The organism is Rhizorhabdus argentea, assembly GCF_037861105.1.
GTDB classification, from domain to species: Bacteria; Pseudomonadota; Alphaproteobacteria; order Sphingomonadales; family Sphingomonadaceae; genus Rhizorhabdus; species Rhizorhabdus argentea.
This window is the reverse complement of record NZ_JBANFK010000015.1, coordinates 1-56,261: the sequence shown is the minus strand read 5'-3', so window position 1 is coordinate 56,261 and position 56,261 is coordinate 1. Positions and strand designations below refer to the sequence as shown.

Genomic DNA, 56,261 nt, shown 5'->3' with positions numbered 1-56,261 from the left:
CGCGCTGATCGCAGGATTGTTGCGCGGGCTACCATTGGCCTTTGCCGCGGCGCGCGCCTCGGTCAGCTTCTGCTGCGCCGCGATCACGTCGGGATGATTATCCGAATAGAGCGCCTTGGCCGACGCGAGTCCCGCCTCGGCCTGGATGACGCGATCATCGGCATTGGTGCTGTTGCTGTTCAGCTTGCCCTGCAGCTCGGTGTTCTCCCGCTGCAACTGAGCGATCTGGACATCATAGTTGGACGTCGACGGCAGGAAACCGCCGATCCGCGACAAGGCAAGCCCGTTGCGGCTCTTGATGTCCGCGAGCTTGCCCTCGACTTCGGCGATCTGCCCCTGGATCTCTGCGGCCTGGTCGCGCAGGAAGCCGACGGTCGCGTCGGCTTGCGCCGACAGTTGGGAACTGTCGAGCTTAAGCAACTTCTCGGTGAACTGCTGTGTCACCGCCTGTGCCTTGGCCGGATCCGAATAGGTGAAGGACACGGCAAAGGCGATCGTGCTCGAATCGCCGCGCCGTGCCGCCAGCTTGTCGATATCGGCGGTGACCGGCGTGATCGCCGTGGCCTTGCGCATTATCTCGATGATCGACGACAACGATTTCTTGCGCCGCTCGGACACGTAGAGATCATTGTTCTGGATCAGCTCGATCAGTCCGGGACGACTTAATATCTGCTGCTGGATCTTGGCGATGCGCTGATCGATCAGGTCGTTCACCGATGCGGCCGCGATCTGCTCCGGCAGTTCCTTCGACTCGACGACGACGGTGGCGGAGGACTGGTAATGCGCGGGCAGACCATAAGCGAGGCCAATCCCGGTCAGCGCGCCTACCCCGAACGGGATCAGGACGAACCAGCGCCGATGGTACAGGATCCGCGGCAGATAGCCGAGCAGGCCATCGGCCAGATCGCCTTCGGCCGACGGATCGACATGCTCGGTCATTGCGGCCGTGGTAGCGCCAGGATGGCGTAGAGATCGCCGCCATAGTCCGCCCTGATCTGGCGGCCGCCGAAGACGTCGCGGTAGCGGCCTTCGCTGCCCAGCTTGAGCCGTGGCGTCATCTGCCAGTCGAAGCCGCTGCGAAAGCTGACATATTCGCGGGTCGGGACAGTGCCGGCCTGCGATTTGCTGCGCGCGTAGCTGCCGTTTGCGGAGAAGCCGAGTTTCTCCGTGACCCGGCGATTATAGCTGATGCCGAGCTGCGTGCGCTCCACCGTGCCGCCGGCACCCGATCCGCTCACCGAGCGGTCGGCATAGAGGCAAAAATTGTCCTTCGGCCCTTTGTGACAGAGGTTCGCCGTGCCCGAGATGCCCTTGCTGCGCTTGTCCGGAACGAGCGGCAGCGTCAGGTCACTGAACGACATGCCGAGCGAGGCGTCGAAATGCCAGGTTGGGCTGAGTTCGGTCGAGAAGGTGACCGAAGGCTGCATGGTCATCGTGCTCAGGCCCGGCTGATCATAGTCGATGCGATAGACCGAGCCGCTGAGGCCGATCTTCGATCGCGGGCTGATCGCATGCTGCCACGCGACGCTCCCGCCGATATTGTCGGAATCGCCGCCAGCCGGACCGCTGCCGTAGCGAGTCGCCGTGACGCCGCCATTGGCGGAGAGCGTGTCCTTGGGACCGACCTGATATTCCCAGCCGCCGCTGGCGCCATAGGTGTCGGCGCGGCGCCGCAGGCCGATTAGATTGACGTCGGTATCGTCGATCGGCGCTCCGGTCACGGCATCGCCGTTCTGGCCGATCACCTCGCTGTCATAGCGCAACGCGCCGAACATGCTCAGCTTGGGCGTAACGCGCTGCTGGACCGCCAGCTCGCCGCCATATTGATTCGAATTGCCGTAGCGGCGCAGATATTCGGTGCGCTCATAATGGCCGGAAAGCTCGATCAGCCCCTTTTCGGTCCGCTTGCTGAGCTTCGGAGCGACCGTCGCCTCGACATAGCCGCTCGCCAGATCGCTGCCCGGCGACAGAAAGGGATTGATATCATAGCCGAGCCGAACGGTCGTATCGACCGACAGCTTCGCCGGAGCGGCGCCGGCCGGGGCGCCCATGGCCAGCGCCACGAGCGCGACAGCGCCCGAACCGGCGCACAACCTGAGACGCGCGCTCATGGCACGACCACCGTGTCGCCGCTTTGCAGTTCCACGATCGCCCCCTGGAGGTCCGCGCTTGAAGGCGAACCCTTCATGGCGCTGTCGAGCCTGACCTCGATCACCTGGATCTGCCCGCCATTCTTGCGGTAGATCTTGACCTTGCTGAGATCGGCGAACTCGGTCGGCCCGCCGGCGACGCTGATCGCCTCGAGCACGTTGACATAGTGACCGGGAGTGAAGGCACCGGGCGTCCGCACCTTGCCCGCCACCGAGAAGCTCAGGCCGCTGGGATTCTTGACCGACACGGTCACGCGCGGCACCGAGTTTCGATATTGATCGGAAAGCCCGGCAACGATGACGCCTTCGAGATCGGTGGGGAGCTTGTTGAGCGCATCGATGCGACCGACCAGCGGGAAAGACACGCTGCCATCGGGCAGCACCTTCAGCACGCGCTGGAGCCGCTCGTCGCCCCACACATATATTTCGATCTCGTCGCCTGGATTGATGCGATAGGGTTTTAACGGCAGCGCGGCGGGCGCGGCCGGCCCGACCACGGCCGCAGCCGGTGACGGGAGCAGCATAGCACCAGTCACGACTAGCAGCGCCGCCCCGATCGTCCCCCGTTTACGCATTACAACCCCATTGCCTCCGCATCAGACCGAACCCCCATCGGGCCGGCCGACGCGCTTCGGATCACGGCTCCTGTCGATCAATTGCAGTTCCGCTGCACAAGTGCCCCAAAAACGCGGCGCTTGAAACAGAAAAAGCCCGCACAATCGGGGACTTTGCAGAAGCTAACAATTGCCCCACGCAATCCCCGCAACCTCGCACCCGCACTAACGGCCAATGCTTAATATGCGATTGATGATCCGCGGACGCGGGAGTCCGGACGCCGTCCGGACAGAAGCTGGTGCGGGCGGGGGGACTCGAACCCCCACAGGTCTCGCGACCTTACGGATTTTCATACCACTTCGGCTTTCGCCGCCGGGCCGCGAAGGCCCGTTCGTGGTCTGGACTATCCCTTCGCCCTATCCGCTTGCGCAGACGTAGGCGCTGCCCGTCTAGTCTCTACACCTTCCGCCAGAGCCAAAACGCTCCGCCGGCTTGGCTCGGGATTACCAGGAACAGGCTTCCCCGAATTTGAGCAGTTCTGCATCGCCGATTTCCCGGCGAGCACTCGATCGATGGTTCAAGTCCGTTGCGTCTACCAATTTCGCCACGCCCGCAGCGTCGCACGCGGGTGAATAGCTACCCCCGCACGGACCGCCAAGCACGAATCGGTCTCGGCCGGATCAGGATCCGCTTCAGACGTTGAGGCGGAGCCGCATTTCCTTGCCGGGCTTGAAATAGGGCACGCGCTTGGCCGACACCGGCACCGTATCGCCAGTCCGGGGATTACGCCCCACCCTTGCCCCACGGCTGCGGGTGGAAAAGGCACCGAAGCCGCGCAATTCAACGCGCCCGCCTTCTGCCAGCCTTTTGCTGATCGCGTCGAAGAGAGTTGAAACGATCTTTTCAACTTCTTTCGGCGAAAGATCGGGATTGTCCTGCGATAGCAGTTGAACCAACTCGGACCTTATCACAAAGCCACTCCCCCTTGACGTGATAGCCGATCCGGTAGGTGCTTTTCCGGCACAATCGGCTCTAGCATCGACAGACTTGCCCCATTAAGCCCCGTCACATTTTCTATGTAACGATAAAAGCGCAGTTAAATCAATCGCAGTTAAGCAGGGCCTCATCGCGCAGTAATCGCCGCTGTTCAGCCTTGCGCCAGAGTCTGCGGCGCAATAGACGAATTCTTCGCTGGCCAAGCCCGAGCCTTCGCCGCCCTGAAAGGATCGCTGATGCTGCACCGCCTTGTTCTCTGCTCGATTGCCACCCTGTCGCTCGCCGCGCCCACGCTCGCCGCGCCGCTGCCCAAGCCCGCCGCGTTCGGGGTTTGCTCGGCCTGCCACAAGGTCGAGAAAGGCGCGCCCAATACTATCGGGCCGAACCTGTACGGTATCGGCAACACCGAGGCTGGCGAGGTGCCCGGCTTCGCCTTCTCGCCGGCGATGAAGAATTCGAAGGTGAAATGGACTCGCGCCAACCTGATGGCGTTCATCCAGGAGCCTCAAAAAACCGTGCCCGGCACCCGCATGCCGTTCGGCGGCCTCAAGAATCCCGCCTCGGCAGCAGCCATCGCCGATTATATCCTGTCGCTTAAATAAACTTGGCTAGACCGTGGGCCGGCGATCATACCGGTCGCTGGAACGCGCAACGGAGTGAGACCCCGCGTCAGCGGGTGCACGGCTATGCGGTCGCGACCTCGATGATCGCATACCAGAGACCGGCCGAGCTGACGAAAGCGAAACCGATCCCGAAGAAGTTGAAGTCGCTTAACTTCACCACATGATCGAGCCGAGTGCTCCAAAGGCGATGAGGCCCCTGTGCGGGCCGCGAAACGGCGTTCATGCATCTTCTCCAAACTCGAGAGACGGGGTAGTGCTCTTTCGAGGAAAGTCTATATAAATCGATGTTGCGGCGCAGTATAAATGCAACTCCTGCATGCTGCAGCGCATATAACTGTGATAAGCGCTGGAATTATCTATCGAATAGGCGGCGATAATCACCGCATTTACTCAAGGAAATTCCTCGTTAACCACATTATACGGCGGGCCTAATTTCCATATTCCGATCTATTGGTAAATTATCATGCAATAATTCTGCGACTCTTTCTCCCTGATATCTGGTTCTATACTAATGCAGCAAGAGCGCGTGTCGGACTTCGACTCACCGGAGCGACTGCAGACCAATCAAGCGGGCGGGTTATCGCTCCACACCGAATAGACGACTGCGGCGTTACCGGGATGATCGTTGCCGACGGCTCGGCTGCCACGCCGGCCCGTGCAAGGTCGACTGGTCGAATCGTTCGGGCAGGAGCATGGCCCGCGCAACTTTCCCGACCCGAGTCACGTAAATATCAGGGACGGGGGAGCAAGCTTATGCCATTTCTATGTGCCTGGGGTTTCCATCGCTGGCTAATGCGACCAGCCACGCTCAATCCTGAGCGGCTCGTGCATCGCTGCAAACGCTGCTACGGCGTCCGCATCAGCAAGCGCAGGTAGAGGCGGCTTGGACGGCGCCACGCCGGCAACCCAAGCCTTCGAGGACCGAAGCCGATCGACCGGATGGTGGAGGGGGCTGGATTCGAACCAGCGTACGCTTGCACGGGCAGATTTACAGTCTGCTGCCTTTAACCACTCGGCCACCCCTCCGGAGGCGCCAAAAGCGAGGCGGCTCAATGGCCAATCGGAACCGGCCTGTCAACGCCAACCCGCCCGAAAAAGATCGATGCGCGCGATGCTTGCCTAGCCGTGCGCCGGATCGCTAAGGCGGGTCTATGCGCAGAGGCCATCGTCCATCCCAATCCGTTCAAGGCCGCCCCCGTTTCTGGGGCCGCCATGCCGTCATCGCCGCATTGGCAAATCCGGCGCGCACCGTCCGCCGGATGTGGGGCACGCGCGAGGCGCTGTCCGCGCTCGATCTGCCGCCGGTGATCCCCGTGACCTATGCCGACGTCGCCGATCTTGGCCGGCTGGTGCCCCACGACGCACCCCATCAGGGATTGGTGATCGAGGTCGATCCCCTGCCTGACATCTGGCTGGGCGACTTGCTCGACGCCGCGCAAGGCAACAGGCGGCCGCTGGTAATCCTCGACCAGGTCACCGATCCCCATAATGTCGGAGCGGTTTTGCGATCGGCGGCGGCGTTCGACGCAATCGGCATCGTTACCCAGGATCGCAACGCTCCGCCCGAGTCAGGCGCGCTGGCTCGCTCCGCCTCGGGTGCGCTCGAACTCGTGCCCTGGGTGCGGGTCGTCAACCTGGCCCGCGCGCTCGACGAGATCGGCGAAGCCGGTTTCTGGCGGATCGGCCTGACCGGCCATGCCAAGGGCACCCTGGCCGAGGTGATGGGTGAGGCACGCATCGCGATCGTGCTCGGCGCCGAGGGCGAGGGCATGCGCCACAACACCGAGGCGCATTGCGACGAACTGGCGAAACTTCCGATCAGCGCACGCGTCGAGAGCCTGAACATCTCCAACGCCGCGGCAATCGCGCTCTACGCGATCACGACGCGGAGCTAACGCTCCGCTGGTTGTTTGTTTGGCCCTCAAACGCCGGGCGCAGAGCATCCGCCCTGCTTGGCTTCGCGCCAATAAGGCGCGGCGGCCGTTCGGCCTTGCGGAGCCCGGGTCGGGCTCCGGCGCTGGGCTTCGCGTCACGCTTGCCAGAGCCCGGCAACGCCAGCCCTGAGCGCAAGCGCTGCGTGCTTCGAAGAGGCAAGCGCGAACAGCGCGTCCGAGCGCCAGCGAGGAAGCCAAGCAGGGGCGGATGCCCTGCGACCGGCGTTTGAGGACCTATCAAAAAACCGAAGACTGGGCCTCTGCTCAGTCTTCCGGTGCGATCGTGACGATCATGCCATCCAGTTCGTCGGTCACCGCGATCTGGCACGACAGGCGCGAGCGCTCGTCGCGGTGATCGCTGCTGTCGAGCAGATCATTCTCGTCATCGGTCATCTCGGGCAGTAGGCCGCTGAACGCCGGGTCGACGAAAACGTGGCAAGTCGCGCACGAACAGCAACCGCCGCACAGCGCCAGCAACTCGTCGATGCCATTGTCGCGGATGACTTCCATCACGGACAGGCCAGCCTCGACTTCGAAGACCGATTCATCGCCCTCGCGCGTGACGACAACCAACTTGGGCATTAGCACTCCCCCGGCAATATGATGCGGATTTGGGGCGGCTATGTCGTGCGCCAGCCATGAAATCAAGTGCAGGAGCCGAAATGAGCCTTACCGCTGAACAATTGCGGCGCAGCCTGGATGCCCTGGCCAAGGTCGAGCGCGCCTTTGCCGCCCGGATCGAAGCGATCGGCTATCCCGAGCCGCGCATTCGCGCGCGCGGCTACCAGACGCTGCTGCGCACTATCGTCGGGCAGCAAGTGAGCGTTGCCGCGGCGTCCTCTATCTGGGCGAAGCTCGAAAGGCTGGTCGGTGCGGGGCTGGCGCCCGAAGCGGTGGCTGCGGCGCCGGACGATCTGCTACGGCAATGCGGCCTGTCGCGTCAGAAGGTCGGCTATGCCAGGAGCCTGGCCGAGCATGTCGCCAGCGGCGATATTGATTTCGACGCGCTTCCCGCCGACGACGAGGAAGCCATCGCCAGGATGACCGCGATCAAGGGGATCGGCCGCTGGTCGGCGGAAATCTACCTGCTCTTCGCCGAAGGACGGGGCGACATGTGGCCCGCGGGCGATCTCGTAGTCCGGATCGAGGTCGGCAACCTGCTCGGTCTCCCCGAGCGGCCCAGTGAACGCGAGACGCGCCGCCTGTCCCAACCCTGGAGCCCCCATCGAGGCGCCGCCACACTGTTTGCCTGGCATAGCTATGCTCGCCGCGCCGCGGCCAGCAAACCGGCCAAGGTTGAAAAAGCGCCGCTGTGACGCTGCGCCGTGCGCTTCAGGACGGCGCCCCGCCGCTGTCCCCCATCAGAGCGCCGCGTTGCGCCCGGAAGCGGTGCGCGAATCTCAACAGCGGCGCCTCCATCCAGCGGTAGCTGAGCGCGGCAGCGATAATGCCGAAACCCAGCGTCAACATGAAGAGCAGCAGATCGGATTCATCGCCGATGCCGCGGGCAACCTTCCAAGCTGCATGGTTCGCCCAGAGATGGTAGAGATAAAGGCCATAGCTGATGCTCCCGATCCGCGCCGCGGGGCGCCACTCGAGTAGCCGTACAACAGCGTCGGCGGGCCGCAAGACGATCGTCGCGATCAGCAGCGCCATCAGCAGTTGCGCGGCAAGACGCGGCCAGCCCCGCATGTCCGACGGTCCCCAGCCCGCCAGCAGGATCAACAGGGTGATGATAAGCCACGCTGTCGCCGAACTGTCCAATACGCGCCACATGATGCCGTGGCTGCGCGGCTGGTGCAGCAAACGCGCGGCGGCGATTCCAAGGCAGATCGGCATGTAGGTCGCGGCGACGATCTCGAAGGTGCGTGGCGGCGCGGGTAAAAGTCCCGCAAGCCAAGGATCCAACAGCCCAAAGTTGAGCGCCTGGTTCACAAGCATCGCCAGCGCGAGCAGCGGCCAGGCGAGTGCAGCGCCGAAGCTCTCGATCAGCGGCCAGATCAGATAGAATTGCTCCTCGGTCGCCAGCGACCAAAGGCCAGGCACGCCGGTGTTGCGAGATGCCCAGTTGGAATAATAAAGCGCGTTGGCGGGGAGCGAGCGGAAAAAAATATCTGCGCGGGCAGAGTTGGAATGGGCGGCATAATAGACTGTGAGCAGAGCCAAGAGCAGGTAGAGCGCAGGCATCAGCCGCAGACAGCGCCGCAGCCAGAAGCGGCCGAGCGCGATCGTGTTGGTCGCCTCCCGTTCACGGAGCAGCAGAGTCGCGATCAGGAAGCCGCTGAGCACGAAGAAGAGATCGACTCCGAGGAAGCCTCGCGCGGGCAGCTGCCACTCTCCATGGTGGCAATGATGCCACACGACCGCAACGACTGCGAGGCAGCGGATGCCGTTCAGCCCCGCAAAATGCGCGGTGTGACGGTAGTTTTCGTAGCTCCGCGCAGAGCGCGTGATCCGATCGTCCTCGCCCGTCGCCAAACTCGCCCCCAACTAACCGGCTTCAGCCCCTCAGCCGCGCGCCCAGCTTCGCTGCGGCGGCGACGATCTTCTCCGAGATCGCCTGCAACTCGGCATCCGTGAAGCTCTTCTCCGCCGGCTGCAGCACCACCTCGATCGCAACCGACTTCTCGCCCTCTGCCACGCCCGCACCCATGAAGATGTCGAACAGCCGGGCATCGACGATCGTCGCCTTGTCGGCTCCCCGCACCGCCCGGAGCAGCTCGTCGCCCGGTTTGTCGGCGGCGATCAGGAAGGCGAAGTCGCGACGCACTGCCTGCAATGCCGGCGGTGCATAGGCTTCGCGCATGTGATCGGCCGATGCGCGCTTCGTCGGGATCGCATCGAGAAAAATCTCCGCCGCGACCGCCGGCCCCTCCATGTCGAAGGCCCGCGCAATCGCCGGATGGAGTTCGCCGAACTCGGCGAGGACGGTCTTCGGCCCAAGCCGCAGCGTACCCGAGCGGCCGGGATGGTAGACGCCGGTCGACACCGTCTCGAACAGCTGGAGCCGGTCGACCGGCGCCCCCGCGGCGGCCAACAGGGCGACCGCCTCGGCCTTGGCGTCATAGGCGTCGAATGCCTGGGCACGGCCGGTCCGCCAGTCGCGCGGCACGCGGTCGCCCGACAACAGCAGGCCGAGTGTGACGCTTTCACGGTCGGCAAGATAACGGCGACCGATTTCGAACAGGCGGATGCTGTCAGCGCCGCGATCGACGTTGCGCCGTGCCGCCGCGATCAGGCCAGGCAGCAGCGACGGCCGCATGACCTTGAGGTCCTCGCTGATGGGGTTGGCCAGCGTCCAGCCGCCACCGCCGAACGGTGCGGCCTCGGATTCGCTGATGAAGCTCCACGTCACAGCCTCGTTCAGCCCCCGCGCTGCGGCTGCGCGGCGGGCGCGGCGCTCGATCATCTGCGCCTGGGTTGCAGTGGGGCGCGCGACACCATCGCCACGCGGCAGGGGCGTCGACGGGATATTGTCGATGCCGATGATACGGACGACTTCTTCGACAAGGTCGGCGGGCCCATCGATGTCGCGGCGCCAGCTCGGTACCGAGACGTTCCACACCGCGTCGATGCCGAACCCGAGCGAGGTGAGAATGGCGCGCTGCCGATCGGGCTCCACGACCAGGCCGGCGAGCTTGCTGGTCAGCGCCGGATCGTAGCGCAGCGCCTTGGTGCCCGAAGGCGGCTTGCCCGCCTCGATCGTCGCCGTTGCCGTGCCGCCGCAGATGTCGAGGACCAGCCTGGTCGCGATGGCGAGGCCGGCGCCCAGGAACTGCGGATCGACGCCGCGCTCGAAGCGGCTGCGCGCATCGGAGGTGAGGCCCAGCTTCTGGCCGGTCCGCGCGATCGCCTCCGGAGTGAAATAGGCGCACTCGATCAGCACGTCGGTGGTGGCGGCGGTCACGCCCGACCGCTCCCCGCCCATGATGCCGCCGATATCTTCGGCGCCCTGGGAATCGGCGATCACCGTCATCGTCTCGTCGAGGGCATAGCTCTTGCCGTTGAGCGCGAGCACTTCCTCGCCCGGCTTCGCCTTGCGCGCCACCAGGGGACCTTCGAGCTTCGCAAGGTCATAGACGTGCATCGGCCTGCCATGATCGAGCATCACATAATTGGTGATGTCCACCAGCGCCGAAATCGGCCGCTGGCCCACCGCGACGAGCCGCTTGCGCATCCACTCCGGGCTGTCGCCGTTGACCAGGCCCTTCACCACCCGGCCGAAGAAGGCGGGGCAGCCCTCGGGATCGTCGGTGCGAATCTCGATCGGACACTCGCCCTGGCGGGGGATGGTCGGCACGTTGAGCGACTTGAGCGTACCCAGCCCCGCCGCAGCAAGGTCGCGGGCGATGCCGCGCACACCCATGCAATCCTGCCGGTTGGGCGTGACCGCGACATCGATCACCGGATCGGCGAAACCGGCCCAATCCACATAGACCGCGCCGAGCGGCGCATCTGCGGGCAGCTCGATGATGCCGTCGTGCGACTCTCCCAATTCGAGTTCGCGCATCGAGCACATCATGCCCAGCGATTCGACACCGCGAATGGCCGCAACCTTCAGGGTGACGTCCAGCCCGGGAACATAGTCGCCCGGCCGGCCCAGCACGCCGACCAGCCCGGCCCGCGCGTTGGGCGCGCCGCAGACTATCTGCAGCGGTTCCCCCTCGCCCGCGTCGACCGACAGGACCTGGAGCTTGTCAGCCTGCGGATGCGGTGCGGCGCTCAGCACCCGCGCGATGCGGAACGCACCGAGCTTCTCGGTCGGATCCTCGACGCCTTCGACCTCAAGGCCGACCTTGGTCAGGCCTTCCAGGATCGCCGTCAGGCTCGCCTCGGTGTCGAGATGCTCCTTCAGCCAGGACAGGGTGAACTTCATGCGCCCACTCCCCCGCTCAACGTGGGTACGTCGAGGGCTGCGAAGCCATAATGGCGCAGCCAGCGCAGATCGCCGTCGAAGAAGGCGCGCAGGTCGTCCATGCCATATTTCAGCATCGCCAACCGATCGATGCCGCAGCCAAAGGCAAAGCCCTGCCACTCGTCGGGGTCGAGCCCGCAACTGGCGATCACCCGCGGATGCACCATCCCCGACCCCAATATCTCCATCCAGCCGCCGTTGCCGGCCGCCGGATCGCCGCCGATGACGCGCCGGCCCTTTTCCCACGTGAAGCCGACATCCACTTCAGCCGACGGCTCGGTGAACGGGAAGAAACTGGGACGTAACCGCAGCACGATGTCCTCGCGCTCGAAGAAGGCCTTCACGAAGGTCTCCAGCGTCCATTTGAGATGGCCCATATGGATGCCGCGATCGATCACCAGTCCTTCGACCTGGTGGAACATCGGGGTGTGGGTCGCATCCGAATCCGAGCGATAGGTGCGCCCCGGCGCGATGATCCGGATCGGCGGCTTTTGCTGCATCATCGTGCGGATCTGCACCGGCGAGGTGTGGGTACGCAGCAGCATCTTCTTTCCGTCCGCGCCGTCGGGGAAGTAGAAGGTGTCGTGCATCGCCCGCGCCGGATGGGTTTCCGGGATGTTGAGTGCGGTGAAATTGTGCCAGTCGTCCTCGATCTCGGGGCCGGTGGCCACCGCGAAACCCAGGTCGGCGAAGATCTCCGCGAGTTCGTCCATCACCTGCGCCACCGGGTGCACCGATCCAGGCGCGCCGGGGGAGACCGGCAGGCTCATGTCGAGCATCTCGGTCGCCAGCCGGGCATCGAGCGCCGCCGCTTCGAGCGCCGCCTTGCGATCGGCGATCGCCCCGGTCACCGCCTCGCGCAGCGCGTGGATCTTCGGTCCCTCGACCTGGCGCTGCTCGGGGGTCATGCCGCCCAGCGTCTTCAACAGCGCGGTGATGCTGCCCGACTTGCCGAGCGTCCGCACCCGAATAGCCTCCAGGTCGGCGAGCGACGCCGCCGATGCGATCTCCGAAAGCGCGTCTTGATTATCTGTCGTCACTTCAGCCCCATCATCATTCGTCATTCCCGCGAAAGCGGGAATCCATGGACGGCGGTGCGTCCGACGCTCAGCGTACCGTCACCGTGGATTCCCGCTTTCGCGGGAATGACGGGGGGAGTGTTATTCTCCCAACGGCGAAAAACTGAGCATCGTCGCCGCCAGATCCTCCCAATAGGGATTACGCGTCTCGATCAGCTCGATCTTCCACACCCTGTTCCACTTCTTGAGCTGCTTCTCACGTTCGATCGCGAAGACCATGTCGTCGAACAGCTCATAGTGAACGAGGCGCGAGACCCCGTAGCGGCTGGTGAAGCCTTTGATCAAGCTTTCCCGGTGCTGATGGATCCGCCCGGGCAAGTCGGATGTCACTCCGATGTAGAGCGTAGCATGCCGTCCACTCGCCAGGATGTAGACGGTTGGCAGCTTGCCCATTCTCCTGCCCTTCCATCGTCATCCTCGGGAACGCGGGGATCCATGGATACGGATCGCATAAGAACAATCGTCCCGCCGTCCATGGATTCCCGCCTGCGCGGGAATGACGATTAGAAGATTTGCGGGATACCAAAACAAAAAGGGCGCGGTAGCTTCAGCCACCGCGCCCTCCCTGATCTTGTCCGTAAGACTTACGCCGCGATGCGGGCGTCTTCGGGCAGGGCGGCCTTGGCCTGGGCGATGATGACCGAGAAGGTCTCGCCCTCGTGCATTGCCATGTCGGCGAGGACCTTCCGGTCGAGTTCGACGCCGGCCAGCTTCAGGCCATGCATGAACACGCCATAGGTCAGGCCTTCGGCGCGCACCGCGGCGTTGATGCGCTGGATCCACAGGGCGCGGAACGAGCGCTTCTTAACCTTGCGGTCGCGATAGGCATATTGCCCGGCCTTCTCGACCGCCTGCTTGGCGATACGGATGGTATTCTTGCGGCGGCCATAATAGCCCTTCGCCTGCTCAAGTACGCGCTTGTGCTTGGCGTGGGTGGTCGTACCGCGTTTGACGCGTGCCATTTAGCGGCCCTCCTTAGTTCAGGCCGTACGGCGCCCACAGCTTCACACGGGCCGTATCGGCCTCGGCGAGAACAGTGGTGCCGCGATTCTGGCGGATGTATTTTGCGTTGTGGCTGATCAGCCGGTGGCGCTTGCCGGCGACGCCGTGCTTCAGCTTGCCGGTTGCCGTGAGCTTGAAGCGTTTCTTGACGCCGCTCTTGGTCTTGAGTTTGGGCATTTTCGTCTCCTGCTATGCGACGGTTGCAGACAGCCACGGCAGCCCATACAGCCGGGCGGTCCATCAAATCGCGGAAGCGCGGGCCTATAAGGGCCTTGGGCATGCTTTGCAACACCCGCGGAACCAGCGTGGCCGGTGAGGGGTTTCAACAGGTCATGGTCGTCGAACCCCATCCTCCGATCGAGGTTCCCGCGAACGGCTCGGAGCCTCAACCGCCGCCGGCGAAGCGCCGGCACGACCCGGCGAACCTTACGCTTGCGATCGGGTTCGGGATCGTCGCGACGATCGTCGGCCTGATCGTCCTTGTCTGGTTCATCCTGTTCGTGACGAAGGGCCGCTTCCTCAAGCCGACCTTCGAGTCGATCGCCAGCCGGATGACCGAGCGGCAGGTCAAGGTCGCAGGCGACTTCCAGTTCTACTTCGACATCGTCGACGCGCGGTTCATGGCCGATGGCCTCACCATATCCAATCCCCAATGGGCCAGCCGCCCCAACTTCTTCGAGGCAAAGCATATCGCGGCACGGATCGACACCATCCCGACGCTGTTCGGCAAGCGCCAGGCCGAGTGGCTGGTGCTCGACGGCGGCAAGGTCGATGCCGAATGGGACAAGCAGCGGCACAACACATGGACCTTCGGCGACCCCAACGCGAAGGGCGCACCCTTCCAGTGGCCGGTGATCGGCCGGGCAGATATCACCGCCACCCAAGTGCGCTACATCGATCCGCAGCTGTTCCTGCGTACCGACATAAAGGTCGGCGATATCGCCGCCGGCGGCCGGCGCATAGAGGGGCACGTGCCCTTCACCGGTACCGGCACGCTGCGCGACAAGCCCTTCACCATGGATGGCGCGCTGCTGTCGCCCAATTCCACGGTGAAGTTCGGCCGCACCAATTTCGAGATGCACGCCAAGTCGGGCGGTACCTATCTCGACCTCAGCGGCACCTTGCCGGCTGCAACCCAGATCGAGGGATCGGACCTCGCCCTAAAGGTGCGCGGCCCGAACATTCGCCAGCTGTTCGACTTCCTCGGCGTCGCCGCACCCGACACGCGCGCCTATTGGTTCACCTCGAAACTGACAAAAGCCGACGGCGCTTGGCGTTTCACCCGGCTCAACGGACGCTATGGTGCAAGCGACCTACACGGACGGATGACGATAAGCTTCCCCAGGGAGCGGCTGTTCATCGACGCCGCGCTGAATTCTAACCTCGTCGACATCATCGATGTCGGCCCGTTCATCGGCTACGCACCCCAGGCGCTGGCGACGCAGGGCGCGCAGGCCGCGGTCGCGCAGACCGGCGGCACGCCCCGCATCCTGCCCGACGCGCCGTTGCGCATCGAGTCGATCAAGACCTATGACGCGCGGATCCTCTACAAGGTGAAGGATTTCCGGAACCCGAAATTCCCGATCTCGAACGTCGACCTTACCTTCGGCCTCGATCACAGCCTGATGAAGCTGTCGCCGCTGACGCTCGATATCGCCGGCGGTCACCTCGCCTCCGATATCAGCATCGACGCCCGGGTTCCTGCGGTGGTCACCGATTACGACATTCGCCTGTCGCCCACGCCGATGGGGAGACTGTTCGCCGAATTCGGGGTCAACCAGGCGGGCACTACGGGCACGGTGAAGGCCCGCATCAAGATGAAGGGCACCGGCGACACCCTGCACGACTCGCTCGCCACATCGAACGGCCGGATCGCGATCATCCTGCCCAAGGGCACCTTCTGGACGCAATATATCCAGCTGTCCGAGTTCGACCTCGGCGTGTTCCTGCAGAAATTGATGCAGGACAAGCTCAAGAAGCCGGTCGAGATCAACTGCGGCCTGATCGGCTTCACGGTGCGCGACGGTGTCGCCGCCGCCGACCCGATCCTGATCGATACCGACAAGAATGTGATGACCGCCAAAGGCGGATTCAGCTTCAAGGACGAATCGCTGGATCTCGCCTTCCGCGCCGACGGCAAGAAGTTCAGCCTGTTTTCCGGCCAATCGCCGGTGGGCATCAAGGGCTATTTTGCGAAGCCAGGCATCAACATCCTGAGCCCGCAACTGCTGGCCCGCGGCGGAGCTGGCTTGGCGCTTGGGATCGTCGCAACTCCGCTTGCCTCGGTGCTCGCCTTCATCGACATCGGCGATGCCAAGTCGGCAGCGTGCGGCCCGGTCCTCGCTGGCGCCCAGGCAAGCGCCATGCGCACCAAGGGCGGCAAGCCGCGCAAGGATGTCGGCAATGTGCGCGAGAGCCGGCAGAAGGCGGCTGATCGCAAGCAGCCTTCGGCTAACGGGCTATAAAGCGCAGCTCGCCCGGCCCGGCGGGCAATCAGCCCGCCATCTCGGCGTAGGTTGGGTAATCGGTATAACCTCTCGCCTCACCGACATAAGCGAAGTCGAAGTTCGCCTCGCTCAGCGGCAGACCATCGCGCAGGCGGGTGACGAGGTCGGGATTGGCGATGAACGGGCGACCGAACGAAATCGCATCCGCCTTGCCGCTTTCAAGATAGGCGGCGGCGCTGTCTCCGCCGAACCCGCCATTCTGGATCAGGGTGCCGTGGAATACCGCACGGAGCCGGTCGATGACCGGCTGCTCGGGAACCTCCGTGAAGCCGGGAACGATGGCCTCGATCAGGTGGATGTAGGCAAGGCCGTGATCCTGGGCGAGCGCGCCTATTGTGTCGGTAAGTTCGCCGGGGTTCACATCTCCCATCCCCTTGCGCTCGCTGGTTGGGCTGACCCGCAGCCCGACCCGGCCCGGCGCGACATGGCGAAGGACGGCCTCGATGCATTCGTCCAGGAAGCGGACGCGATTCGCAGCGCTTCCGCCATAAAGGTCGATGCGCCGGTTGGTCTTCGACTGCAGGAACTGGTCGATGATATAGCCGTTCGCGCCATGGATCTCGACCCCGTCGAAGCCCGCGGCCATCGCGTTGCGGGCGCCGTCCCCATAAGCCGCGACGACATCGTCGATATCGCCCTGGGTCATCTCGCGCGGGATCACATATGGCTTCATCGGCAGGAACAGGCTGATGTCGCCCGGCGCGCGCGGCGCGAATGTTTCGCCCTCGCCCGCGATCGGCGACGGGCCGATCGGCAGCTCACCACCCAGATAGTCCGGAAGCACCAGACGCCCCATATGCCAGAGCTGCGCATAGATCCGGCCTCCCGCAGCATGCACCGCGTCGGTGACCAGCCGCCACCCGGCGACCATGTCGTCGGACCAGATACCCGGCGCACGATACCAGCCCATGCCGCCACGATGCACCGCAGTCGCCTCCGAGACGATAAGCCCCGCATCAGCGCGCTGCGCATAATATTCGGCCTGGAGCGTACCCGGCACATGCCGCTCGTCGGCGCGGGCACGGGTAAGCGGCGCCATGACGATCCGGTTCGGGATAGCGAGCGTGCCGATGGTGGTGGGGCGAAACAGGGCGTCGCGCGACATGAGGAATTCTCCAGAGAAATAGGATGTCAGACTACCATTTCCGATACCCTTTTTCTGGTTGGGCATCCGGCGTCAACCCGCACTTCCTCTGCGGCTATGCTATTGCGTCGGCGCGAGGCTTCGTTCGATCTGAGTCCTGGCCGCCGCGAAGGACCGGCGGGCGGCTTCCTCCGGCTCCAGCGCGCGCATCTCGTTGGACAGGATTTCCACGCCCATGCCGCCGCCATAGCCCGTCGCCGCGAGGGCGGAGAGGAAGCCGGGGATGTCGAAGTCGCCGTCTCCCGGCAATCTCCGATCGTCGAGCTGTGCGCTGATGATCGAGCCGCCATCGGCCACTCGGCCATCGTCGAGTTCGACCCAGCCGATCATGCCCTGCATCGCCGAGAGCCCTGAATAAGGCACGCCGCCACGCTGAAAATGCCAGATGTCGGCACACAACCCGGCGCCATGCGCGGCGCTGTCACCGAGCACGAAGCGCGCCGTCTCCAGATCGGCGATGTCCGATATTCCCACCATCTCCAGCGTCGCGCGTGTTCCCGCGCTCGCGGCTTCGGTGCAAAAACGCGCAAATGCATCACGCATCTCGGCGGGTGTAACGCTGCGGCCGACGATGTTGCCGGTAAGCTTGATGTGGCTCACGCCAATCCGCTCGGCCGCCTCGAACATGGCGCGACGCACGGCATCGCTGGCGTCACGGGCCGGCCCGCGGGCATACCAGTCGCCCAGTCCCTCCAGCTCGAAATAGTCCAGCCCATTGTCGGCGAGCATCGCCTTTATCCCGGCATGGCCATGCCGCGCGACCGAAGCGGCGAGATCGACGGCGTTGAGCCCGATCCCCCGATAGCCGGCGCGCGCCGCCGCCTCGATCCGGGCGCGCAGATCATGGGGGCTGGGGCCCATCGACTCGAACGGGCGGACGCCCGCCAGCGTGAAGAACGCCGCTACGAGCGGCGGCATCGCCCGCGCAGTCAATTTGCGATTGCCTGCGCGACGAGCTCGGCCGCGTCGATGAACAGCGTCTTGCCGTCCCAGTCGGCTCCGGCCTGCCGCACCATATCGAACATCCCGGCGCTCAACGGGCTGAGCTGCGCGATTTCTAGGATCACCGACTGGTCGCCGGTCATATCATAATAGCCCAGCGTACCGCCGCCGATGGTGCCACCCTGCAGCCGCTTCGCGCCGCGCGCCTCCGCCTCGGCTACAGTGGCGACGAAATCGTCGGTGAAGACGCAGATATGCTGCACGCCACTGCGCCCCTCCGCCAGCCAGTCCGCAAAGATCGACGGCCCCTTCGGCTCGATCAGCTCGACGTTCAACCCGCCCGAATAGGCGATCGCGGCGGAATAGGTGATCGGCCGCTCCTCTCCGAGATAATCCGACGTTTCGAATTCGAGATCGCGCAGCGCCAGGAACGGGCCCACGCCCATGACCTCGGCCCACCACTTTGCAGCCTCATCGATGCTGGGGACGACATAGGCGATCTGGTTGATCGCGCCGGCTTTGGGCAGTCTCACTGGCTTCTCTCCTGATCAGACGAGCGCAAAATCGCGCACTGGATCGCTGCCGTCGAAGTTCATCGCGGCGTTCTGGACACGATGATAGACGCCGAGCAGCGGTGGCGAAGGCTCATATAGCTCCACGAAATGGCCGAACCGCTCGACAGCATCCATCATTGCGAAGCCTGCACCGGGCGCGACTTCGCCATAAAAGGCTTCGGCGAAGCCAGCTGCCTCGAACCGTTTCATCGCCTCGGCAAGATTATCCACGATGAGGGCGATGTGATGGAAGCCGGTGCGGCCATCCGGGTATAAATCGCTGAACACCGACGGCTCCCGGCTATGCACCTGAACCATCTCCACCATCACATCGCCCCATTGACCATAGGCGCTGCTATGATCGAACACGCCCGGCTGCCCGCGATAGCGCGCAAGGATCATCGGGATATGCTCGGCGACATAATAAGGACCAGAGCCGAATGTCTCGGCATGCGCGCGTGCCGCTGCGCGCGCATCCGGAACGTAGAATGCGATCTGACGGACGGGGTAGCGCATAAACGTCTTGCCGATCATCGACTGTCCTTTGCTGCGGTGAATCATGGGTTGAGAATTACGGGGTCGCCCGCGCGCCACAGCGCATGCGCCCGCCGCCAGTCGGCAAAGGCGTCGAGCAGCGGCCGGGGATTGGAATGGATTTCCGTGAACACGCCTGTTGCCGGCCTCGTATCGACATAGGCGCCCTCGGCGCCATCGACCTCGAACTGCATGGCGACATCGAAGCCCATGTCGACGAGTCGCGCCACTTCGCCGGCGAAGTCGCCGGTCAGGTGGGCAACGTGGTGAAATCCTTGCTCGCCAGATTGATACATGTCTCGATAGACAGAGGGCGCATCGTTATGCTGGGTCGTGAACTGGATCATCAGATCACCGAGATAGCCGAGCGCATAAGAGAAATCCGGACCCTTCGCGGGATCGACCGGCGTACCGCGATACCATAGCCGCTCCATCCGATAGTGCGGCAGGATGACGAACGGCCCCGCACCGAACAGGCTATTCCAGCGCATGACCGCCTGCCCGACATCGTCGACATAATAAGCCGTCTGGAACAGCATGCGGGTGTCAGCGATCAATCGCGCTCTCCTCGTCCGCCAGCTTATATAAGCCGGGCAGTACATTTCTTATGCTAGCACAACAATCAGCTGTGTCGCGCGAAAAAAAGGTCGCCAGTGAACGATCATTGACGCCGCCCTGCCAAAGACCTTATGCATGGATAAGATTCACCGCATGTCGATATGCGGTTCTGGCATAGGGAGAGGAAGATGGGCGCACTCGACGGAAAGGTCGCGGTGGTGCTTGGCGCCGCCGGCGCTGGCAATATGGGTCAGGTGATCGCTCGACGATTTGCGGCCGAGGGCGCCAATGTCGTCGCCGCCGGACGCGGCGTCGATCGTTTCCGGGCGTTCGCCGATGAGATTGGCGGCCAGGCTATCGAGTGCGATATCACCAGCCGCGATCAGGTGTTCGCGCTCGTCGATGCCGCAAAGAAAATCTATGGCAAGGTGGATATCGGCCTGAATGCGACCGGCTGGGGACTGCTCAAGCCCCTGCACGAGACCACCGAGGCCGATCTCGACCGGATGGTCGCGATCCAGTTCAAGGGCCCGTACTTCTTCTTCCAGGCGCTGATTGGCGCCATGGGCCAGGGCGGCTCGATCATCCAGATCTCGTCGGCCACGGCGACGATCATGCTGGAGGCACATTCGGCCTATATGGGCACCAAGGCCGGGATCGACCATGTGATCCGCACCATCGCCAACGAATATGGCAGCAAGGGCATCCGGGCCAACTCGATCTCACCGGGCGTGACGGCGACGCCGATGGCCGGCGATTCGCTCTCCTATCCAGCCGTTCTCGAGGCCTTCACCAAGGAATATCCGCTCGGCCGCATCGGCACGGCCGAGGACATCGCCCACGCCGCCGTCTGGCTGGCGCGCGACGAATGCTTCATGAGCGGCGAGAACCTGCAGGTGAACGGAGGCCTTACCCTGCGGCGGAACCCAACCGGTGCCGAACTCTTCTCGGTGATGCCGCCTGAGGCCATCGCCCACCTGACCTCGTGAGTGGAGCAGCCCTTTGATCGAGCCGGAAATGGAGTCGGGGATCCGACGCCTGCTCGCCCATGCCGGCGACTGCGTGTGGCGCAAGGACCTGGAGGGCTATGGCCAATGCTGGGCAAGCGATGGCGCGTGGAAGCTGCTCGGCATGACGGCACACGGCCGCGAGGCGATCAAGGCGATGTGGTGGCAGCAGATGGCGCCGTTCGACCATGTCTGGCACGTCGCCCAGAATGTGAATCTTGCCGCTGATGGCGACGAGGCGATCGCACGCCTGTATCTGGAAGAAACGCTCCAGATCACCGGCGGTGGCGTAGCCGCCGTGCGCGGGATCTATCATGATCGCTACAAGCGCGAGGACGGGCGCTGGGTGTTCGCCCGCCGCCACTTCGATCTCATCTATTCCGGGCCGGCGGACATGAGCGGCCGGTTCTTCCCGGCGATCGACTATGGGCCCGGTCCCGCCGACCCCGATCCTGCGCGGCCGGCCACGCCCAGCGCCGCCGAACTGTTCGGGTGACGCGAAATGCCTCCGCCAGCCAGGGAGGCGCCGCAATATCTCCGTGACGACAGCGCCCGATCTCGCTTAAGAGCGGATCCGGCAAGCGAAACGGGGATGGAATTGGGTCAGGCGAAGTCGGCGAGAGAACCAGCACAGGCGCCGATGCGAGGCCCCGACCTGGTCACGCACAGCATTCCCTATATGGTTCAGGTGGTCGCCCGGCTGCAGACCACCTGTTTCATGGCCGATCTTGTCGGTACTGGCGTCCATCCGGCCGAATCCTACGTGATCCACGAATTGTGGAAGGAGGCGCCGCTCTCGCAGAGCCAGCTTTCGGAGCGGCTTGAAATCGGCAACGCGACCGTCGGGAAGACCATCCAGCGGCTCGAGCGGAACGGCTTCGTCGAACGCGCGCGCGTGACCGACGACCGCCGCCGGATCATGGTGAAGCTGACGGCCAAGGGTGAGGCGGCGCACGCCAGGCTGGGCGAGGCAACCGATTCGCTGATCGCGGATATCGAACAGGTGCTCGGAAAGGACGCCTCCGTCGAGTTCCTCCGATCGCTCGATGCCTTAGCCGGGCATTTTCGCCAGTGCCTGCCCGTCGCGGCTCCGGCGGGCAAGAAGCAGACGCCCCGGTTAACGCCAGCGCGCGGGCGTCAGCAACAGCCGTCATAGTTCACCCAGGCGGCGCTGTTGTCGGGATAGCCGCACTGGCCGCAAGGCGTCAGCACCCCGTCGACGCGGGCCAGCGGCGCGTCGCAGCACGGGCAGCTGACCGTCGCGCTCGCCGGCTTGGCCGGCTCATCCTGCGCATCGAGAATGTCGCGTCTACTGGGCAATGCCATTCTCTACTCCCGCAGCGCCACATCGGCCTTCTCGATGTTGATCGGGATGGCGGACATGCGTGGCATGGCGTTGAGCGTCTCGACATCGCGGTCGCAGGCAATCAGCAGATTGACGTTGGCGGCGCCATCCCACCGGCTCTCGTCCTCGACGGGATCGCCGCCCCAGCCATGCGCCATCGACACGACCCCGGGCCGCATCGAGTCATCGGCCTCGGCGACGGCAAGGATGCTGCCATGATCGGAAGTGATCCGCACGACCGAGCCATTGCCGAGATCGAGCGCGGTGAGGTCGTCCGGATGGAGATAGGCCGCGTTATACGGATTGCGCTCCCGCACGCGACGCAGCTGCGGGCCGTTACTGTTGAAGATGTCGCGCATCCGGCGGCTCGAAAGCAGATGACTGAAGACCTTGCCGTTCGAACGGATCTCCTCGGCTGAAACCGGCAGCGCCAGATAATCGCGAACCTCCTGGGCGACATCGTCCGGCATCAGGTCGAACCGTGCGTCGGCCTCGGGACGGCCGGGTTGGATGAAGCAGGTATCGACGTCCCAGATATGGCCGCTCGGATATTTCTTGACCTCGTCGAGCGAGACGCGCGCGCCGCGCAATCGGATTTCGAGCAGATCGTCGGTACTGGGCGCGTGATCGCTCGGAAGTTCCTGCTTGCCGACATAGTTGATCGAAAAGCCGAGCCGCTTGGCGATCGCCCAGAAGGGATACCAGTCGTCACACAGCTCGGAGCCCGGCGGCGTCTTCAGCAGCGCCGGCGTATATTGAGTCCAATTGTCCGGAAACAACGAGAAACCGGGGATGCTGAGCGGCAGGTCAGCGCGTTCATACTGCATCTTGGGCGGCAGGATGTAATGCGCCCGTTTAGCCGTCGCCGTCATATAGGGCTCGATCGCCACGAGCAGATCGAGCGAACGCAGCGCCTCGGCCATCCGCCTTGTGTCCGGCACCGAATTGGCCGGATTGGCTCCGCTCACGATCAGACACCGCACCTGCCCCTTGCCCGGCGTCAGGATTTCCTCGGGCAGCGTGCCGCTCAGACGCTCGCGAAACAGAGAGCCGACGCCGCGAATGCGGCCGTCGGGTACTGCCTGCCACGAACGCGGCGGTGCTATGACTTCCTCGTGCACCGCATATTCGGGGCTGAGCATGTCGACGGCGATCCGGTCTCCCGCACGGCGATAGCGGCCGCACACCACGTTGAGCGCATCGACCAGGTGCTGCATGACGTTCGAATAAGGCGCCATCGACGGACCGGTGGCCGTGAAGGCCGCGCCGCGCTTGTTGTCGCGTGCGAACATCTCCGCGGCCGCCCTTATCTGGCCGGGCTGCAGGCCGGCGCGCCGCTCGACCAGTTCCTCAGTGAAGGGATCGACCGCGGCGCGGAGCGCCGCCAGCCCGGTGGGAGTCGCGAAACGGTCGGTAAAATCGGTGTCGCTCCAACCCTCGTCCATGACGATCCGGATCAGCGCCGCGGCGATCGCCGCATCCTGGCCGGGAATCGGCTGCAACATCAGCGTGGCGTAGCGGGAGGTTTCGTTGCGCCGCGGATCGACCATGATCAGCTTCAGGCCATCGTTCGATGCCCGCTTCAGCCGCCGAGTCGGATCGGCGGTAATGCAGCCGATGCACGAGTGCGAGAGCAGCGGATTGGTCCCGAAAAACAGCACCACGTCGGACTGGTCGAGCGCCTGCAGCCCGCCCGGCCAGCCGCCCAGCCGCTCGAACGAGATGAGCTTGGCCGACTGGTCGATGGTCAGCGTCGTATAATGCGATCGCGAGCCGATCGATTCCATGAAGCTGTAATGCATGCCGTGCGCCGACGAGCATGGCGTGGAGCCGTTGCCGTTGAACAGCGCGATCGCCTCGCGATCATCCGACTCGTAGAAAGGACGAAGCCGCTCGGCTATTTCATCGAGCGCCTGCTCGAGGCCGATTTCGACGAAGCTGCCATCCTCCTGCCGCTTGAGCGGGCGCAGCAGCCGCGCCGGACCGTGATGTGCCTCTTCCGCCTGCAGTCCCTTGAAGCAGGCATAGCCCTTCGACATCGGCTGCTCGTCGTCGCCGCGAATATGAACGATGCGGTCCTGCGCATCGATCTTCAGCCGCACCCCGCAACCCCCTCCACAAATCCGGCAGAAGGACGTGGCCTCGCGAACCGAATCGGTCCGATCGGCCGAGATCTGCTCCGCCGCTGGTGTGCTGGGATCTTCCAACATGTCCATCTCCAATGGCCCGGACTCGCTTGGCCCGCTCGATCGTAAGGTAGCCTACTTTATTCCAAATACCGAGTCACGAGGTTACATTCATCAACGCATGCATGTTGCGGCAAGCCTTGCGATAGTATGTAAACCAACTATTTTGTCCGGGGACCGCGCATCGCTCGCTGGAAGGTCCGGAGAGGTAAATGGAACGGGATTTCGACGTTATCGTAATTGGCGGCGGCGGCGCCGGCTTGGCCGCCGCCATCGAGGCGGCTGGTTCAGGTGCCAGCGTGATGCTACTCGAGGCCGCCGACAAGCTGGGCGGCGCAACCGCCATCTCGGGCGGCGTCTTCTATGCGGCCAATACCAGCGCGCAGCGGGCAATGGGCATAGAGGGCGACAGCGCCGATGCGATGTTCGAATATGTAATGGCCCTCAATCACTGGGCGCTCCAGCCCGACATCATCCGTCACATCGCCGATGAGAGCGGGCCGACCCTGGAATGGCTGATCGGGCTGGGCGCGAAATTTCCCTTCATCGTACCCTCGGGTGTCGAATCGGTTCCCCGAGGCCATTGCTGCGAAGGCGCCGGATTCGAGCTGGCCAACGCTCTGATCAATGCAGCCGGAGCGGCTGGTGTGCAGACGGCCGTCGGCACAAGGGTCGAACGCCTGCTGCTGGAGAATGGTGCGGTGGTCGGCGTCCACGCGTCCGGAATGGATCTGCGCGCACCGTCGGTGATTATCGCCACTGGCGGAATCGGCAACAATCCGGACCTGCGTGCGCGGCTATTTCCGTCGGCCGCGCAGCACGGCGCCTGGACGTGGACGATCCACGAGGAAGCGCCGACCATCCAGGGCGACGGCATTCTGATGGGCGAAGCAATCGGTGCCGGCGTGGTCGGCATCGACAACGGCTTGCCGCTGCCGACCGCCGGCTTCGGAAAATATGTCGAGGCATTCCTGCCGCCCTGGACCATCGTCGTGAACGAGGCCGGCCGCCGGTTCATGCCCGAGACGGCGTCATTCTCCGTGTGCGGCTATCTGCTCAACGAGCAACCCGGCGCGCATGGCTTCGCGGTGTTCGACGAGCCGACGCTGGCGGAGGCAAGCAACGACGGCAAATATCTCGACCCCTTCGGCACCGGCATGACCACGCCGACTTGGCAGGAGGCGACGATCCGGGAGCAGGTCAAGAACGGCCGCATCAAGACTGCCGACACCATCGCCGGTCTCGCAGCCCAATGCGGCATCGACTTGATCGCTCTGGAGGAAACTATAAGGCGCTACAACGCGGGATGCGCCTTGGGAGGGGACCCCCAGTTCATGAAGAAGTCGCCCAAATATTTTCCCATCGCCGAAGCGCCCTTCTACGCGGTCGAGGTGCGCGCCGCGATCGTCGGCGGCACTGGATCGGGCCTGGATATCGATGTGGAGACCCATGTACTCGACGCGCACGGTCGCGCCATTCCCGGCCTGTTCGCGGCCGGCGAGACGATCGGTGTCGTGCAGGGCAGGCGCGATGCCGGCGGCGGCATGTATATCGGGTCAGCGGTGATCCTCGGCCGGCAGGCCGGTCGGTCGGCGGCCGCCCATGCGGGTGTCGGCATGCAGGGGCCCGCGGCGGAAGGGGCGGCCGCATGATCGATGTCTACGGCCCCGGATCGCCCAATGTCATCAAGGTGCTGCTCGCGCTGGAGGAACTGGACCTTCCGTATCGCCGCGTGGCGCTCGACATCACGAAGGGCGAGCAATTCTCACCGGAGTTCCTGGCGATCAGTCCCAACAACAAGATCCCGGCGATCGTCGACCATGATCCGGCCGATGGCGGCCCGGCCTTGTCTCTCTTCGAATCGGGAGCGATCCTGATCTACCTGGCGGAAAAGACTGGACGGCTGCTGCCGACCGCGCTGCGGCCGCGCAGCACCGTGCTCGCCTGGCTGATGTGGCAGATGTCCGGGCAGGGACCGATGCTGGGCCAGGCCGGGCACTTCCGCAACTATGCCCCCGAACCGATCGAATATGGCATTCGCCGCTATTCGGTCGAGGCAGCGCGCCTCTATCGCGTGCTGGACGGGCGCCTCGAAGGACGCGACTGGATCGCGGATGAATTCTCGATCGCAGACGTCGCCTGCTGGCCGTGGGTGCTGTTCCGGACGCATCACGGTATCGATCTGAACGCTTATCCCAATGTGGCGCGGTGGCATGCCGCGATGGAAGCACGCCCCGCCTTCGCTCGCGCCATGCCCGATTTCGAAGTGGCCGCTCCGATCACGCCAGACGAAGAAACTCGACGCATCCTCTTCAATATCAAGTGAGGATCGAACGGATCAACAGCGCTGAACCAGATCCAACGAGTCGAGATCGTCGATCGCGGCCCCCATACGCTGGATGTTGATCATCGAGATGTCGTCGCGCTGCATGTTCGGCTGCATCTCGCCCGCGCCCAGGGTATAGACCCAGTTGTAGAAGGCGTGGAACATCTGTTGGCGATAGCGCAGCCATTGCGTTTCGAAGCTGGTGTCGTCGGTCGAGCCCTGTTCGCGCAGCGTTTCGGCGTAGAGCCGAACGAGATCGGCTTCCCAGGCGCGGCGATCCTCTGTCGTCAAGGCTGAGCTGAGCGCATAAGCAAGATCGATCGCGCCGTTACCGTAGGACGCGCACTGCCAGTCAGTCAGTCCCATCCTGCCCTCGCCCGACAAATACCAATTGCCTATATGGACGTCGCAATGCGTCAGCGTATTCGGCTGGGCGATGTTTATCTCCAGCGAGCGCATCAGCCCCTGATTCCACATCGCCTCCTTGCGCGAGGAGATCGAGGCCGGAAGGGCCGAGCCGGCGCGATCGATGCCAATGTTGCTCCGGCTCTCGAAATCGATCGCCGCGTTTACATCGAGCTGGAACTGGAGCGTCGATTTGACGAGCGGCATCCGCTTCAGCAGCGGGCTTCCCAGCATCCGGGCGTGCAAGGTCGCGAGCAGCTTCGTCATGTCCTCGGCCTTGGGGCGATCCACGACGAAATAGGGATCTGTGAACTGCGCACCGCGGACAGCCAGATCCTCGAACAGCATCACGGAACGGAAGCTGTCCGGATCAGCCGCGGCATAGATGGCGACCGGTGCCTCGATCGGCAGTTCCGGGCGAACGTTGAGATAGAAGTCGCGCTCGTTGAACATCGCGCCGCTCATCCCGCAAACTAGCCGGTTCTGGAGCAGCGGCGTCGCCTTGCCGAACGCATATTCAGGAAGGCCGGCAACACGGCCCGCCTCATTCCATATTATCCGCAGGCCGCGCCGCGATGTCGAGCCGTCGCTGCCGCCGCGGATCTCGACCGCCTCGGCACGTGCGCCTGGATGTGCACCTGCAAGCACGGCCGTTATCCATTCCGGCGTCACCTGGTCGAGATGCGCGGGGATGTCGTCGACGCCGCTGGGCGGTGGCGCGGAGGCTTCTTCCGCGATCCGGCGCTGCAGCCGTGCGATCACAGCGTCGACGCTGTCTTCCGAAGCACGGTCGCGTTCGGCGATTCTCTCCACGCTACTCTCCTGTCTTTTTAAAGGTCCGCTGGCTCTGAAGACCACACTAGTGTGCTGGCTTACCATAATCAGGGCAGCACCGCCAGATCACAGATACGGACGTCGCAGCCGGGCCGACTGCGAGAAAATAGTCACACTCGCCCACAAACCTGATGAGAGCGATTGACGAATAGGACTGCTTACGTATTAGCTGCAGGCGTACTATCTATGCCAGGCTCGATCGGGACCAGGCGGGAACACGAAGATCGCCGACGCGAAAAAGTCGCGCGGAACAGCGAGGAGGATGTCTATGAACACGTACTGCACCGGAGTACCGGCCACATCACGCATTTCGCGCGCGGCCTTGGCGGGCAGCGCCTGCCTGCTTGCGCTGGCGACCGCCCATCCCGCTCTGGCGCAGTCCGAGCAGGCGAACGACAACAGCCTTCAGGACATCGTCGTCACCGCGCAGAAGCGGTCCCAGAATGTTCAGGACACCCCGATTTCGGTGACCGCGATCGGCGGCGCCAAGCTGCAATCCGCCGGCATCACCGAAGTCCAGGAGCTGAATCGCATCGATCCGGCGCTGCAGATCGGCAAGGCGACCGGCGTCGTCACCACCTTCATCCGCGGCATCGGCAATCCCGTTACGACCGCCGGCAATGAGGCGAGCGTTCCGATCTACATCGACGATGTCTATTTCGTTCGCGCAGCCTTCCCCTTCTTCGATCTCGCCAGCATCGATCGGGTCGAGGTGCTGAAGGGCCCGCAGGGAACGCTGTTCGGCCGCAACGCGAGCGGCGGCGTGATCTCGATCTACACGCGCGATCCGGATACCGACAAAGCGGCGCTCGAAGTCCATATGGGCTATGGCAACTATGAGACCATGGATGGCAAGCTCTATGTGAACCTGCCGGTGACCTCCCGCCTGGCGGCGAATTTCTCGCTCAGCTATCATAATCAGGACGAGGGCTGGGGGCGCAACAAGAAGCTGATCGACCGACGGAATCCGTCGCTCGGCTACCAGCCAGGCGGCGAAGATTACTGGAAAGGCCACAGCGTGAGCATGCGTGGCAAGATCCTGTGGGAGCCGACCGATACGACGACCATCAAGCTGATCGGCTATTATCAGGCGTCGCATAGCCAGATCGGCGTTTATTCGCGGCCGTTCCCCGGCACGGCCGGCGGCTCGCCCGATGCGGCCCACAATGGCTTCCCGGCACCGCTCGATGCGCCGACGCCGTCGCAGGCCCTGCCGCCGCTGGGGTTCTACGACGTATCGCTAGCCGAGCAGCAATATGACGATTCCAACGGTGGCGGCGGCTCCGTTCGCATCGATCAGGAACTCGGCTTCGCCGACCTGGTCAGCATCACCGCCTATCGCAAGGCCGACGAACTCTATTATTCAGCGGGTAACTATTCCGACTATAACTGGCTGCGCTACGACCTCAACGTCGTCGACAAGCAGTTCTCGCAGGAACTTCAGCTGAAATCCAAGTCATCCTCGAAGGTCGTGTGGATCCTCGGCGGCTATTATCTGAATGCAGACGGCGGCTTCAATCCCACCACGATCCGCGGCCCCGGCCCGAACCTGGCAAATTTGCAGGGAATCAACATCTACGGCCAGCAGAAGGTCAAATCCTATGCAGCCTTCGGGCAGCTGACCTACCCGATCACCGACACGACCAACATCACCGCCGGCCTGCGCTACAACCATGATGAAGTTTCGGGCAATGGACACACCGATCTCGTATTCCTGCCCGGCATTGCAGGGCCCGGCGCCGTCACCGTTACGGATCAGAAGTTCGACGCGAACAATGCCTGCTCCAACCTGGTCGCCAACCTGTTCTCGGGAGGCCTGGCGCCGATCACTGGCACCTGCAACGCGCCGAACCCGAACTTCCGGAAGAAGATCAACAAGCTCACCTACAAGGCGTCGATCGACCACAAGCTGTCAGATCGCGTGATGGCATATGCCAGCTATAGCCGCGGCTATAAGGCAGGCACGTTCAATACGCTGCCGCTCGACAGCCCGGCGCTTCAGCCGGAGATCGTCGACGCTTACGAAGTCGGCGTGAAGTCGCAGTTTTTCGACAATCGCGTGCGGTTGAACGCCGCCCTGTTCTGGAATGACATCGGCAACCCGCAGGTGCAGGCCCAGCGCAACGGCCTCGTCTTCCTGACCAACGCCGGATCGGCGAGAACGCGCGGCGGCGAGTTCGATATGTCGTTCGCGGCTACGGGCGACCTGACGCTGCGGATCGCCGGGAGCTATCTCGACGCGAAGTTCCGCAGCTTCGCCGATGTCGACGGCAACGGCACCGTGGACTGCCCCACCTACCGATACTCCACGGTCGCACCGGGCAATCTCGATCAGTCGACCACCAGCTGCAACGGCAACCGCATGCCCTACACCTCCAAGTGGAAGTTCAGCGGCGGCGCGAACTACGAACATGACATCAGCGACGCCGGCAAGCTGGCGCTCGACCTCAACGCGAATTGGGCGAGCAGCTTCCCGTGGGATGCCGACAACGTCATCAAGGAGCAGTCGCACTTCCTGCTGGACGGGTCGATCGCATTCACCCCCGCGAGCCTGGAACATCTCACCTTGCGGTTCTGGATGAAGAACATCACCAAGGAAAAGTACAATCTCAACTATTATGCCCAGGCATCGGGCTCGGCCTATTCGACTGCCCCGGGGGCGCCGCGCACCTTCGGCGGAGAGATTATCTTCAATTTCTAATCGAAGGATCGGGCGGAGGCATATGATGCGGATCGCGTATCGTTGGGTGCGGCATTGTTCGTAGCGCTACAATCGAATACAGATCTGCATCTGCAGCGGAGTATCTAGATGACAGCGACTACGGCGCCCACCAAGGCGTCACGAAAGCCGAAGGCAAAACCGCATGAAACCGATGCCGACGGTAATAGGCGGCCTTCCGCGAAGCAGTTCCGCTTCGGCTATCTCGTGCATGACGTGTCTCGCATCCGTCGGTCGGTGATGGATGATGTCATGCGCCCTTATGGCATCACCCGCGCCCAATGGTCGATGTTGAGCACCCTGTCGCGCGGCGGCAATAACGGGATGACCCAGGTCGACATCGCCCGCCTGCTGGAAGTCGGCAAGGTTACGGTCGGCGGGCTGATCGATCGGCTCGAGGCGAGCGGCCACGTCGAACGCCGTGCCGATGCAGAGGATCGCCGCGCCAAGCGCGTCTTCATCACCGAAAAGGGATATGACGTGATCCGGCTGATGGTGACGGTCGCATCCAAGATCAACCGCCGGGTACTGAAAGGCCTGACGCCGATCGAGGTCGAAACGGTCGAGCGCGCCCTGCTTCAGGTGAAGCGCAACCTCAAGGACATCGCGGCCGACGTAGCGGCAGACGGAGGCGTCTCGTCGAAACGCTCCGCTGCCGCGGCCGAACCCGACATCGGCTTCGGCGAATGATGTTCCTGGTGCTCGCGCGCGACCGCCCGGGCGCGCTGGAAGCGCGGTTGCAACACCGACAGCGTCACATCGATTATTGGACCGGCAAGCCTGGGACGGTGAAGGTCGCAGGCGCCATGCTGGCCGGCGACACACCGGAAGGCAGCGCTTTCCTGATCGAGGCTGAGGATGAGGCCGCAGTAAGAGCTCTTATCGCAGCCGACCCCTTCGCGATCGAAGGCATTTTTGCGCCCGAGCCGCAGATACAGGCGATACGGCCGGCGATCGGCGCCTGGCTGCCAGCCTGAGAGGTTTGGCCTTCCGGTTTTGTCGTCCGCCCGCTCATCATTCACAAGCGGCGCCATGGTATGCTGACATCCTTTTTGCTATTTAGCGCTTGAGGGAATCCACGCCCACAGGAGAGAGACATGGACGCACCGACGGTCGCCGATCGCTTCTACGACCATGAGAATCTCGCCGATCCGTTTGCGATGATGGCGGACATGCGCGCCACCGCGCCGGTCGCCCGGACGATCGATCCCGCCGGCCGGGAGATCTTTGTCGTTACCGATCTTGCCCTGATCGAGCAGGTCGCAAAGCGCACCGAGGATTTCTCCAATGCCTTCGGGCACTTGCTGATGGCCGGCAACATGCATCCCGAGGTGATCGAAATCCTCATGCAGGAGCCGCTCGAAGCCACCCTGCTGCTCACCACCGACCATCCCGAACACAAGCGCTATCGCGCCCTCGTCAACGCAGCCTTCGCCACCGGCCGCGTCTCCCATCTGACGTCCGTGATCGAGACGCTGGTCGACCAATTGATCGACGGCTTCATCGAGCGCGGCCGTTGTGATTTCGTCGATGAGTTCGCCGTCCTGCTGCCGACCTATGTGATCGCGGACATCCTCGGGCTGCCGCGCGACATGTATGACAAGGTGAAAATCTGGTCGGACGCGGTCATCGGCATCGTCGGGAGGACCGGCGACAAGGCGGCAGAGATCGAGGCGGCGAAACTGATCGTCGAGCAACGTCGCTACCTGCGCGCCACCGTCGAGGCGCGTCGCGCCGCGCCCGGCGACGATCTGTTGAGCGGACTGGTCGGCGCGCATGTCGACGGCGTGACGCCGCTCACCGACCGGGAAGCGACAGCGCTTGCGGTCGAGACGTCCGTGGCGGGCAACGAGACCACCCGAAACACCCTCATGAGCGGCCTCGTCCAGCTCATTCGCCACCCGGAGCAGATGCAGGCGCTGATCGCGGACCCGACATTGATGGACAATGCCGTGGAAGAAATCCTGCGCTTCGAGACGCCCGCATCCTCGATGTGGCGCATCGCCCACCGCGATGCCGAATTGGGCGGAGTCACGATTCCCGCGGGTGCGACCCTGCTGCTGCGCTACGATGCCGGCAACCGCGATCCGCGCCGTTTCGAAGAGCCCGACCGGTTCGACATCTGGCGGCGCAATGCCCGGACCCACGTCGCATTTGGCCCACCGAGCGTGCATCGCTGCCTGGGCCAGATGCTCGCGCGCAAGGAACTGGTGATTGGCTTCAACCATCTGCTGAAGCGCCTGAAGAACATGCGCATCCTCGATAACAGCCGGACCGATTATCAGCCAAGCCTGATGTTCCACACTATCGGTAGCCTCGACATCGCGTTCGATCCTGCACCTCGAATTCGCTAAGCTGCAGGATGGACGCTGCGCACTACCTCCATAGCGGAGTTCCTCGATGACGGCTGAGCTCGACGCCCTCGGCCGCAATGCGCAGCAAAGACCGCACAAGATTGCCGCACACACGATCGGGGGGACGGTGCTCGATTATGCGACGCTCGACCGGCGCGCGGCATCGTTCGCGGCCTATCTGCAGTCGCTCGGGCTGCAGGTCGGCGATCGCATCGCGACGCTGCTCGGCAATCGGGGGGAGACGCTGGCAGCCTGGTGGGGCGCCCGCCGTGCCGGCCTGTACTTCATCCCCCTGAGCCCCCGCATGCGCGGCGCCGAACTCACCCATATCCTGCACGACAGCGGCGCGTGCGCGGTGATCGCGGACGACGGCGCCCTGCCGGCGGCGATCGAGGTCCGCGCGGCGCTCGGCCGCGATGGCCCGGCACATTGGCTGACGCAGGATCAATCGCTGGATGGTTGGCAAGATCTGGCGTCCGAGGGCGGCGCGGCATCGCCTTCGATGTGGCGCACGCCCAGCCATGTTGGGCGCGAGCTGATTTATTCATCGGGCACCTCGGGCCGGCCCAAGGGCATCCGCCGCGCGCTGGTGCGATGGGAAGACGGCGACCAGCTGCCCGCTCTCGAGCGGCAGATGCGCATGGCGTACGAACTCGACGCCGAAACCATCTACCTTTCGGCATCGCCCGTCTATCACGCCACCGGCCGGTTCCTGACCCGTGTCATCGAGGGGGGCGGAACGACCGTGATCCTGCCGCAGTTCGACCCGGGCTCGGCGCTTCGCGCGTTGCGCGAGCATGGGATCACCCATTCGCAGTGGGTGCCAACGATGTTCAGCCGCCTGCTCGCACTGCCGGAAGAAGACCGCGCGGGCCACGCGGCGCCCGCCCACCGCATCGCCCTGCATGCGGCAGCGCCCTGCCCGCTGCCGATCAAGCGCGCGATGATCGATTGGTGGGGGCACATCCTGATCGAATATTATGGCGGCTCGGAAAATGCCGGCATCACCCTGATCCGGTCCGAGGAATGGCTGCTGCGTCCGGGTTCGGTGGGACGGTCGATCGGCGGCGCGATCCATGTCCTCGATCCCGAGGCGCCTTCGGTCGAACTCACAACCGGCGAGGTCGGCCTCATCACCTTCGAAGGCGGCGTGCCCTTCACCTATCTCGATGGCTCCAGCGGCAGCAGCAGCCTGACGCCGCAAGGCTTCGCGACCTATGGCGATCTCGGCCATGTCGACCAGGACGGCTATCTCTTCCTGAGCGGGCGGCGGAGCGACCTCATCATTCGGGGCGGCGTCAACGTCTATCCGGCAGAGGTCGAGGCGGTGATCGAGGCCCATCCCGCCGTGCGCGAAGCGGCGGTGGTCGGGCGCCAGGACGGCGAATATGGCGAGGCGGTCGTGGCGATCCTGTGCACGGACCTTGGCGGGCTGGCGCGCGACCGGCTGGCCGAGGAACTCGATGCGCAGTGCCGCGCCGCCCTCTCATCGATCAAATGCCCTTCCGAGTTCCGCTTTGTCGCCGCCCTGCCGCGCAACGAAAATGGCAAGATCCTGAAGCGGGTGATCCGGGACGCGATCGAGAGCGGCGAGGAGATCGGCGCATGACCCACGCTGGTCCGGATCCTTTTGCCGATCTTGCGGTGCCGACCCTGCACGCCACGATACGCCACCACGCCCTGACCCGGCCGACCGCGCTGGCACTGCGCTTCGGAGAGCGGCGCCATGACTATGCCGCGCTCGATGCGCTCACCGATCGGGTGGCGGCGAGCCTCGTCCGCGACGGCATCCAGCCGGGAGACCGACTGTTGTTCCTGGGGCGGAACAGCGACGCTATCCCGATCCTTACGCTCGGCGCGAACAAGGCGGGGATAGTTCCGGTGCCGCTCAACTGGCGGCTCGCACCGGCCGAGATTGCGGCACTCGCAGCCGATGCAGGCGCGCGGATGGTGTTCTTCGAGCCCGAGTTCGCCGAGGCCGTCGCTGCGCTCGTGCAATCGAGCCCCGCAATCGTGAGCCGACACGCCGACGACCTGCTCGGTGAGAGTGACTGGCTGTCAGCCAGCGGCACAGGCTTCGACCGGCAGGACGATCCGCGATCGATCGCGATCCAGGTCTATACTTCGGGCACCACCGGGCGTCCGAAGGGGGTGATGCTATCGCACCGCAGCCTGCTCGGTATCAACACGCTCCGCTCCACCCTCTCCTGGGATCGCTGGAACGCCGACGACGTCACGCTGGCCGCCACTCCGCTAGGCCATATCGCCGCCTATGGCATGCTGGCGCGAGCACTCTTCTTCGGCGGCGGCGCCATAATCCACCCGACCTTCACGGTGGACGGGACCCTCGATGCCATCGAAGCAGACGGCGTCAGCAAGCTTGCGCTGGTGCCGACTGCCATCAAGATGATCCTCGATCATCCGCGCGCGCGGTCGATCGACTATAGCCGCATAGATACCATCATCTACGGCTCGGCGCCGATAACGCTGCCGCTGCTGCGCGAAGCGCTCTCGATATTCCGCTGCCGCTTCGCGCAGAGCTACGGCATGAGCGAGACAAGCGGGACGACCGTCGCACTGCCGCCGGAAGATCATGATCCGGCCGGCAATCGCCGCATGACCGGAGCCGGCAAGGCGCTGCCCGCAACGCAGCTGATCGTAACGGATAGCGAAGGGAAGACTCTGCCCGCCGGCGAAGTCGGCGAGATCCGCATCCGCTCGATCGCGAACATGGTCGGCTACTGGAACCAGCCCGAAGAAACCGCGCGGACGCTGTGCCCGGGGAACTGGATCAGGACGGGCGACGCGGGATTCCTGGATGAGGAAGGCTATCTCTTCGTGCGCGGGCGGATCAAGGAGATGATCATCACCGGGGCCGAGAATGTCTACCCCGCCGAGGTGGAGCAGGTCGTCGCCGCCCATCCGGATGTCGCCGAAGTCGCGGTGATCGGATTGCCCGACGCGCATTGGGGCGAGGCAGTGACCGCCGTTATCGTCGTGCGGCCGGGCGCAGCGCACGATGCCGCGGCGATCACGCGATGGGCGCGCAGCAGGCTCGCCGGCTACAAGACCCCTAAAGCAATCCATTTCGTCACCCGCCTTCCACTCAATACACTCGGCAAGGTCGACAAGCGCGCCTTGCGCGAAGCGATGTCATCGGAGAAGTGCCAAACAGCCCCCTCGAGCGCAGGGTTGCAGATTCCCGCCCGCCGATTGACGGACAATCGGACGTGATCGAGATCGACGCTCCTGTCGGGAGTCCTCCCGCCGGTCGCAAGGCGAAGAATGGGAAGAAGAACGCCGCCGAGGCCGGCCGCTCCTCCATGCAGCGCCGCACCCAGCAGGAACGCAGCGCCGAAGCGCGCGGACGGCTGCTCAGCCCGACCGCTTGAAGCGGACCGGCAAGTTGCTCAGGGCATGGAAGCCGAACACCGCGTCGTAATGCACGTCCTCCGCGGGAACGGTCAGCTCAACGCTCTCGAAACTGGTCAGCCAGCTGTCGACCGCCTGACTGAGCTCCGCGCGCGCGAGCGCGCTGCCCGCGCAGTGGTGGACGCCCAGCCCGAAGGTCGAATGCGCGCTCTTGTTCTTGCGGTCGAGATCGAAGGTCATGGGATCGGGGAAGACACGCTCGTCCAGGCTGCCGGCCGCCCACATCACGAAGATGCATGATCCCTTCGGGATGTGTACGCCGCCGAGTTCGACGTCCTCGAGCACGGTGCGCGGGGTGGTGACCGCGGGCCCGTCGCGCCGCAGCACCTCCTCGATAAAGGCCGCGATCTTCGTTCTATCGTCGCGCAGCCGCGCCCACAGGGCCGGATCGCGGGCGAGCGTGAACATCGCCGAAGACAGCGCATTCCGCGTCGTCTCGTTGCCGGCGATCACCGAAGTGTGGACCATCGACAACGCCTCATCCATCGTGGTCGGGCGGCCATCCTGATAGGTCGCGTTGGCAATCGCGCTCATCAGGTTGCGCGCCGGGCAGACCTGATAGCCCTCGAGCTTCTCGCGCAGTTTGCCATAGCCTTCGACCACCGTCTCCATCGCGATCTTAGCACGCTCGATCGGGTGGGCAGGGTCTACGAGATGGGTGAACTCGTCCGAGTAGAAGCGGTAATAATCCGCCTCGTCGTAAGGGACGCCAAGGATCAGGCATATCACGTGAAGCGTCAGCGGAACGGAAAAAGCCTCGACGAAGTTGACCTCCTCACCGTCCGGAATTGCCGCCAGCAGGCGCTGGATGATCGCGTCAATCTCGGGCCGCCATTCCTTGACCCGGCCCGGGCCCAGCGCGTCGGTCAACACCTTGCGGTACATCTGCGACTCGGGCGGATCGGTTGTCTGCACCGTATAGACAACCTTCTGGCCGGTCTTGTCGAAGATCTCCTGGAGCGCGGGCTCGAACTCGCCCCAGCGCCATACGGTCGGCAGCGGCGCGTTGGAAAACAGGTCGGTCCGCTTGGCGATGAAGTCGATCTCCTCGCGGCGGGTCGCCAGGTACACCGGATGCGGCGCATCGGGCATGTTGACACGGTAGATCGGCGCCTCGCGCTGCAGCATCGCCCAGCTGGCATGGGGACATGCCATGATCTCCGGATCGAACGGGCTGTAGCGTTCCAGCGTCAGCGAATCGGCACCGTCGGCCATGTTGCTATCCTCATCCGTGTGTCGTTGCGGCATCCCGCTTTCATTGGTACGTCAGCATACCTATTTTGCAGAACAGCCGCAACCCATTGAGGAATAGCGGGCTTCCAGGCAGGCTGTGCTAAAACGCACCGATGCGGCGAGCCGTGCGAGCGACGCAAATGGGTCAACGGCAAAATAGCTTTCGACTGGAGCATCAGCCGATCTGGGTCATTTCCCTCAACTGATAAAGGAAGGACGTGCTGCCATGAGCGAATTGACCATCTGGACCTACGACTGGGTTCCCAAAGGCCCTCGTGGTTTCGTCCGCGATCTAAGGCTGCGATGGGCGTGTGAGGAAGCTGGTCTCAGCTACGCAGTGCGCACGGTACCATTTGATGGCCGCGAAACCAATCATCTGGCGGATCAGCCATTTGGCCAAGTCCCGTTCCTGAAAGATGACGGGGTGGAGATATTCGAAAGCGGCGCCGGACTGCTGCACCTCGCCCGGAAAAGCGACAAGCTGATGCCGCGCGATCCGGCAGGAGAGGCAGAAACATTGCAGTGGACGATCGCCGCGCTCAACTCGATCGAGATGGTCACCGTACCGTGGTGGTTCCTGAAGCTATATGGTGACGAGAACAATGGCCTTACTGGATGGGTGGCCCAGCGCCTTGACCATATGGAAAGAGTATTGGGCGAGCAGGAATGGCTCGCCGCCGGGCGCTTCACTGTCGCAGACCTGTTGATGGCGGATGTGCTGCGCATTTCGGACATTCGTTCTTTCGGCAACCGGCCCGCGACCGAGGCCTATGTCGCCCGCGTGACCAGCCGCACTGCCTTCAAGAAGGCCCGAGCCGATCAGATCGATCATTTCGAGGCGGCCGATCGAAAGAGAGAAGAAGAAAGGTCAAACGGAGCCGGCTGAGTCTGTGTGTTTGGCACAGCCTGAAGGGGTGCGCCCGAAGGCGCCGGCGAAAAACAGAGGAGAGAAGCATTGTTCACGCATGTCACGGTCGAGCTGAAATATGGCCAGGCCGAGCGCTTCGCCGCCGCGATGGCGAAGGTGGTGAAGCTCGCTACGGAGCAATGCGGCTGGGAGCTGCGCGATGCCCTGTTCCAGATCGACGGGCGCATGTACACCGTGCGACACATCTGGAAACTGCGCGATCTCAACCATTATGCGGAAGGCATTGCAGTGCTGATGGCCCATCCGGACTTCCCTGCGCTGGAAGCGACGCTTGGCGAGACGATCGAACGCGAGACGATCAGCTTCGCCGTTCCGGCGCCCTATGCCCCCGCAGCCTGAGCGAGAGGCGGCCTTGAATCGGCTGAAGGGGCTCAAAGCCGTTCGAGCATCACGACCGGAATCTCGCGCGGCGCCCGTGCCTGGTACTTGGCATATACCGGATGGCGATCGGTGATCTCCTTCCAGGCCGCTGCGCGCTCTTCGCCCTCCAATATGCGCGCGCGCGCCTTCACCGGCGGGGCGCCAACGCGGATCTCGCATTCGGGATTGGCTTGGAGGTTTCGGAACCACACCGGATGCTCGACATTGCCGCCCTTGGAACCGATGATGAGATAGCCATCACCATGGCCGACATAAAGCAGCGGCACGCTTCTCGGTTCGCCGCTCTTGCGACCCGTCGTGGTCAGCAGCAGCGTCGTCACAGCGCCATCGATGCCCACCGCACTGGCGTCCCACATATGCGCAGCTGCCGGATCCGAAAGGTACAATCGGAGATGGTCTCCGATCAACTTGTTGATATCCTTTGGAATATCCTCGTAAGTCGGCACCGACATCATTCCGCCTCCTTGGTCGCTGCTTAACTATAGACTCCATTGCAACTGGTACGCTAGCATTTCGTTCGCTAGTGCATGTGTTGTCCCGCGAGCATTCGCCCATCCGGATGCTCGCGGCAAGGAGAGTCCCGGTGAACATCGAGCCGATCGTGATCCACGCCAATGCCTTCGTATCGCGTTATCATATCGCGCCCGGGCAACGAGACGAGTTCGTCGCGCGCTTCAACGCGCTGTGGCGGGCGGATATCCCCGGATTGCAGGCGATCACCAACTTCGTGTTCTACGGCTTCGGCCGCGATGAAAATGAGTTCGTCGCCATGGAATCGTGGAAGGACGAAGCAGCGGTCGTCGCTGTGCGCGAGACGCAACACTTCAAGGATGCCGTCGCGGGCCTGCTCGAACTGTGCGACCGCCCAATGGAAATGCAGCTTTATTCCGGCCTCGAAGCAGCGTCGCGAGACCTGTTCGAGGCCTATCCCGCAGGGCCGTCCGCGGTTCACCCGCGCTCCGGCGAGACCGGCGCGGTTTTCCTGTGAGCGACGCCGTCCGCCACTGGCTCGAGGAGGACAACGCCATCGGCTGGCGCGGCGGACCGCGTCCTATTCCACGGCAGCACGCCTGGCGAGCTTGCCGGACGCGGCCAATTGCCTTCTATCGAAACAAGGATTTGCCCGATGACCGACCAGACTGGCGCAACCGCTCCGATCACCTTTGCGGATCCAGCCGTGCAGCAATGTCCGTTCGAAAGCTATGACAAGCTACGCGAAGAAGAGCCCGTCTATCGTGACCCGGTCACGGGCAATTACATCCTCACCCGCTATGAAGATATCCGCAAGGCGTTGCTGAACACGCGGGCGCTACGCAACCGGACCGGGCTGACCGGGACACGCTCGAACGAAGGTGCAAATCGCATCTATGCCGAAAAAGGCTGGATGCCGATCGACACGCTCGTTTCCAACGATGCGCCCGAGCACCGGCTCTACCGCACTTTGGTCGACAAGGTTTTCACGCCGCCGCGTGTAGCCTCGCTCGAACCCCGCATTGAGGAGATCGTGGCGGAGTTGATCGATGCCATGGCGGCGACCCGCGATGCGCAGGGAGAGGTCGATTTCCTCGATGCCTTCGCAATCCGCCTGCCGATGTATGTGATTGCCGAGCAGCTTGGCGTGCCGCGCGCCGACATGGATCGCTTCAAGCTCTGGTCCGACGTGTCGGTGGAGTCAGTCAACCCGATGCTGACGCCGGAACGCGAGGTCGAAATTGCGGAGATCACCACCGAGATGCAGCATTATCTCGCCGCCGAGATCGAGCGCGTCCGTGCCGTACCCAACGAGACGCTGATCAGCCACCTCGCCAATACCGAAACGCAAGGTCGGTTGCTCGACGTCCGCGAGCTGCTGAGCATCATCCACCAGTTGCTGGTCGCAGGGAATGAGACGACCACCACGACACTGGCTTCGGGCATGCTGTGGTTCACCGAACAGCCCGATCTTGCCGAGACGATCCACGCGGCCCCGGCGCGCGCCAAGCAGTTCGCCGAGGAAGTGCTGCGCACTCGCTCGCCCATCCAGCTGATGTTCCGACGTGTGGCCGAGCCGGTCGAGATCGGCGGTGCCGAGATTCCCGAAGGCGCACTGGTCGAGGTCCGCTTCGGTGCAGCGAACCGCGATCCGGCGCAATATGCCTGTGCGCATGCCGTCGACCTCGACCGCGCCAATGCGTCGAGCCATCTGGCGTTCGGCGCTGGTCCGCATCTGTGCATCGGCAACCAGCTCGCCCGAGGCGAGCTGCGCATTGCCTTCCAGGCGCTCACCCGCCACTTCGCCGGATTCCGCCAGTCTCGCGGGGACGCGAGCGTGGAATGGATGACCAGCTACATTGCGCATGGTCCAAGTCGCTTGTGGATCGACTTCGAAAGGCGCTGACGGGCGTTTTTCCGGTCCAGGATAGAACGCTGGCGAACTATTTATCAATCAAGAACATTGCCTGAAAGCCAATCTCGGGGCATCCATGGCCGGGGATTGCCACAGGCACCCACGGGAGAGATAGATGTCCTACTGGTTGCATATCCATAACACGCAGCCCGAGCAGATGGTGGCCCTGGCGCACCTGGCCGAGGAGGTCGGCTTCGAAGGCGTGCTCGGTGACGATCACTGGTTCATGCCCGCCGGATCCGACGATCATGATCCGAACGAGCGCGCACCGCTGCCATGGGATTATGTCTTCCCCGATCTGTTCGTCGCCGGCGCAACCATCCTCGCCAGCACGACCCGGCTCAAATTCGGATCGTGCATCATGGTCCTCGCCAATCGCACCAACCCTTTCCTCGTCGCCAAGGCCGCCGCCACGCTGTCACGGGTGAGCGGCGATCGCTTCATTCTCGGGGTCGGCGCAGGATGGATGCGGGACGAATATGAGATGGCCGGAGTCGACTTCGACACACGTGTCCCTCGCACCGTCGAGATGATCGAGATATTGCGCAAGCTGTGGGGCGAGGGGCCGGTCTCGCACGAAGGACGTTTCTTCACTTTCCCGCCGACTCATGCCGAGCCGCGCCCGACGCAACCGATCCCCATCTATATCGGCTCGGTCGCGCCGCCCGCGCTGATCCGGACCGGCCGGATCGGCGACGGCTGGATGGGGATGACGGCAACGCTCGACGAACTGCCGGCTCAGATCGCCCTGATCGAACAGGGCCGGCGCGAAGCGGGACGCGAGCATGCGCCGTTCGAGTTCATGGTCGGACTGCGCCCGCATGCCGACGGCACGCTGCCGACACTCGATGATTATCGCCGTGCCGCCGACCTTGGCATCAGCAAGCATCATTTCGGACCGGTCGAGCACATGATCGGCAAGGCCTATCCGAGCTTCGACGAAAAACGCCGCGTGATCGAGGACTTCGCTAACCGCGTCATCGCCCGCACCTGATCTTTTTCTTTTGCTGCGGCGACGACGCCACACCCTGCTTTTCGGAGATTCCGATGTTCGTTCCCGCGCAACAGCTGCTTCGCTCCCTGCTCGACGAGCTTGCCGCGCATTTCGCCCAGGACCGCGCAGAAGCGTCGGTCGGGCAAAGCGCGACATCAGCCATCCGCCTCCTCGAGGTGCGCGAGCGCGGCGGCGCTGCGATGAGCGCACGACGGCTCGAGACGCTGGGAGAGATGATCACCGGCCTCCAATCTGCGGCAAGCGCGCCGATCGCCGCACGGCTGGAGACGATCCGCGCCGGCATTCACGGGGCTGCGGCGACGCCCGAGACGATCGCTGGGATCCTGGCCGCGCTGGAGACGACGATCGCCGACGACCGGCTGGCGGCGGACCTGCCGGAGCTTGCGCGGCTCGACCTTCTGCGCCGCATCGCCGCCTGGGAGGTCGCCGATCGCCGCGCGCTCACCGATGCGGCCGCGACGGCAAGCAACGGTGTCGATACCGAGATCAGCCGTGAGCGTTTCGAGACCTATCTGCGCGATCGTTTCGCCGAGCCTGATCTTACCGTCACCGATTTCAGGCCGCTCGCCGGCGGGTTCGGCAAGCAGACCATCCTGCTGAGCGTCGCCGGAAATGCTATCGATGGACCGCTGGTGATCCGCCGCGACCCGATCGTACCGACCGTCGACAATGACTGCCATCGTGTCGCCCATGAATATCCCGTCATCAGGGCAGCCTTCGATCGCGGCTTTCCGGCGCCCGACGCGTTGTGGGTGGATAGCGAGCACAAGCTCCTGCCCGGCTCCGACTTCCTCGTGATGCGGATGTCACCCGGCAAGACCGGCGGCAATGTCTTCCACTCGACGGAGGCGCTTTCGGATGCGCTGATCGACGTGCTGGCCTCGGGCGTCGCCGGGCTGCACACGCTGCCGCCGCTGACCGAGCTGGGCGATCTCACCGACTCGATCCGCACCGAGCTGTGGGATCTGCCGATGGCGGAGTCTACCCGGCGCTACATCGAGGCCTGGCGCGCCTATTACCTGTCGCACGGCCATAATCCCTCGCCGACGCTGATGGCGTTGTACCGCTGGGTGCTCGCCAATGTCCCGGATGGTCCGGATCGGCCGGTGCTGGTGCATGGCGACATCGGCTTTCACAACATGCTGATCGATGAGGGCAGGCTCACCGCTCTGGTCGATTGGGAGTTCGCGCATATCGGCGATCCGGCCGAGGATCTCGGCTCGATCCGCAACGCGCTTGGCGCGGAACATTGGGATACGATCATGGCGCGATACCGCGCCGCTGGCGGACCGGCGATCGATCCCGCGCGGCTGCATTTCTTCCGTGTCTGGCAACATGTCCGCAACGCCTCAGCCTCGAACCTGTCGATGGCCAAGTTCGAATCCGGTGAAATCCCCGATCTGAAGCTCGCCTACACCGGCCACTATCACTTCCCGCTGTTCATCAAGGCGGCGTGGGATCTGATCGAAGCGGGGCCGGAAGGCACCGCTCCGAACGTCGACTATTGAGCCGGAGACGGACCATGCAACTTGCGCCTCGACCCGACCATGTACCGCCCGAACTGGTCATCGACTTCGACTTTCTGGAGGCCGAGAAAGGGGACGATCTCTATCAGTGGTGGGGTGCCCTGCACGATGGTCCCGATATCTTCTGGTCGCCGCGCTATGGCGGGCATTGGGTGCTGACCCGCTATGAGGACATCGAACATGCACTGGAGAATTTCCGGGAATTCTCCTCGCGCTATCAGACGCTTCCCAAGGAAGGGCGACCGATTCCCTTTCCGCCCATCGAAACCGATCCGCCGCGGCACAATGATTTCAAGCGACTGATCGCGCCCTTCTTCAGCCCGAAGTCGATCAGCGAGCTAGAAAGCCGCGCCCGCACGATGACGATCGACCTGATCGAGGGATTCCGCGCCAGCGGCGGCTGCGAATTCTCTTCCGAGTTCGCACTGCACATGCCGATCGGCATCTTCATGTGGCTCGCCGACCTGCCGATGACGGATCGCCTGCCGGTGCTCGCCATGGCCGAAAAGATGGTGCGCGGCCATGATGCCGAGCACCTCGAGGGCGCGCAGGAGGCATTTGCCTATCTCGGCCGGATCATCGCCGAACGCCGCGCCAATCCCGGCCGCGACATGATCAGCGCGGTCGTGACCGGCACCGTCGAAGGGGGCCGGCCGCTGACGCTCGAGGAAGAGATCGGCATGGTCACGCTGCTGATGGTGGGCGGGCTCGACACGGTCGCGGGCATGATGGGCTTCATCATGCAGTTTCTCGCCGGCAACCCCTCGCATCGCCGCCAACTCGCCGAGAACCCGGCCCTTATCAAGCCGGCGATCGAGGAACTGATGCGACGCCATCACATCGCCAATGTGTCCCGCCTTGTGGTCGAGGACACTGCCATGCGCGGTGTCGAGATGAAGGCGGGTGACATGGTGCTGACCGCGACGACGCTCGCCGGACTCGACCCGAAGCGGTTCGACGATCCCTTCACGGTCGATTTCGATCGCGCCGACAAGCGCCACCTGGTCTTCGGCAAGGGGGTACACACCTGCATCGGCGCCTTCCTCGCGCGCACCGAGCTGAATGTGTTTCTCGGCGAATGGATGAAGCGCATCCCGGACTTCGAGATCGCACCTGGCGAGAAGCCGATATGCCTTTCCGGCCGTGCGAACGCCGTCTCCTATCTGCCGCTTCGCTGGAAGGTATGACCGCTGCCGCGTGCAGCAGCGGCGGCTCAGTTCGCCGCTGTCGCCGCATCCCGTTCGCAAGCCCTGAGCAACAGCACGGCCATCGGCACGAACCAGATGCCGAACGCGGTGATCCCCAGCCAGAAGGCCAGCAGCCCGTCCCACGCGAGCAGCCCCGTCTTGAACATCGGCAATACGCCGGCCGGCAGGAACAGGATCCCGATCCAGATACTGTAGAAGGCGAACCAGCGCGGGAAGCGGGGTTCCGGTGCCGGATCGGCGAAGATGGCCGCGGCAATGACGAAAACCTGGAGCAGCCCGGCGATCACCGGCGTGAAGAACAGCATCCAGCCGATGTCATTGAGCAGTTGGATCGTCTCGTCAGACCGCTCGGGCCGATAGGCCGCCGCCATCCACAGCACGGACGTGATCGCAATCGGCATGAACAGCGCGATCGCGGCGATCATCAACTGGGCCTTCGCCAGCGGTGAGCCGAACGGCTCCATGCGCTGCAGATGGGCGGAGAGCACTGAATAGAATGGGATGAACAACGCGGATGTCGCCAGCATGAGAATGCCGCCGATGCGTATCCCCACCGAATGCTCGCGGTAGAAGGCGCCGATCTCCTGCGCGCTCGCCGCGGGGCTGGGCGGCGGAATGAAGTGCATGCACAGCCCCAGCGCCACGAAGATCATCACCGCGGAGACGATCCCGCACCACACGCCCGCCTTTTCCAGTTGATGTTGCACTACCCGCCCCTCCGCCCGTTGATTCAATAGGATTTCGGCAGCCCCAGCACGCGCTCCGCGATGAAGCTCAGCATCAGCTCTTCGGTCACCGGCGAAATGCGCGCCAGGATCGATTCCCGGTAGAGCCGCTCCACCTGATACTCGGTGGCGTAGCCCATGCCGCCATGCACCATTACAGCGCGGATGGTCGCCTCATGCCCGTGCTTGCCGCCGAGATATTTGGCCATGTTGCACTCGGCGCCGCACGGCTTGCCCTGGTCGTACAGCCAGGCGGCTCGCAGGCAGGCCCAATAGGCGGTTTGGAGCTCGATCCAGTTTTGCGCCAGCGGGTGCTGGATGCCCTGGTTCTTGCCGATCGGCCTTCCGAACACCACCCGGTCGCGGGCATAATCGGTGGCGCGGCGCAGCGCATTCTGCCCGATCGCCGTCGCTTCGATACCGACCAGCACCCGCTCGGGATTGATGCTGTCGAGCAGATAATAGAAGCCGCGGCCCTCCTCGCCGATCAGGTCGTCGGCGGGCACCCAGTAATCGTCGTAAAATACCGAGTTCGAATCGACGGCGTTGCGGCCCATCTTTGGAATCCGCCGGACCTCGGCACGGCTGCGGTCGAGATCTGTGTAGAACAGGCTGATCCCATCGGGCGGCCGCTTGCACTCGTCCTTGGGGGTGGTGCGCGCGATCAGCAGCACCTTGTCGGCAATCTGCGCGGACGACGTCCAGATCTTGCGGCCATTGACGCGGTAGCCGCCATCGACCTTGCTGGCGAAGGTCTTCATGCTCGTCGTGTCGAGCCCGGCATCTGGTTCGGTGACGCCGAAACAGGCCCGCTGTTCGCCGCGCACCAGCGGGCCAAGCCAGCGTTGCTTCTGCTCGGGGCTACCGTGAACGACGATCGCATGCGGCCCGAAAAGGTTGAGATGAATGGTCGATGCTGCCGAGTAGGTTCCGGAACTGGAGGCAACCGTGTGCATCATCAGCGCCGCCTCGGTCACGCCGAGGCCGGCGCCTCCAAGCTCGACCGGCATCGTGATGCCGAGCCAGCCGCCCTCCGCCATCGCCTTGTGGAATTCATAGGGATAGCTCTTGGTCTCCTCGCGCTCGGTCCAATAGTCGTCGCCAAACTGCGCGCACACCTTGCCGACGCCGTCGACAATCGCGAGATGGCTCTCATCAAGCTCGAAATTCACGCATGCCCTCCTCGTTTCCGGCTCATGCCAATATTATCGGTCGAGCACCTTCTCGCCAGGATCGAAGGCCAGCGTGACGCCTGTGATGCCGCGGTGGAGCAGACCGGGCCAATAGGCCGTATCGCTCCTCTCCTCGACCACGCGCAGATTCTTGAGCCGCTGGAAAAGCCGCGGGAAGGCAATCGACAGCTCCTTGCGGGCGAGCATCTGGCCCAGGCAGCGATGGATGTTCGCACCGCCAAAGGCCTGATGCATGCGCGCGTTCTTGCGAGTTATGTCGAACTTGTCGGGATCCTCGAAACGAACGGGGTCGCGATTGCCTGCATCATAGCGCAGCAACAGCGTTGCACCGGCCGGGATCGCAACCCCGCCGAGCTCGGTGTCGCGGGATGCAATCCGCCACATCGACGAAGCCGGCGTCTCATATCGCAGCAATTCCTCGACCGCATTGCCGATCGCGTCTGGATCGTCGCGGATTGCAGCCAGCTGGTCGGGATGGTTGATCAGGCGCACGATGCCGCTCATCAAGGTGTTGCGCGTCGTCTCGTTGCCGGCGACCGATACTTCGAAGGCGAGCGGCGCGATCTCGGCATCGGTGAGCGGCGGATAGCCTTCGGCGCGGGCGTCGATCAGGTACGAGATCAGGTCGTCCTCGCGGTGGGCGCGACGCGCGCTGATCGTCGCGAGGATGAACCGGCGGAAATCGAGCACCTGGTGCGCGGCCGCGATTTCCTCCTCGCGCGTGCCCATCCGGCTGACGATGCGGATGATCGAATCCGACCATTCACGCACCAGCTTATATTTGTCGCGCGGCAAGCCGAGAATGTCGGCGATCACATAGGTCGGCAGCAATATCGCGAATTCGTTGACGAAATCGACCTCGCCCCGTTCGATGAAGCCGTCGATCAGTTGGTCGACGAGTCGCTCGACGATCGGGGCCATATTGGCGATCCGGCCCATCGAGAAGGACATGTTGACGAGCGCGCGATAGCGCTTGTGGTCGGGATCGTCGGAAATGAGCAGCAGCCCCGGCTCGATCCAGTCCTGCGCCAGGATGCGCTCGACCTCCGGATCGCCCCCGCCGGCGATCAGCAGATGACCGAACTTGCTGGAAAAATCCTCGGCACGGCGCGAAGCCTCTTCGATCAGCGCGTGGGAGGTGACGAGAAATATCTCGCGCCCCTCGGGATCGACCACTTTGGCGACCGGGCTGGCCTCGCGAAGCTGCGCGAGCAGCGCATGCGGTTCGGCCAGCACCTCGGGGTAGAACAAGGCGCGCGCATCAGGTTCGGCTAACTCCACGCTCACGGCAACCCTCCTCGGTTATTCAGGCGGCCGCGGCGGCCGCGCGCGCCCATATGGTTAGCCCGGCAATAGTATGCTTGCAACCTATTGAGTTTCGCGGGATGGTCGCCGGCAATGGGGGAGGAGAGACGGATGGCGGGATTCAAATGGGTTGCGATCCTGGTAGTCGCCGTGATGGCAATCCTGGGCGCGCAGGTGCTGATCAACGACTCGCTGGGCCATGGCGCCGGGCTGGATGTGTTCCTCGCCGGCACGAAATCCCCCTGGCAGGCGTTCATCAACCAGGATCTGGTGTCCGGACTGCTGTTCGCGGTCGCTTGGCTGATCTACCGCGAGCAGCCTGGCCGGGCCATCGATACGATAGCCTGGGTCTGGATGGCCATGTGGTGGGGCAACATCGTCGTCGCCGCCTATGTGCTGCTGGCTCTCCGCCAGTCGAACGGAGATCCGCAGCGCTTCTTCATGGGCGCGCGCGGCGGCGGTCTCGCGCAGGCATGGCTCAGCCCAAATATGGTGGTGCGCGCGATCCTGCTCCTCCTCGCGGCTGGCAGCGTCTATTATCTTGTGGCGCTGCTCGGTGCTGCGGCGGGGCCGGTCGCCATTGCCGGCGCCCTGCTCGGGATGCTGCCGGTAGCGCTCAGCCTCGTGCTGCTGGCTTTTCCGCCTGCCCCGCACGCTGAATTCTCGCACAGACGATGACGGCGCCGTTCGGCTTTGACGGCAAGGTCGTCGCGGTGCTCGGCGGCACACGCGGCATCGGCGCTGCGGCGGTTCGGCTATTTGCGGCGCTCGGCGCGAAGGTGGCCATCGCCTCCCGCAAGGCCGAGGCCTGCGAAGCGATGCGCGCGGAACTGGTCGACAAAGGCCACGAAGCGATCGCGGTGGCCGCGCACATCGGCCGGGAGGAGGATTGCGCGGCGCTGATTTCAGCGACGCTGGAGCGCTTCGGCAGGCTCGATGCGGTGATCGCCAATGCCGCCGTCAATCCTGTGTTCGCGCCGCTTGTCGAGCTCGACCCCGCCTCTTGGCACAAGGTGATAGACACCAATCTGGCGGGTCCATGGCACCTCGCGCGCCACGCCCTGCCTGCAATCGCGAAGAGCGGCGGCGGCGCAATGGTGATGGTTTCTTCGATCAACGCCTTTTTCGGCGTGAAGGGGGCAGCAGCTTACGGTGTTTCCAAGGCCGCGCTAAACCAACTGACGCGCCAGCTGGCCGTGGAATGGGGCGAATGTGGAGTGCGCGTCAACGCCGTCGCGCCGGGCACCACGCGAACGGACATGATCCGCGCCCTTACGGAGCGCGACGGCTACGAACAGGCGGTAATGGCCCGCACGCCGATGCGACGCCTCGGCGAGCCGGAGGATGTGGCGGCGGCCGTCGCCTTCCTGGCCAGTCCCGCTGCGCGCCATATCACCGGCCAGGTGCTCACCGTCGACGGCGGCGAGACAATCACGCGCTCGTAAGGCAGCGAACGGTCCTATTGCATATTGGCTGATCGCATCATATCCGCTGGGCGAGACAGGCGGCGATCACGCCGCAGCCGCAGGGAGAAGGACATGGCTGGAAGGCTCGAAGGGCGCGTTGCGATCATCACAGGCGCCGCGCGTGGCCAGGGCGAGGTGACCGCCCGCATTTTCGCTTCTGAAGGCGCCAAGGTTATCCTCGGCGACGTCGACGACGCGGAGGGCAAGGCAGCCGCGGCGGCGATCGGCGGCGACGCCGCCTACGAACATCTCGACGTGACAGACGAAGCCAACTGGCAGGCAGTGATCGCCGCGGCCACGCAGCGCTGGGGCGGCGTCGACGTGCTCATCAACAATGCGGGCATCGTCATTCCCGCGTCGATCGCGGACATGTCGAAAGAGCACTTCCTGAAGGTGCTCGAGATCAATCTCGCCGGCGCGTGGCTTGGGATGAAATCGGTTGCGCCGGTGATGTTCGCCAAAGGCAAGGGCTCGATCGTCAACATCGTGTCGACGGCGGGATTGTGGGCGATGAACGGGATGGCCGCTTATGGCGCCAGCAAATGGGCATTGCGCGGGCTGTCCCGCAACGCCGCGCTCGAATATGGTCCGCGCGGAGTTCGCGTCAACGCGGTCTTCCCGGGCGGGATCAATACCCGCATGAGCAACCTTGCCGATGAACCGGTCGAGGACCTCGACAAATATTATGTCGATCAGCCGATCAAGCGGATCGGCCAATCCGAAGAAGTCGCGCGTGCCAGCCTTTTCCTCGCGAGCGATGAAAGTTCGTACATGTGCGGCGCCGAGCTCGCCGTAGATGGCGGACAGACGCTGGGGAAATTCCTGCCGTTCCTGCCGACGAGCTGAGCCGTCATGCGGTCAGGGGAGGCGGGCCGCAATCCGCCTCCCGCCGGATCGATCAGAAGGCGTCCAGTGCGTCGAGATCGTCGATCGCCGTCGCCAGGCGCTTGATGAACTCGTAGGTCGTGTGTTCCGGCTGCATCGCGGGCATATCGTCCGCGGGGCGAAGCGTGATCGTCCAGAAGGCGAGCGCGGAGAAGAGTTGCTGGCTGACGTTGCGCCGCGCCTCATCGAACGCGACGGCGGGAACGCCGCGCCGGGCCATCTCATCGAGATAGAATCGCAAGAGGTCATCACCCCATCGGCGGCGGTTCTCCACGGTCAGCGACGTCGTGGTGGCGAAGGCGAAATCGCGCGACCAGTGGCCGATCGTGGTCAGCTGCCAGTCGTTGAGCCCGAGCCGCCCGTCTCCCAGAATGAACCAATTCTTGAAATGCACGTCGCTGTGGATCAGCGTGTGAGGCAGATCGTTGTGGCGCAACACCGATCGCTCGGTGGCGGGCCAGATCTCGCTCCGGCGCTTGAACAGGCGGGCTGGAATGACGGCTTCCGCGTCGCCGAACGCGCGGTCGCAGAACTCGCCGAAGCGGGGTGCGCCGGTCATCATCGCCTGCCACCAGTCGGGCCAGCGCTTGAACGGCAGCGCGGCCGTACCGAGTTCCGGATCCTCGAAGAAGCGACTGTGCAGGCCGGCCAGCGTCGTGACCTGTTGTACCGCCATTTTCCAGGTCATCTCGATCCGCTCGTCGGGGAAGACCACGTCATCCGCCATGTCGTCCATCACGATGACATAAGCGAAATTATCAGGATCGAAGCCGGCGAAGCGCGCATGCGGCGTGGGGATATCGAGCCGGTGGCGCACCAGATTGTAGAAATTGCTTTCCGCAAGCGCAGTGCCGGACACACCGAGCACGATCCGGTTCTCCAGATTCTCAGCCGCCTTGCAGAACAGCTTGTCGGGCAATCCCGCCGCCTGCCCGGCGGCGTTATAGTCGAGGAAGATGCGGCGCCGGTTCGACGACCCGTCGTCGCGCGCATCGAAGCGGAAGCCGGTAACTGCGGCGCCCGGGACGTCGCGACAAACGATGGCGGTCAGCCATTCGCAGGTCATGGCGTCATAGGTGGCCGGAACCTGGTCCGCCCGCGTTGCCAGCACCAGGTCGCCGGCCTGCTCGGCCGCATAGCGCTGCTTGATCTGCTCGACCAGGGTGACCATTGAACTTCCTCTCCTGCGATTGCTGGCACCGGTTTCCGCCGATGCCCGCCACGGCACTGCCGTCAGGCACCCACGAGCGTCTCTTTCACCGCGGCGGAGATCGTCGCGGCGGTCGGCGCGAAGGCAGCTTCGAGCGGTTTCGAGAAGGGCACCGCCGAGAAGGCGCCGCCGAGGCGCTTTACCGGCGCCTTCAGCTTGCCGAACAGTTCCTCGTTGATGACCGAGCCGATCTCCGCGCCGATGCCGAACTGCTTGACGGCTTCGTGGACGACGACCGCCCGGCCGGTCTTCGCGACCGAGGCGAGCACCGTCTCGCGGTCCCAGGGTGAGATTGTCCGGAGATCGACGACCTCGACGCTGACGCCTTCCTTGGCGAGCGCCTCGGCAACGCCGAGGGCCAGCGTGATCATCATCGAATGGCCGATGATGGTGACATCGCGCCCCTCGCGCGCGACCTTCGCCTTGCCGATCGGAATGATCTCCTTGGTCACGGGTCCGGGTGTCCAGTAGCTCGGCAGATTCTCGATGAAGAGCACGGGATCGGGATCGTCGATAGCGGACCGCATCAGGCCATAGGCATCATCGGCGTTCGAGGGCGCGACGACCTTGATGCCGGCGGTGTGTGCGAACCAGGCCTCGAGATAATCGCTATGCTGCCCGCCAGTCGAAAAACCCGAGCCGGTCATGGTGCGGATCACGATGGGAACGCCGGTCTGCCCACCGGACATGAAACGCAGCTTGGCGGCGTGGTTGGTGATCATGTCCATGGCGACGGTGATGAAGTTCATCAGCATGATCTCGGCGACCGGCTTGTAGCCGCCGACGGAGGCGCCGATCGCCGCACCGATGATCGCCTGCTCCGAGATTGGCGTCGATTTGACGCGGTCCTCGCCATATTTGGTCGACAGGCCCTTGGTGACGCCCATAACGCCGCCTTCCTGCGGATCGGCCACTTCCTCGCCCAGGACGAGCACCTTCGGGTCGGCTTCCATCGCGTCGTGCAGGGCGAGGTTCAGCGCCTCCACGATTGTCATTTTGGTGGTTTCGGTCATTTATTTCGATCCTTGCGCGCGTTCAGGCGATTTCTTCGGCGAACACGTCGCGCTTCAATTCGGCAACATCGGGGAAGGGCGCGTCGATCGCAGCGGCCAGCGCCTTGTCGATCGCGGCGTTGATGTCGCTCTCGATCCCGGCGAGCTGGTCTTCGCTGGCAATTCCCTCGTCGATCAGGCGCTGGCGCAGCTTCGGCATCGGATCCCGGGTCTGGGCGTCCGCATAGATCGTCTGGTCCATGTAATGGCCGGCCTCACCCAGCAGATGGCCGTTGAAGCGGAAGGTCATTGCCTCGATCAGGGTCGGTCCTTCGCCTGCCCGAGCGCGATCGATCGCGACCTTGGCGGCGCCGTACATCTCGTCTGCGTCATTACCGTTCACGGTTATGCCAGGCATCCCATAGCCGGCCGCACGATCGGATATCTTCTCGACCACGCGCGAATAGGCGGGGCTGGTATGCTCCGCGTAGAGATTGTTCTGGCAAACGAAGATCACCGGCAGCTTCCACAGCGCGGCCATGTTCATCGATTCATGAAAGGCGCCGATATTGGCCGCGCCGTCGCCGAAGTTGGCGACCGAGACGCGGTTCTTTCCGTCGAGCTTGGCGGCCCAGCCGAGGCCGGTCGCGATCGGCATCGAGGAACCGACGATCCCGGTCGTCACCATCATGCCCTTTTCGGGGCAGGTGAGATGCATCGGGCCGCCCTTGCCCTTGCAGGTGCCGGTCGCCTTGCCGGCCAGTTCGGCCCACAGCTCATCGAGCGGAAAGCCTTTGGCGAGCATGTCGTGGATGCCGCGGTAGATGGTGCAGATATAATCGTCGTCGTCGAGGCTCACCGAGATCGCCGAGGGAATGATCTCCTGCCCGCGCGGGGAGTAATAGGGCATTACCAGTTTGCCCGCCATCATCTGCTTGATGATCCGCTCGTCGTTCAGCTTGATCAGCACCGCCTTCTTGTAGATTTCCAGAAGGGTCGCCGCATCCGGCTTCGGATAGTTTGACATGTGGCTCTCCTGATCGATCCCAGTTATTTGTTCGCGAAGAGGTCGCGTCCGATGATCTGCTTCATGACTTCCGCCGCGCCGCCGGCGATCCGGACGATCCGAGCGTCGATATAGGCGCGTGCGATCGGATATTCGGTCATATAGCCATAGCCGCCGAAGAACTGCAGGCACTGGTCGACGACCTTGACGTGCAGGTTGGTGACGACGAGCTTGACCTTCGCCGCTTCGACCGAGGTGAGTTCACCCGCGAGAAAACGCTTGATGCACCAGTCGGTGAAGGTCCGCGCCGACAGTGTCTCGGCGGCAAGCTCGGCGAGCACGAACTGGGTGTTCTGGAAATCCGCCAGCGTATGCCCGAACGCCTTGCGCTCGGCCGTGTAATCCACCGTCCACTGGATAGCGGCTTCGGCGACGCAGATGCTGCGCACCGCCTGGGTCAGCCGCTCCTGCGCGAGCTTGCCCATCATGATGGCGAAGCCCTTGCCTTCGTCGCCCAGCCGCCGCCACGCCGCGGCGCGCACGTCCTCGAGGAAGATTTCCGAGGTATCCTGCGCCTTCAGCCCGATCTTCTCGAGATTGCGGCCGCGCTTGAAACCTGGCTGATGCGAGTCGACCGCGATCAGGCTGACGCCCTTCGCGCCTGCCGTCGGATCGGTCTTGCAGGCGCAGACCATCACGTCGCACAGCTGGCCGTTGGAGATATAGACCTTCTGGCCATTGATCACATAATCGTCGCCGTCGCGCACGGCACGGGTGCGGATCTCCTTGACGTCTGATCCGGCGCCGGGCTCGGTGAGCCCCAGCGCGCCGATGATCTCGCCGGAAACCATGCCAGGCAGCAACGCCTGCTTCAGTTCCTCGGTACCGGCCGCCAGGATGTACGGCGCGACCATCTCGGAATGAACCATGAAGCCTGGGCCCGTGATGCCCTTCTTCGCGAGTTCCTCGATGATGACGACGTTGTAGAGCCAGTCGGCGCCGAAGCCGCCATATTCCTCCGGCACGTTCGGACACAGGATGCCGACCTCGCCAGCGCGTTTCCAGATCTCGCGCGGGACGACCTCGTCCTTTTCCCACTGGGCGTGGTGGGGCACGAGTTCCTCGTCGACGAAACGTGCAACCGTCTCGCGAAACTGCTCATGCTCACCCGAAAAGATGCCGCGGGCGCTGTCGGTGTCGTTGCGGATGTCAGCCACGGCGTGCCTCGTACATGGCAAGCGTCTTCTGCGCCTGCTTGAGATGGGGAATGTCGAGCATCTTGCCGTCGAGGCCGAGAGTGCCCGAGTCCGGATTGGCCGCGAACAGCTCGATCACGCGACGCGCGAAGTCCACTTCGTCTTCTGAAGGCGAGAAAGCGATGTTGATCCCGTCGACCTGCGCCGGGTGGATGGCCACGCGCCCGGAGAATCCCTCCGCCCGCGCCGCGCGCGAGCTGGCGATCAAGCCATCATTGTCGCGGAAATCGACGTACAGCGTATCGACGGCCTCGACCTTCGCCGCATGCGCGCCCAGCAGACAGAGCGAACGCACCATCCGGTAGGTAAGCGCCCAGCCGCCGCTCGCGTCGGTGTTGCCGCTCGCGCCAACCGCGGAGGACAGATCCTCGGCCCCCCAGGTGAGACCATATAGTCGTTCCAATCCGGCCCCGGCGTAATCGCCGAGCCGGAAAGGCGAGATCGCCGTCTCGGTCGCGACCGGCAGGATGCGGATGGATCCCTTTTCCAGGCCCGAGACTGTCTCGAGAGCGTCGAGATAGTGGCTGACCTTCGCCACGTCTTCCGGGCCATCGACCTTGGGCAGCATGATGCCGTCGGGAGCGGCCGGAACGATCGCGGCGAGATCCTCGAGCGTCCAGGGGGTGTCGAGCGGATTGACCCGCACCCATAGCTGCGATGTGCGCTTCGCCTTCGGCCGATCGGCGATGAAAGCCGGCACCATCTCGCGCGCTGCGGGCTTGCGGGCGACCGCCACCGCATCCTCGAGATCGAAGATGAAAGCGTCGGCCGCCACGCCGTCAACCTTGCCGAGTTTCTTCTCGCTGTCGCCGGGAATGAACAGGAAGGAGCGAAGCGGCAGGGTCATGCGGCGTCCTTCGGCTTCTTCAGCTGCAGCCCCGAGCGCTTGCACGAGGCGACCAGCTCGTCCTTCTGATTGAATGCCTTGTGCAGGAAGGTGACGATGCCCTGATCGGGGCGCGACTTGGACTCGCGCAGCTCGATCACCTCGGTGACGACATGGACGGTATCGCCGTGGAACAGGGGCGTGGGGAAGCGCACTTCGTCCCAACCCAGATTGGCGACCGCAGTGCCGAGCGTCGTGTCGCCGACCGAAATCCCGACCATCAGCCCGAGGGTGAACGCCGAATTGACCAGCCGCTGGCCGAAAGGCGTGCCCTTCATATACTCCTCGTCGAGATGAAGGAGCGCGGGATTGTGCGTCATTGCGGTGAACAGGACGTTGTCGGTCTCTGTCACCGTTCGGCGGATCGGGTGGTGAAACACTTGCCCGACCGTCAATTCGTCAAACCATACTCCAGCCATTAGCTCATCAGTCCTATGATAGAGATTGCGGCGATGCCCTGGTAGGGGACGCCGCCGAGATTATGGGTGAGCCCGATGGAGGGGCTCGCCAGTTGCCGTGCGTCGGCGCGTCCGAGCAGTTGGCTATAGACCTCATAGGC

The 56,261-nt window shown here is 63.9% G+C and carries 57 protein-coding genes and 1 tRNA gene (1 of these 58 running past the window's edge); 26 read left to right on the top strand and 32 right to left on the bottom strand.

What is annotated here, in order from left to right; translation table 11 throughout:
- From AAC645_RS14075 to AAC645_RS14060, 4 genes are all read right to left on the bottom strand, one after another.
- Positions 1–939: the 5' portion of a lipopolysaccharide biosynthesis protein gene (locus tag AAC645_RS14075; protein ID WP_340316882.1), read on the bottom strand. Its footprint begins 513 nt before the window's first position; the window shows 939 of its 1,452 coding nt (coding positions 1–939); its start codon is at positions 937–939; the stop codon falls past the left edge of the window.
- Positions 936–2,111: a hypothetical protein gene (locus AAC645_RS14070; RefSeq protein WP_340316880.1), complete on the bottom strand. Its 1,176-nt coding sequence runs from the start codon at positions 2,109–2,111 to the stop codon at positions 936–938. The genes AAC645_RS14075 and AAC645_RS14070 overlap by 4 nt, the downstream gene beginning before the upstream one ends.
- Positions 2,108–2,725, bottom strand: a complete 618-nt coding sequence (locus AAC645_RS14065; protein ID WP_340316879.1) for a polysaccharide biosynthesis/export family protein — start codon at positions 2,723–2,725, stop codon at positions 2,108–2,110. The genes AAC645_RS14070 and AAC645_RS14065 overlap by 4 nt, the downstream gene beginning before the upstream one ends.
- A 672-nt stretch (positions 2,726–3,397) precedes the next feature.
- Complete coding sequence (locus AAC645_RS14060; protein ID WP_340316878.1) at positions 3,398–3,676, bottom strand: integration host factor subunit beta; 279 nt, start codon at positions 3,674–3,676, stop codon at positions 3,398–3,400.
- 261 nt (positions 3,677–3,937) lie between these two features.
- On the opposite strand from AAC645_RS14060, the gene AAC645_RS14055 reads away from it, so the two are divergent.
- On the top strand, positions 3,938–4,303 hold the full coding sequence (locus AAC645_RS14055; protein WP_340316876.1) for a c-type cytochrome: 366 nt from the start codon (positions 3,938–3,940) through the stop codon (positions 4,301–4,303).
- 82 nt (positions 4,304–4,385) lie between these two features.
- On the opposite strand, the gene AAC645_RS14050 is transcribed toward AAC645_RS14055, so the two are convergent.
- Entirely contained in the window at positions 4,386–4,547 is a 162-nt protein-coding gene (locus tag AAC645_RS14050) for a hypothetical protein (RefSeq protein ID WP_340316875.1), read from the bottom strand.
- 717 nt (positions 4,548–5,264) lie between these two features.
- Positions 5,265–5,350 (bottom strand) — tRNA-Tyr (locus tag AAC645_RS14045).
- 125 nt (positions 5,351–5,475) lie between these two features.
- Between AAC645_RS14045 and rlmB the strand changes: the two genes are divergently transcribed.
- On the top strand, positions 5,476–6,219 hold the full coding sequence (rlmB, locus tag AAC645_RS14040; protein ID WP_340316874.1) for a 23S rRNA (guanosine(2251)-2'-O)-methyltransferase RlmB: 744 nt from the start codon (positions 5,476–5,478) through the stop codon (positions 6,217–6,219).
- Positions 6,220–6,522: 303 nt separating this feature from the next.
- On the opposite strand, the gene AAC645_RS14035 is transcribed toward rlmB, so the two are convergent.
- Positions 6,523–6,840: a 2Fe-2S iron-sulfur cluster-binding protein gene (locus AAC645_RS14035; protein WP_340316872.1), complete on the bottom strand. Its 318-nt coding sequence runs from the start codon at positions 6,838–6,840 to the stop codon at positions 6,523–6,525.
- Positions 6,841–6,920: 80 nt separating this feature from the next.
- Between AAC645_RS14035 and AAC645_RS14030 the strand changes: the two genes are divergently transcribed.
- Entirely contained in the window at positions 6,921–7,574 is a 654-nt protein-coding gene (locus AAC645_RS14030; protein WP_340316871.1) for a DNA-3-methyladenine glycosylase family protein, read from the top strand.
- Between the two features lie 16 nt (positions 7,575–7,590).
- On the opposite strand, the gene AAC645_RS14025 is transcribed toward AAC645_RS14030, so the two are convergent.
- The 6 genes from AAC645_RS14025 to rpmI all read right to left on the bottom strand — a co-directional run bounded on the left by AAC645_RS14025 (position 7,591) and on the right by rpmI (position 13,431).
- Positions 7,591–8,736, bottom strand: coding sequence for an acyltransferase family protein (locus AAC645_RS14025; protein ID WP_340316870.1), 1,146 nt, complete (start codon positions 8,734–8,736; stop codon positions 7,591–7,593).
- Between the two features lie 22 nt (positions 8,737–8,758).
- Positions 8,759–11,134: a phenylalanine--tRNA ligase subunit beta gene (pheT, locus tag AAC645_RS14020; RefSeq protein ID WP_340316868.1), complete on the bottom strand. Its 2,376-nt coding sequence runs from the start codon at positions 11,132–11,134 to the stop codon at positions 8,759–8,761.
- A complete protein-coding gene (gene pheS, locus AAC645_RS14015) occupies positions 11,131–12,213 on the bottom strand; it encodes a phenylalanine--tRNA ligase subunit alpha (RefSeq protein WP_422785838.1) in 1,083 nt (360 codons plus the stop codon). The genes pheT and pheS overlap by 4 nt, the downstream gene beginning before the upstream one ends.
- A 120-nt stretch (positions 12,214–12,333) precedes the next feature.
- Positions 12,334–12,645 carry a GIY-YIG nuclease family protein gene (locus tag AAC645_RS14010; RefSeq protein ID WP_340316865.1) on the bottom strand — a complete coding sequence of 104 codons (312 nt, stop codon included), beginning with the start codon at positions 12,643–12,645 and terminating at the stop codon, positions 12,334–12,336.
- A gap of 191 nt (positions 12,646–12,836) precedes the next feature.
- Positions 12,837–13,214: a 50S ribosomal protein L20 gene (gene rplT, locus AAC645_RS14005; RefSeq protein WP_340316863.1), complete on the bottom strand. Its 378-nt coding sequence runs from the start codon at positions 13,212–13,214 to the stop codon at positions 12,837–12,839.
- A 13-nt stretch (positions 13,215–13,227) separates the two neighbouring features.
- The gene (rpmI, locus tag AAC645_RS14000; protein WP_340316862.1) at positions 13,228–13,431 is read right to left on the bottom strand and encodes a 50S ribosomal protein L35; all 204 of its coding nucleotides are present in this window, start codon (positions 13,429–13,431) and stop codon (positions 13,228–13,230) included.
- A 155-nt stretch (positions 13,432–13,586) separates the two neighbouring features.
- Here rpmI and AAC645_RS13995 point away from each other — a divergent pair, with 155 nt between their 5' ends.
- Entirely contained in the window at positions 13,587–15,719 is a 2,133-nt protein-coding gene (locus AAC645_RS13995) for an AsmA family protein (RefSeq protein ID WP_340316861.1), read from the top strand.
- Between the two features lie 28 nt (positions 15,720–15,747).
- On the opposite strand, the gene AAC645_RS13990 is transcribed toward AAC645_RS13995, so the two are convergent.
- From AAC645_RS13990 to AAC645_RS13970, 5 genes are all read right to left on the bottom strand, one after another.
- The gene (locus AAC645_RS13990) at positions 15,748–16,866 is read right to left on the bottom strand and encodes an alkene reductase (RefSeq protein WP_340316860.1); all 1,119 of its coding nucleotides are present in this window, start codon (positions 16,864–16,866) and stop codon (positions 15,748–15,750) included.
- 99 nt (positions 16,867–16,965) lie between these two features.
- Positions 16,966–17,838 (bottom strand): sugar phosphate isomerase/epimerase family protein, encoded by an 873-nt coding sequence (locus tag AAC645_RS13985; protein ID WP_340316859.1) that lies wholly within the window; start codon positions 17,836–17,838, stop codon positions 16,966–16,968.
- Entirely contained in the window at positions 17,835–18,380 is a 546-nt protein-coding gene (locus AAC645_RS13980; protein ID WP_340316858.1) for a VOC family protein, read from the bottom strand. Before AAC645_RS13980 ends, AAC645_RS13985 begins: the two co-directional genes overlap by 4 nt.
- 15 nt (positions 18,381–18,395) lie before the next feature.
- Positions 18,396–18,935, bottom strand: a complete 540-nt coding sequence (locus AAC645_RS13975) for a VOC family protein (protein WP_340316857.1) — start codon at positions 18,933–18,935, stop codon at positions 18,396–18,398.
- 23 nt (positions 18,936–18,958) lie between these two features.
- Positions 18,959–19,492, bottom strand: coding sequence for a VOC family protein (locus AAC645_RS13970; RefSeq protein ID WP_340316856.1), 534 nt, complete (start codon positions 19,490–19,492; stop codon positions 18,959–18,961).
- A gap of 189 nt (positions 19,493–19,681) precedes the next feature.
- On the opposite strand from AAC645_RS13970, the gene AAC645_RS13965 reads away from it, so the two are divergent.
- The 3 genes from AAC645_RS13965 (at position 19,682) to AAC645_RS13955 (ending at position 21,656) form a co-directional block, all read left to right on the top strand.
- The gene (locus AAC645_RS13965; RefSeq protein ID WP_340316855.1) at positions 19,682–20,482 is read left to right on the top strand and encodes an SDR family oxidoreductase; all 801 of its coding nucleotides are present in this window, start codon (positions 19,682–19,684) and stop codon (positions 20,480–20,482) included.
- A gap of 13 nt (positions 20,483–20,495) precedes the next feature.
- On the top strand, positions 20,496–20,996 hold the full coding sequence (locus tag AAC645_RS13960) for a nuclear transport factor 2 family protein (protein ID WP_340316853.1): 501 nt from the start codon (positions 20,496–20,498) through the stop codon (positions 20,994–20,996).
- Positions 20,997–21,218: 222 nt separating this feature from the next.
- A complete protein-coding gene (locus AAC645_RS13955) occupies positions 21,219–21,656 on the top strand; it encodes a MarR family winged helix-turn-helix transcriptional regulator (RefSeq protein WP_340316851.1) in 438 nt (145 codons plus the stop codon).
- Here AAC645_RS13955 and AAC645_RS13950 read toward each other — a convergent pair.
- Positions 21,638–21,826, bottom strand: a complete 189-nt coding sequence (locus tag AAC645_RS13950; protein ID WP_340316849.1) for a hypothetical protein — start codon at positions 21,824–21,826, stop codon at positions 21,638–21,640. The genes AAC645_RS13955 and AAC645_RS13950 overlap by 19 nt on opposite strands.
- A 3-nt stretch (positions 21,827–21,829) precedes the next feature.
- Complete coding sequence (locus tag AAC645_RS13945; protein WP_340316848.1) at positions 21,830–24,055, bottom strand: molybdopterin-containing oxidoreductase family protein; 2,226 nt, start codon at positions 24,053–24,055, stop codon at positions 21,830–21,832.
- 188 nt (positions 24,056–24,243) lie between these two features.
- Between AAC645_RS13945 and AAC645_RS13940 the strand changes: the two genes are divergently transcribed.
- Both AAC645_RS13940 and AAC645_RS13935 read left to right on the top strand, forming a co-directional pair.
- Positions 24,244–25,683, top strand: coding sequence for an FAD-dependent oxidoreductase (locus AAC645_RS13940; RefSeq protein WP_340316847.1), 1,440 nt, complete (start codon positions 24,244–24,246; stop codon positions 25,681–25,683).
- The gene (locus AAC645_RS13935) at positions 25,680–26,357 is read left to right on the top strand and encodes a glutathione S-transferase N-terminal domain-containing protein (protein WP_340316846.1); all 678 of its coding nucleotides are present in this window, start codon (positions 25,680–25,682) and stop codon (positions 26,355–26,357) included. The genes AAC645_RS13940 and AAC645_RS13935 overlap by 4 nt, the downstream gene beginning before the upstream one ends.
- A gap of 12 nt (positions 26,358–26,369) precedes the next feature.
- Here AAC645_RS13935 and AAC645_RS13930 read toward each other — a convergent pair whose 3' ends face one another.
- A complete protein-coding gene (locus AAC645_RS13930; protein ID WP_340316844.1) occupies positions 26,370–27,575 on the bottom strand; it encodes a phosphotransferase in 1,206 nt (401 codons plus the stop codon).
- Positions 27,576–27,864: 289 nt separating this feature from the next.
- Between AAC645_RS13930 and AAC645_RS13925 the strand changes: the two genes are divergently transcribed.
- The 7 genes from AAC645_RS13925 to AAC645_RS13895 all read left to right on the top strand — a co-directional run bounded on the left by AAC645_RS13925 (position 27,865) and on the right by AAC645_RS13895 (position 36,061).
- Positions 27,865–30,297 (top strand): TonB-dependent receptor, encoded by a 2,433-nt coding sequence (locus AAC645_RS13925; RefSeq protein ID WP_340316843.1) that lies wholly within the window; start codon positions 27,865–27,867, stop codon positions 30,295–30,297.
- A gap of 108 nt (positions 30,298–30,405) precedes the next feature.
- Positions 30,406–31,005 carry a MarR family winged helix-turn-helix transcriptional regulator gene (locus tag AAC645_RS13920; protein WP_340316842.1) on the top strand — a complete coding sequence of 200 codons (600 nt, stop codon included), beginning with the start codon at positions 30,406–30,408 and terminating at the stop codon, positions 31,003–31,005.
- A complete protein-coding gene (locus AAC645_RS13915; RefSeq protein ID WP_340316841.1) occupies positions 31,002–31,292 on the top strand; it encodes a YciI family protein in 291 nt (96 codons plus the stop codon). Before AAC645_RS13920 ends, AAC645_RS13915 begins: the two co-directional genes overlap by 4 nt.
- A 120-nt stretch (positions 31,293–31,412) precedes the next feature.
- Complete coding sequence (locus AAC645_RS13910; protein ID WP_340316840.1) at positions 31,413–32,669, top strand: cytochrome P450; 1,257 nt, start codon at positions 31,413–31,415, stop codon at positions 32,667–32,669.
- A 46-nt stretch (positions 32,670–32,715) separates the two neighbouring features.
- Positions 32,716–34,278 (top strand): AMP-binding protein, encoded by a 1,563-nt coding sequence (locus tag AAC645_RS13905; RefSeq protein ID WP_340316839.1) that lies wholly within the window; start codon positions 32,716–32,718, stop codon positions 34,276–34,278.
- Positions 34,275–35,903, top strand: a complete 1,629-nt coding sequence (locus AAC645_RS13900) for a long-chain-fatty-acid--CoA ligase (RefSeq protein WP_340316838.1) — start codon at positions 34,275–34,277, stop codon at positions 35,901–35,903. The genes AAC645_RS13905 and AAC645_RS13900 overlap by 4 nt, the downstream gene beginning before the upstream one ends.
- Complete coding sequence (locus AAC645_RS13895; protein ID WP_340316837.1) at positions 35,900–36,061, top strand: hypothetical protein; 162 nt, start codon at positions 35,900–35,902, stop codon at positions 36,059–36,061. The genes AAC645_RS13900 and AAC645_RS13895 overlap by 4 nt, the downstream gene beginning before the upstream one ends.
- On the opposite strand, the gene AAC645_RS13890 is transcribed toward AAC645_RS13895, so the two are convergent.
- Positions 36,045–37,316, bottom strand: coding sequence for a cytochrome P450 (locus tag AAC645_RS13890; RefSeq protein ID WP_340316836.1), 1,272 nt, complete (start codon positions 37,314–37,316; stop codon positions 36,045–36,047). The genes AAC645_RS13895 and AAC645_RS13890 overlap by 17 nt on opposite strands.
- Positions 37,317–37,560: 244 nt before the next feature.
- Between AAC645_RS13890 and AAC645_RS13885 the strand changes: the two genes are divergently transcribed.
- Complete coding sequence (locus AAC645_RS13885; RefSeq protein WP_340316835.1) at positions 37,561–38,220, top strand: glutathione S-transferase family protein; 660 nt, start codon at positions 37,561–37,563, stop codon at positions 38,218–38,220.
- Positions 38,221–38,289: 69 nt separating this feature from the next.
- Entirely contained in the window at positions 38,290–38,601 is a 312-nt protein-coding gene (locus AAC645_RS13880; RefSeq protein ID WP_340316834.1) for an NIPSNAP family protein, read from the top strand.
- A 32-nt stretch (positions 38,602–38,633) separates the two neighbouring features.
- Here the strand turns inward: AAC645_RS13880 and AAC645_RS13875 are convergent, their stop codons facing one another.
- Entirely contained in the window at positions 38,634–39,098 is a 465-nt protein-coding gene (locus AAC645_RS13875; protein WP_340316833.1) for a nitroreductase family deazaflavin-dependent oxidoreductase, read from the bottom strand.
- A 128-nt stretch (positions 39,099–39,226) separates the two neighbouring features.
- On the opposite strand from AAC645_RS13875, the gene AAC645_RS13870 reads away from it, so the two are divergent.
- The 5 genes from AAC645_RS13870 (at position 39,227) to AAC645_RS13850 (ending at position 44,757) form a co-directional block, all read left to right on the top strand.
- A complete protein-coding gene (locus AAC645_RS13870) occupies positions 39,227–39,631 on the top strand; it encodes a putative quinol monooxygenase (RefSeq protein WP_340316832.1) in 405 nt (134 codons plus the stop codon).
- A 138-nt stretch (positions 39,632–39,769) separates the two neighbouring features.
- Complete coding sequence (locus tag AAC645_RS13865) at positions 39,770–41,020, top strand: cytochrome P450 (RefSeq protein ID WP_340316831.1); 1,251 nt, start codon at positions 39,770–39,772, stop codon at positions 41,018–41,020.
- 124 nt (positions 41,021–41,144) lie between these two features.
- Positions 41,145–42,023 carry a TIGR03619 family F420-dependent LLM class oxidoreductase gene (locus tag AAC645_RS13860; protein WP_340316830.1) on the top strand — a complete coding sequence of 293 codons (879 nt, stop codon included), beginning with the start codon at positions 41,145–41,147 and terminating at the stop codon, positions 42,021–42,023.
- 53 nt (positions 42,024–42,076) lie between these two features.
- Entirely contained in the window at positions 42,077–43,552 is a 1,476-nt protein-coding gene (locus AAC645_RS13855) for a phosphotransferase family protein (RefSeq protein WP_340316829.1), read from the top strand.
- A gap of 14 nt (positions 43,553–43,566) precedes the next feature.
- Positions 43,567–44,757, top strand: coding sequence for a cytochrome P450 (locus tag AAC645_RS13850; protein ID WP_340316828.1), 1,191 nt, complete (start codon positions 43,567–43,569; stop codon positions 44,755–44,757).
- Between the two features lie 26 nt (positions 44,758–44,783).
- Here the strand turns inward: AAC645_RS13850 and AAC645_RS13845 are convergent, their stop codons facing one another.
- The 3 genes from AAC645_RS13845 to AAC645_RS13835 are packed head-to-tail and all read right to left on the bottom strand — an operon-like array spanning position 44,784 to position 47,983.
- Positions 44,784–45,485 carry a hypothetical protein gene (locus AAC645_RS13845; RefSeq protein ID WP_340316826.1) on the bottom strand — a complete coding sequence of 234 codons (702 nt, stop codon included), beginning with the start codon at positions 45,483–45,485 and terminating at the stop codon, positions 44,784–44,786.
- 23 nt (positions 45,486–45,508) lie between these two features.
- Positions 45,509–46,675: an acyl-CoA dehydrogenase family protein gene (locus tag AAC645_RS13840; RefSeq protein ID WP_340316825.1), complete on the bottom strand. Its 1,167-nt coding sequence runs from the start codon at positions 46,673–46,675 to the stop codon at positions 45,509–45,511.
- Between the two features lie 33 nt (positions 46,676–46,708).
- A complete protein-coding gene (locus tag AAC645_RS13835; RefSeq protein ID WP_340316824.1) occupies positions 46,709–47,983 on the bottom strand; it encodes a cytochrome P450 in 1,275 nt (424 codons plus the stop codon).
- A gap of 129 nt (positions 47,984–48,112) precedes the next feature.
- Here AAC645_RS13835 and AAC645_RS13830 point away from each other — a divergent pair, with 129 nt between their 5' ends.
- From AAC645_RS13830 to AAC645_RS13820, 3 genes are all read left to right on the top strand, one after another.
- Entirely contained in the window at positions 48,113–48,679 is a 567-nt protein-coding gene (locus tag AAC645_RS13830; protein ID WP_340316822.1) for a hypothetical protein, read from the top strand.
- Complete coding sequence (locus AAC645_RS13825; RefSeq protein ID WP_340316820.1) at positions 48,676–49,446, top strand: SDR family NAD(P)-dependent oxidoreductase; 771 nt, start codon at positions 48,676–48,678, stop codon at positions 49,444–49,446. Before AAC645_RS13830 ends, AAC645_RS13825 begins: the two co-directional genes overlap by 4 nt.
- Before the next feature lie 93 nt (positions 49,447–49,539).
- On the top strand, positions 49,540–50,313 hold the full coding sequence (locus tag AAC645_RS13820; protein WP_340316819.1) for an SDR family NAD(P)-dependent oxidoreductase: 774 nt from the start codon (positions 49,540–49,542) through the stop codon (positions 50,311–50,313).
- Between the two features lie 52 nt (positions 50,314–50,365).
- Here AAC645_RS13820 and AAC645_RS13815 read toward each other — a convergent pair whose 3' ends face one another.
- The 6 genes from AAC645_RS13815 to AAC645_RS13790 form a co-directional block, all read right to left on the bottom strand.
- Complete coding sequence (locus AAC645_RS13815) at positions 50,366–51,523, bottom strand: phosphotransferase family protein (protein ID WP_340316818.1); 1,158 nt, start codon at positions 51,521–51,523, stop codon at positions 50,366–50,368.
- A gap of 62 nt (positions 51,524–51,585) precedes the next feature.
- Positions 51,586–52,575, bottom strand: a complete 990-nt coding sequence (locus AAC645_RS13810; protein ID WP_340316817.1) for an alpha-ketoacid dehydrogenase subunit beta — start codon at positions 52,573–52,575, stop codon at positions 51,586–51,588.
- 22 nt (positions 52,576–52,597) lie between these two features.
- On the bottom strand, positions 52,598–53,581 hold the full coding sequence (locus AAC645_RS13805) for a thiamine pyrophosphate-dependent dehydrogenase E1 component subunit alpha (RefSeq protein WP_340316816.1): 984 nt from the start codon (positions 53,579–53,581) through the stop codon (positions 52,598–52,600).
- A 23-nt stretch (positions 53,582–53,604) separates the two neighbouring features.
- A complete protein-coding gene (locus AAC645_RS13800; RefSeq protein WP_340316815.1) occupies positions 53,605–54,777 on the bottom strand; it encodes an acyl-CoA dehydrogenase family protein in 1,173 nt (390 codons plus the stop codon).
- Positions 54,770–55,663, bottom strand: coding sequence for an HpcH/HpaI aldolase/citrate lyase family protein (locus AAC645_RS13795; protein WP_340316814.1), 894 nt, complete (start codon positions 55,661–55,663; stop codon positions 54,770–54,772). Before AAC645_RS13795 ends, AAC645_RS13800 begins: the two co-directional genes overlap by 8 nt.
- Positions 55,660–56,121, bottom strand: coding sequence for a MaoC family dehydratase (locus tag AAC645_RS13790; protein ID WP_340316813.1), 462 nt, complete (start codon positions 56,119–56,121; stop codon positions 55,660–55,662). Before AAC645_RS13790 ends, AAC645_RS13795 begins: the two co-directional genes overlap by 4 nt.
- Positions 56,122–56,261 lie beyond the last annotated feature (140 nt).

What these genes read in the sequence shown, in the direction of transcription:
- AAC645_RS13955 (WP_340316851.1), top strand. Translation starts at nt 21,219, where the DNA reads ATGGCCGATCTTGTCGGTACTGGCGTCCATCCGGCCGAATCCTACGTG.
- AAC645_RS13815 (WP_340316818.1), bottom strand. Translation starts at nt 51,523, where the DNA reads ATGGTCACCCTGGTCGAGCAGATCAAGCAGCGCTATGCGGCCGAGCAG.
- AAC645_RS13950 (WP_340316849.1), bottom strand. Translation starts at nt 21,826, where the DNA reads ATGGCATTGCCCAGTAGACGCGACATTCTCGATGCGCAGGATGAGCCG.
- AAC645_RS13795 (WP_340316814.1), bottom strand. Translation starts at nt 55,663, where the DNA reads ATGACCCTGCCGCTTCGCTCCTTCCTGTTCATTCCCGGCGACAGCGAG.
- AAC645_RS13940 (WP_340316847.1), top strand. Translation starts at nt 24,244, where the DNA reads ATGGAACGGGATTTCGACGTTATCGTAATTGGCGGCGGCGGCGCCGGC.
- AAC645_RS13830 (WP_340316822.1), top strand. Translation starts at nt 48,113, where the DNA reads ATGGCGGGATTCAAATGGGTTGCGATCCTGGTAGTCGCCGTGATGGCA.
- AAC645_RS13825 (WP_340316820.1), top strand. Translation starts at nt 48,676, where the DNA reads ATGACGGCGCCGTTCGGCTTTGACGGCAAGGTCGTCGCGGTGCTCGGC.
- AAC645_RS13990 (WP_340316860.1), bottom strand. Translation starts at nt 16,866, where the DNA reads ATGTCGCGCGACGCCCTGTTTCGCCCCACCACCATCGGCACGCTCGCT.
- AAC645_RS13805 (WP_340316816.1), bottom strand. Translation starts at nt 53,581, where the DNA reads ATGTCAAACTATCCGAAGCCGGATGCGGCGACCCTTCTGGAAATCTAC.
- AAC645_RS13890 (WP_340316836.1), bottom strand. Translation starts at nt 37,316, where the DNA reads ATGGCCGACGGTGCCGATTCGCTGACGCTGGAACGCTACAGCCCGTTC.
- AAC645_RS13810 (WP_340316817.1), bottom strand. Translation starts at nt 52,575, where the DNA reads ATGACCGAAACCACCAAAATGACAATCGTGGAGGCGCTGAACCTCGCC.
- AAC645_RS13905 (WP_340316839.1), top strand. Translation starts at nt 32,716, where the DNA reads ATGACGGCTGAGCTCGACGCCCTCGGCCGCAATGCGCAGCAAAGACCG.
- rplT (WP_340316863.1), bottom strand. Translation starts at nt 13,214, where the DNA reads ATGGCACGCGTCAAACGCGGTACGACCACCCACGCCAAGCACAAGCGC.
- AAC645_RS14030 (WP_340316871.1), top strand. Translation starts at nt 6,921, where the DNA reads ATGAGCCTTACCGCTGAACAATTGCGGCGCAGCCTGGATGCCCTGGCC.
- AAC645_RS14010 (WP_340316865.1), bottom strand. Translation starts at nt 12,645, where the DNA reads ATGGGCAAGCTGCCAACCGTCTACATCCTGGCGAGTGGACGGCATGCT.
- pheT (WP_340316868.1), bottom strand. Translation starts at nt 11,134, where the DNA reads ATGAAGTTCACCCTGTCCTGGCTGAAGGAGCATCTCGACACCGAGGCG.
- AAC645_RS13910 (WP_340316840.1), top strand. Translation starts at nt 31,413, where the DNA reads ATGGACGCACCGACGGTCGCCGATCGCTTCTACGACCATGAGAATCTC.
- AAC645_RS14050 (WP_340316875.1), bottom strand. Translation starts at nt 4,547, where the DNA reads ATGAACGCCGTTTCGCGGCCCGCACAGGGGCCTCATCGCCTTTGGAGC.
- rpmI (WP_340316862.1), bottom strand. Translation starts at nt 13,431, where the DNA reads ATGCCCAAACTCAAGACCAAGAGCGGCGTCAAGAAACGCTTCAAGCTC.
- AAC645_RS13995 (WP_340316861.1), top strand. Translation starts at nt 13,587, where the DNA reads ATGGTCGTCGAACCCCATCCTCCGATCGAGGTTCCCGCGAACGGCTCG.
- AAC645_RS14070 (WP_340316880.1), bottom strand. Translation starts at nt 2,111, where the DNA reads ATGAGCGCGCGTCTCAGGTTGTGCGCCGGTTCGGGCGCTGTCGCGCTC.
- AAC645_RS13945 (WP_340316848.1), bottom strand. Translation starts at nt 24,055, where the DNA reads ATGTTGGAAGATCCCAGCACACCAGCGGCGGAGCAGATCTCGGCCGAT.
- AAC645_RS13885 (WP_340316835.1), top strand. Translation starts at nt 37,561, where the DNA reads ATGAGCGAATTGACCATCTGGACCTACGACTGGGTTCCCAAAGGCCCT.
- AAC645_RS13965 (WP_340316855.1), top strand. Translation starts at nt 19,682, where the DNA reads ATGGGCGCACTCGACGGAAAGGTCGCGGTGGTGCTTGGCGCCGCCGGC.
- AAC645_RS13975 (WP_340316857.1), bottom strand. Translation starts at nt 18,935, where the DNA reads ATGATCGGCAAGACGTTTATGCGCTACCCCGTCCGTCAGATCGCATTC.
- AAC645_RS13875 (WP_340316833.1), bottom strand. Translation starts at nt 39,098, where the DNA reads ATGATGTCGGTGCCGACTTACGAGGATATTCCAAAGGATATCAACAAG.
- AAC645_RS13865 (WP_340316831.1), top strand. Translation starts at nt 39,770, where the DNA reads ATGACCGACCAGACTGGCGCAACCGCTCCGATCACCTTTGCGGATCCA.
- AAC645_RS14065 (WP_340316879.1), bottom strand. Translation starts at nt 2,725, where the DNA reads ATGCGTAAACGGGGGACGATCGGGGCGGCGCTGCTAGTCGTGACTGGT.
- AAC645_RS13790 (WP_340316813.1), bottom strand. Translation starts at nt 56,121, where the DNA reads ATGGCTGGAGTATGGTTTGACGAATTGACGGTCGGGCAAGTGTTTCAC.
- AAC645_RS13850 (WP_340316828.1), top strand. Translation starts at nt 43,567, where the DNA reads ATGCAACTTGCGCCTCGACCCGACCATGTACCGCCCGAACTGGTCATC.
- AAC645_RS14035 (WP_340316872.1), bottom strand. Translation starts at nt 6,840, where the DNA reads ATGCCCAAGTTGGTTGTCGTCACGCGCGAGGGCGATGAATCGGTCTTC.
- AAC645_RS13900 (WP_340316838.1), top strand. Translation starts at nt 34,275, where the DNA reads ATGACCCACGCTGGTCCGGATCCTTTTGCCGATCTTGCGGTGCCGACC.
- AAC645_RS13925 (WP_340316843.1), top strand. Translation starts at nt 27,865, where the DNA reads ATGAACACGTACTGCACCGGAGTACCGGCCACATCACGCATTTCGCGC.
- AAC645_RS14055 (WP_340316876.1), top strand. Translation starts at nt 3,938, where the DNA reads ATGCTGCACCGCCTTGTTCTCTGCTCGATTGCCACCCTGTCGCTCGCC.
- rlmB (WP_340316874.1), top strand. Translation starts at nt 5,476, where the DNA reads ATGCGCAGAGGCCATCGTCCATCCCAATCCGTTCAAGGCCGCCCCCGT.
- AAC645_RS13860 (WP_340316830.1), top strand. Translation starts at nt 41,145, where the DNA reads ATGTCCTACTGGTTGCATATCCATAACACGCAGCCCGAGCAGATGGTG.
- AAC645_RS13920 (WP_340316842.1), top strand. Translation starts at nt 30,406, where the DNA reads ATGACAGCGACTACGGCGCCCACCAAGGCGTCACGAAAGCCGAAGGCA.
- AAC645_RS13820 (WP_340316819.1), top strand. Translation starts at nt 49,540, where the DNA reads ATGGCTGGAAGGCTCGAAGGGCGCGTTGCGATCATCACAGGCGCCGCG.
- AAC645_RS13935 (WP_340316846.1), top strand. Translation starts at nt 25,680, where the DNA reads ATGATCGATGTCTACGGCCCCGGATCGCCCAATGTCATCAAGGTGCTG.
- AAC645_RS13915 (WP_340316841.1), top strand. Translation starts at nt 31,002, where the DNA reads ATGATGTTCCTGGTGCTCGCGCGCGACCGCCCGGGCGCGCTGGAAGCG.
- AAC645_RS13855 (WP_340316829.1), top strand. Translation starts at nt 42,077, where the DNA reads ATGTTCGTTCCCGCGCAACAGCTGCTTCGCTCCCTGCTCGACGAGCTT.